Genomic DNA, 55,507 nt, shown 5'->3' on the forward strand with positions numbered 1-55,507 from the left:
TGGTCATCAAGTGGGGTGCAGCAGGCGGGTATCGGGTTCATGCCGGCTATTCTGCATGGGGCGGGGCCTGCCTGGGTAGCCCGTCGGTTCAGACTGTGTTCAGTTCAACCGCCGTAAACTGCGCAAGCATACCGTCAGGGCCGCTATGATGGTTCCCTGCGGGACAGTGGATTGGCCTTGGAGAGCGTTATGAAATTGCTGGTTGTCGAAGATGAGGCGTTGTTGCGCCATCACCTGTTGACCCGTCTTGGTGACAGCGGTCACGTGGTCGAAGCCGTGGCCAATGCCGAAGAGGCGCTGTACCAGACCGGGCAATTCAATCATGACCTGGCGATTATCGACCTGGGCCTGCCGGGGATGGGCGGCCTGGACCTGATCCGCCAACTGCGGACCCAGGCCAAGACCTTCCCGATCCTGATCCTCACCGCGCGCGGCAACTGGCAGGACAAGGTCGAAGGCCTGGCCGCCGGGGCCGACGACTATGTGGTCAAGCCCTTCCAGTTTGAAGAACTGGAGGCGCGGATGAACGCCCTGTTGCGCCGCTCCAGCGGTTTTACCCAGTCGACCATCGTCGCCGGCCCATTGCTGCTGGACCTCAATCGCAAACAGGCGTCCCTCGACGAACAGCCCCTGGCGCTGACGGCCTATGAGTACCGGATCCTCGAATACCTGATGCGCCATCACCAACAAGTGGTGGCCAAGGATCGGTTGATGGAGCAGCTCTATCCCGATGACGACGAGCGCGACCCGAACGTGATCGAAGTACTGGTCGGCCGCCTGCGTCGCAAGCTCGAAGGCCCGGCCGGGTTCAAGCCCATCGACACCGTGCGCGGCCTGGGCTACCTGTTTAACGAGCGCTGCCGTTGATCCGTTCGCTTCGTCTGCGCCTGATGCTGGCGGCCACCACCCTGGCCGTGTTGTTCATGCTGGCGCTGTTGCCGGCCATGCAGGGCGCGTTCAGCCTGGCGTTGCAGGATGCCATCGAGCAGCGCCTGGCGTCCGATGTGACCACGCTGATCTCTGCCGCGCGGGTCGATAACAACCGCTTGTTGATGCCGGCGCAGTTGCCCGACGAGCGTTTCAACCTGACCGACAGCCGCTTGCTGGGCTATATCTATGACCGCGAAGGCCATCTGGTCTGGCGTTCGCGGGCGACTCGGGAAGAAAACATCAATTACCGGCCGCGCTACGACGGGCGCGGCAACGAGTTTGCGAAGATTCGCGAGGCCAACGGCCAGGAATTTTTCGTGTATGACGTCGAGGTCAAGCTGCTGGGGGGCAAGAGCGCGGCGTTCAGCATCGTCGCCCTGCAACCGGTGCGCGAATACCAGGTGACCCTGGAAGGCCTGCGGGAAAACCTCTACCTGGGCTTTGGCGCCGCCTTGCTGGTGTTGTTGAGCCTGTTGTGGATCGGCCTGACCTGGGGCTTGCAGGCCTTGCGCCGGCTGAGCCAGGAGCTGGATGAAATCGAAGGCGGCACCCGCGAAAGCCTCAGTGAGCAACACCCACGGGAGTTGCTGCGCCTGACCGGTTCCCTCAACCGCCTGTTGCACAGCGAGCGCGAGCAGCGCACCCGCTACCGCGATTCCCTGGACGACCTGGCCCACAGCCTGAAAACCCCCCTGGCAGTGCTGCAGGGCGTGAGTGAAGACATGGCCCAGCGCCCCCAGGACCTTGAGCAGGCGCGGGTTTTGCAGTCGCAGATCGAGCGCATGAGCCAGCAGATCAGCTACCAGTTGCAGCGCGCCAGCCTGCGCAAAAGCGGCCTGGTGCGTCACCAGGTGCGCCTGCGGCCGGTGCTGCAAAGCCTGTGCGACACCCTGGACAAGGTCTACCGCGACAAGCGTGTGCGCGTATCTTTTGCGCTGTCGGAGCAATGCGACGTGCCCATCGAACAGGGCGCGTTGCTGGAATTGCTCGGCAACCTACTGGAAAACGCCTACCGCCTGTGCCTGGGCGAAGTGCGCGTGACCCTGGATGAAGGGGCCGATGGGGTGCGCCTGTGCATCGAAGACGACGGCCCCGGCGTGCCGCCCGACCAGCGCGCGCGGATCCTGCAGCGCGGCGAGCGCCTGGACCGCCAGCATCCGGGGCAGGGGATTGGGCTGGCGGTGGTCAAGGACATTATTGAAAGCTATGGCGCGCGGTTGACCCTGGGGGATTCGCCTTTAGGGGGGGCGGCGTTCAGGATTCATTTTCCGGCCGTGTGATCCTTGTTGGATTTGCCGGCCGCATCGCCGGCAAGCCAGCTCCCACATTTTGATTTGTGAACACCGTTAAATGTGGGAGCTGGCTTGCCTGCGATGGCGCCCGCCCAAACACCACCTCCCTCAACTCTCCTGCGCCCGATAAGCCCCCGGCGTCACCCCTGTCCACTTCTTGAATGCCCGGTGAAACGCCGAAGGCTCGGAAAACCCCAACTGCTCGGCAATCTCCTGCAACGACAAATCCGCCCGCCCCAGGTGAAAAATCGCAATATCCCGGCGCAATTCATCCTTGAGTGCCTGGAAACTGGTGCCTTCCTCGCGCAAATGCCGGCGCAGGGTCTGCGGGCTGATATGCAGGTGCTGCGCCACGGCCTCCAGGTCTGGCCACGGCGTGCGGTCGCGGCTGAGCAGGCGGCGTATCTGACTGCTCAGGCTGTCGCCTTCGTCGGGCCGGGACAGCAGGTCGGCGGGGGAGCGTTCAAGGAAGTGCTTGAGGGTGCGCTCATCCTGGAGCAGCGGCAGGCTCAGGTAGCGGCTGTGGAATACCAGGCTGCTGCTGGCCGCGCTGAACACCAGGGGGCAGGGGAACAGCAGGTCATATTCGCTGGCATGGGCCGGCATCGGGTAGCGGAAGCTCGCTTGCTCCAGGCGGATACGCTGGCCGATCAGCCAACTGCCGAGGCGATGCCAGATCACCAGCAGGCTTTCGCTCAAAAAATGATCCGGGTCCCACAGTTGCGAGTCATCCAGGCTCAGGCGCGCCATGTCGCCCTCACGGCTCAGGCGCCAGCGCGGCCCCTGGGGGAACAGGCTGTAGAACAACAACCCGCGTTCCAGTGCCTTTTCCAGGGTCCGGCAATGGATCAGCGCGTGGCACATCATGGCAAAGGTGCCGCGCTTGCTCGGTGCGTCGGCGAAGCCCAGGTACTCGTCATCCAGGGCCCGCCACAACATCTGCAACAGCCGCGTGAACTGCTCCGGGGCGATACGCGCGCGGGGCTCTGCCAGCAGTTCCGGGGTAATGCCCAGTTGCTGCAACAGCGTCGAGCAGTCGTAGCCGGCCCGGCGCGCGCCGCCCAGGGCCGCACGGGCGTAATGACTGGCGATGGTGCGTTCGCGCATGCGGGGGCCTCGTCCATTGAGTGGCCGATGGTAGCCATCATGCCTTGGGGGGACAAGGCGGATATCCGCCAAATTGTAGGACGAGATCGGGGCGCTGGGCGGATATCCGCCACCTGTGTGCCCCCGGGAAACCGCCGTTGCTAGCCATCGACCCCCGTGGTTTAAGGGCTCCAGGGCTTTTCAGGAAAGTGGCACGCCGTTTGCGATAAGGAGTACAGACCTGCCAGCCCGCAGTTCGCCAAAACAAATCCCTCCAGTGCAGGAGGGTTCGCAATTCAAGTGTCGTGGGCCATGGCGGATATTTGCCCCACGGGACTCTTGAGGAAACTTTGCAATGACGACTCGTCAGCCGTTCTACAAAACCCTGTACTTCCAGGTAATCGTTGCCATCGTTATCGGTATCCTGCTCGGTCACTTCTACCCACAGACCGGTGTGGCCCTCAAGCCATTGGGTGACGGCTTTATCAAGCTGATCAAAATGGTCATCGCCCCGATCATCTTCTGCACCGTGGTCAGCGGCATCGCCGGCATGCAGAACATGAAGTCGGTGGGCAAGACCGGCGGCTACGCGCTGCTGTACTTTGAAATCGTGTCCACCATCGCCCTGCTGATCGGCCTGGTCGTGGTCAACGTGGTGCAGCCAGGCGCTGGCATGCACATCGACGTTGCGACCCTGGATGCCTCGAAAGTCGCGGCCTACGTCACTGCCGGTAAAGACCAGAGCATCGTTGGCTTTATCCTCAACGTGATCCCCAACACCATCGTCGGCGCCTTTGCCAACGGCGATATCCTGCAAGTGCTGATGTTCTCGGTGATCTTCGGTTTTGCCCTGCATCGCCTGGGTGCCTATGGCAAGCCGGTGCTGGACTTCATCGATCGTTTCGCCCACGTGATGTTCAACATCATCAACATGATCATGAAGCTCGCGCCAATCGGTGCCTTGGGCGCCATGGCGTTCACCATCGGGGCCTACGGTGTCGGCTCGCTGGTGCAACTGGGCCAGTTGATGATCTGCTTCTACATCACCTGTGTGCTGTTCGTGCTGGTGGTCCTGGGTGGCATCTGCCGCGCCCACGGCTTCAGCGTCCTGAAACTGGTGCGCTACATCCGTGAAGAACTGCTGATCGTCCTGGGGACTTCCTCCTCCGAGTCCGCACTGCCGCGCATGCTGATCAAGATGGAGCGCCTGGGCGCGAAGAAGTCGGTGGTAGGCCTGGTGATCCCGACGGGCTACTCCTTCAACCTCGACGGTACTTCGATCTACCTGACCATGGCTGCCGTGTTCATCGCCCAGGCGACGGACACCCACATGGACATCACCCACCAGATCACCCTGCTGCTGGTGCTGTTGCTGTCCTCCAAAGGTGCTGCGGGCGTGACTGGGAGTGGCTTTATCGTCCTGGCCGCAACCCTGTCGGCGGTTGGCCACCTGCCGGTTGCCGGCCTGGCGCTGATCCTCGGTATCGACCGCTTCATGTCCGAAGCCCGCGCCCTGACCAACCTGGTCGGTAACGCCGTAGCGACCATCGTCGTCGCCAAGTGGGTCAAGGAGCTGGACACTGACAAGCTGCAAAGCGAGTTGGCGTCCGGCGGTACCGGTATCTCCGAAACCCGCGAACTGGATGACCTGGGCGTGGCCGAAGGCCCGGCCCCGGCCATCAAGTAAACGCTGGCGCAGCCCTGAAAAACCCATCTTCGGATGGGTTTTTTTATGGGCGCACGAGCACAACGGTCACTGTCGATGATGCTTACGGTAATTGCCGCTGTTGCCCAAGGCTGACTACTCTGTGCCCCATCGAACTGGAATCGGAGCTCCCATGTCAGGCCCCTTGGCGTCCCTTAAAGTGCTGGATTTCTCGACCCTGCTGCCGGGGCCTTTTGCCTCGCTGCTGTTGGCAGACATGGGCGCCGAGGTGCTGCGCATCGAATCCCCCACGCGCCTGGACCTGCTGCGGGTGTTGCCGCCCCACGATCGAGGGGTGTCGGCCAGCCATGCCTACCTCAACCGCAACAAGCGCAGCCTGGCCCTGGACCTCAAGCAGCCCGAGGCACTGGCGATCGTGCGGCAATTGGTGGCGGACTACGACATTGTGCTGGAGCAGTTCCGCCCTGGGGTCATGGAGCGCCTGGGGCTGGGGTATGAAGCGTTGAAGGCGATCAACCCGAAGCTGATCTACGTGTCCATCACCGGCTACGGCCAGACCGGCCCCTACAAGGACCGCGCCGGCCATGACATCAACTACCTGGCCCTGTCTGGCGTCGCCAGCTACACCGGGCGCCAGGACAGCGGCCCGCTGCCCCTGGGCGTGCAAGTGGCGGATGTGGGCGGCGGCTCGTTGCATGCCGTGGTCGGCCTGCTCGCGGCAGTGATTGCGCGCCAGCACAGTGGGCTGGGCCAGTACCTGGATGTGAGCATGACCGACTGCGCCTTCAGCCTCAACGCCATGGCCGGCGCGGCCTACCTGGCCTGTGGCATGGAGCCTGGACGCGAAGACCAGGTGCTCAATGGCGGCAGTTTCTACGACTACTACCGCTCGCGGGACGGGCGCTGGTTATCCGTGGGCAGCCTGGAGCCGGGGTTTATGCAGCAACTGTGTGGCGCGCTGGGGCGCCCGGAATTGGCAGCCCAGGGTTTGTCGCCCAAGCCCGAACAGCAAAAGGCCCTCAAGCAGGCATTGCAGATTGAGTTTGAGCGACACAGCTTTGAGGAGCTGTGTGCGCTGTTTGCCGGGGTCGATGCTTGCGTTGAGCCGGTGCTCAGCCTTGGGGAAGCCCTGGAGCATCCGCAATTAAAGGCCCGGGAGCTGGTGAGCCAGGTGCCCCGTGGGGATGGCTCGTTCCAGGCGCAGATGGCGTGCCCGCTGAAGTTTTCCGAGGGGGTGCCGGAGCCGAGGCATATCGGGGCGGCGGTGGGGGCGCACAGTGATGAGGTGTTGGGGGAGTTGGGTTTCAGTACCCAGCGGATCGCTGAGCTGCGGGGGGCCAAGGTGGTGGGGTAGTGGCTGTTTTGGCTCCATCGCAGGCAAGCCAGCTCCCACATTCTGATTTGTGAATACATTCAAATGTGGGAGCGGGCTTGCCCGCGATGGGGCCGGTGAAGTCCCCCAAAACCTCACTCCACCCGCGTCTCCCCAGTAAACACCAACGTCCCCCGGCACCTGCGGCACACATACCGTCGCCCCTGGTTCACCAACCCATGGCGCTGGGCCGAGAACGGAAAGTCACTGTCGGCACACGGGCACCGGTAGATATAACGGGTCACCCGTCGGCGCTGGATCTCATAGGTATGGCAACGGTCGGGGGGCAGTTCGTAGACCCCGCGCATGATCAGTTGCCATTCCTCGCCATGGGGCTGGATGCGCTCGCCGAACAATTGGTGGGCGATCAGGTGCGCCACTTCGTGGGCCACCGTCTGTTTGAGGAAGTGTTGGCTGTTTTCCCGGTACAACTGGGGGTTGAAGCGCAGCAGGTTCTCGTGCAAATGCGCGACACCGGCTTTCTGCCCACGCAGCTTGAGGCTGACCTGGGGGCGTTTGAAACTTCGTTTGAAAAAGGATTCGGCTTGCAGGAAACAATCTTCGACGCGGGTATTGAGTTGCTCGGGCATGCTGTACATATCTCCAGAGACCCTCAGTATGCCGCATCCAAGGGTGTTTCCGAATCTGCCAGGCGCCGAATGGTCATGCATCACGCACAAAGCCACCTTGCGGTGGCTGTTCCTGCGGTTAAAAAACGGCTAGTTGGTGTAGATCGGCCCCACGCCCAGGCCCCAGACAATCACGGTAAACGCCATGATCGCCACCAGGACCACCAGGCCGACGGCCAGTACCGAGCTGGAAAACAGGAAGCCTTCGTCCGGGTCGATGCTCATGAAGGTCGGCAGCCCCACATACAGCAGGTACACCGTGTAGCAGATGGCGGCCGTGCCCACGACCATGCCCAGCCACATATGCGGATACAGCGCGGCCAGCCCGCCGATAAACAGGGGGGTGGCGGTGTAGGTGGCAAATGCCACGCAGCGTGCCATGCTCGGATTGGCGTCATAGGTGCGCGCCATCCAGTGAATGAAGGCACCCATCACCGCAACGCCGCCGAGCATCGCCAGGTACGACATGATGGTCATCCACAACGCACTTTCCTGGGTCAGCATGACCGGGGCGCGATTGCCGATGACCCAGCCGACCTGGGTGGTGCCGATAAACGCCGACACGGCGGGGATCGCCGCGAGAATCAGCGTATGGGTGAGGTACATGTGGCCGATGCTTTCTTCTTTATCGCCACGAATTTCCCGCCATTCCTGGTCGGGATGGGTGAAAAGCCCCACGACGTGATGGATCATGCCAGTCACTCCTGTCGTTATTGCCATCGCCCCCCAAGCGGAGCGCCCGCCGGCCAAGTGGCCTGAAAGGTCTGGATATGTGTGCGACCTTATGTCGCAGTATAGGAAGTGATAGCCAGGAAAAGTGGGGGGCTTTAGAGCAAATCGCGCTGTAAACACGGGGCTTAATCGCGCCTGGGTCTGTGACGTGGAATGCAGTCCCCTGTGGGAGCTGGCTTGTCGGGTCGCCGCATCGCTGCGATGGCGGTGGGTCAGTTGCCAGAAACAGTGGCTGGACTGCCGCTATCGCGGGCAAGCCCCTCCCACATTGGAACTCGGTGCGCCATACCGCTAAAATACCCGGCTTTTCGTCACAACCTTTTTCGCGGATCCAAGCGCCATGGGCACCCTTACCGTCAATCAGAACAAACTGCAAAAACGCCTGCGGCGCCTGGCCGGTGAGGCTGTCGCTGACTTCAACATGATCGAAGAGGGCGACAAGGTCATGGTCTGCCTGTCCGGCGGCAAAGACAGCTACACCCTGCTGGATGTGCTGCTGCACCTGCAAAAGGTCGCGCCGATCAAGTTCGACATTGTCGCGGTCAATATGGACCAGAAGCAGCCCGGGTTCCCCGAGGACGTGCTGCCGGCCTACCTCAAGGCCTTGGGCATCGAGTACCACATCGTCGAGAAAGACACCTATTCAGTGGTCAAGGAACTGATCCCGGAAGGCAAGACCACCTGCTCGCTGTGCTCGCGCCTGCGCCGTGGCACGCTGTACACCTTTGCCGATGAAATCGGCGCGACCAAGATGGCCCTGGGGCATCACCGCGATGACATCGTCGAGACCTTCTTTCTCAACATGTTCTTCAACGGCTCGCTCAAGGCCATGCCGCCCAAGCTGCGTGCCGACGACGGGCGCAACGTGGTGATCCGCCCGCTGGCGTATTGCAACGAGAAGGACATCCAGGCCTACTCCGACTTCAAGCAATTCCCGATCATCCCCTGCAACCTCTGCGGTTCCCAGGAGAACCTGCAGCGCCAGGTGGTCAAGGACATGCTCCAGGAGTGGGAGCGCAAGACGCCGGGGCGCACCGAGAGCATCTTTCGCAGCTTGCAGAACGTGATCCCCTCGCAGCTGGCCGACCGTAACCTGTTTGACTTCACCAGCCTGCGCATCGACGAAACCGCGGCGTCGCGCTTCGTCAACGTTGTGAACCTCTGAGCCTTTTCCAGGCTCTGACAGACGGCGCTTATGGGCGCCGTTTTCATTTCAACCCGTAGGAGAGGGCATGCGCGATTACAAATGGCTGCACGAATACTGTCTGAACCGCTTTGGTTCGGCGGCCGAGCTGGAAGCCCACCTGCCCGTGCCCAAGACGCCGGCGCAATTGCGCCAGATCAGCGATGACCGCTACCTGTCGACCCTGTCGCTGCGGGTGTTTCGTGCCGGGCTCAAGCACAGTGTGGTGGACGCCAAATGGCCGGCGTTCGAGGAGGTGTTTTTCGGCTTCGATCCCGAAAAAGTCGTGCTGATGGGCGCCGAGCACCTTGAGCGGCTGATGCAGGACACACGGATCATCCGCCACCTGGGCAAGCTCAAGAGCGTGCCGCGCAATGCGCAGATGATCCTCGATGTCGAGCAGGAGAAGGGCAGCTTCGCGGCGCTGATCGCCGACTGGCCGGTGACCGAGATCGTCGGTTTGTGGAAATACCTGAGCAAGCACGGCCATCAACTGGGCGGGCTGTCGGCACCACGCTTTTTGCGCATGGTGGGCAAGGACACGTTTGTGCCGAGTTATGACGTGGTTGCGGCGCTGAATGCGCAGGAGATTGTCGACAAGGCCCCCACCAGCCTGCGGGACCTGGCGACGGTGCAGGCGGCGTTCAACCAATGGCACGCCGAGAGCGGGCGGCCGATGTGTCAGTTGTCGATGATGTTGGCTTATACGGTCAATCATTGAGATCGAGGTGCTGCCATCGCAGGCAAGCCAGCTCCCACAGGGGAATGCATTCCAAATGTGGGAGCTGGCTTGCCTGCGATGGGGCCTGATCGGCGCCACAAAACCCTCAGGCTGGCTGACCTTCCCCCGCCAACCGCCGATTCAGCTGGAACCGCCAGCGTACATATAGCAGCGCCGTGCAGAACACCGCCAGGCTCGCCAGCATCTCCAGCACGCCAAACCACTGGCGGTTCGGGTCATAGGCCGCCAGGGCGCCCTTGATGAAGTACAGGTTCACCACAAAGCACATCCACGAATGCCCGCGCGCGCTGCCCATGAGCATGCCCGGCGCGAGGATCAGCAACGGCACCAGTTCGATCAGCAAGATCACCCAGGGGCGTGCGCCATGCAGGTCGGCGACCAGCAGGTAGTAAACGCAGAGCAGCCCCACCAGGCCCAGGAACGCCAGCAGGCTCAAGGCCCGTGCCAGCTTGACCCGGGGTTCCAGCCAGGCCTGGGCCGGCAGGACTTTAGGCTTCTTGGCCACGGCCACTCTCCAGTTTTGCCGCGGTCTTCGCCAGGCGCAGGCCCAGGGCACGGCATAGGGCGATTTCATGAGCGTCCAGGGCGCGTTTACCGTCGGCGCCGGAATGGTGGCTGGCGCCGTAGGGCGTACCGCCGCCCTGGGTGTCGAGCAACGCCTGTTCGCTGTAGGGCAGGCCGGTGATCAGCATGCCGTGGTGTAGCAACGGCAGCAGCATCGACATCAGGGTGGTTTCCTGGCCGCCGTGCAGGCTGGCGGTTGAGGTGAAGACCCCGGCCGGCTTGCCGACGAGGGCGCCAGTCAGCCACAGGTTGCTGGTGCCGTCGAGAAAGTACTTCAACGGCGCGGCCATGTTGCCAAAGCGCGTCGGACTGCCCAGGGCCAGGCCTGCGCAGTGCTTCAGGTCGTCGAGGCTGGCATACAGCGCGCCTTCGGCCGGGATGCTCGGGGCGACGGCCTCGCACTCGCTGGAGATCGCCGGCACGGTGCGCAGGCGCGCTTCCAGGCCGCCTTGCTCGATGCCCCGGGCAATCTGCCGGGCCATTTCGCTGACCGAGCCGTTGCGGCTGTAATACAACACCAGAACGTAAGGCACGCTCACGGCAGCAGCTCCAGGATATTTTCCGGTGGCCGGCCAATCACGGCTTTGTCGGCGGTGGCCAGGATCGGCCGTTCCATCAGCTTGGGATGGGCGGCGATGGCGGCAATCAATTGCGCCTCGCTGAGGCTGGCGTCGTCCAGGTTGAGGGTCTTGTATTCGTCTTCGCCGCTGCGCAGCAGTTGTCGGGCGCCGACTCCCAGCTTGGCGAGCAGGGCTTCAAGCTGCGCGGCGTCCAGCGGCGTTTCCAGGTAGCGCACGACGTTCGGCGTGAGGCCACGGGCCTCCAGCAGTTCGAGCGCACCGCGGGATTTCGAGCAGCGCGGGTTGTGATAAAGCGTCAGATCGGTCATGTGCGGGTCGCATCTTGCGTAAGGTGGCGGGTATTCTACCTGCGCTGCGGGCTGTCCTTAAACCGTAAGAGGCGATCGGCCGCAGCCTACGTTCATTTTTGCTAAGGAATACCCCATGACACGGCGACTGATAGGCGCACTGGCAGTTATCACCACACTCCTGCTCAGCGGTTGCGGCAATGATTATGGCGTTGACCAATACGGCCAGAAAGTCGCGGCCGAGCGCATCGACAAGCAATGGCTGGTGATCAATTACTGGGCCGAATGGTGTGGCCCGTGCCGCATCGAGATCCCCGAGCTCAACGCCCTGGCCGAGCAGCTCAAGGGCCAGCCGGTGAGTGTGTTTGGCGTCAACTTCGACAATGTGCAGGGCGAAGAGCTCAAGAGCGCCAGCGAGAAGCTGGGCATCAAGTTCACCGTATTGGCGCAGAACCCCGAGGCGATTTTTGATATCCCGCGCAGCGAAGCGTTGCCGGTGACCTACATCATCGATGACAAGGGCAAGGTGCGGGCGCAAATGCTGGGCGAGCAGACGGCGGCGGGGGTGCTGGCCAAGCTCAAAGCGTTGCGCGGCTGACCCCTTGCGATCTCTGTAGGAGCGAGCTTGCTCGCTCCTACAAGGGCTGGATCAACCTTCTTCCAGCCACAAACGCAGTGGCTTGCCCTCGGCAGGCCAGAAACGGGTCTGTTCGATGGGCGAGATGTCCCAGCGCTGCACGGTTTGCAGGGCCTTGAAGAAGCGCTGTTCCTGCTCCATCAGGGCTTCGGCACACAACTTGCGGGTGCTGCCGATCTTGCCGAAGCTGAGTTTGTCACCGTCCAGGCTGTACGGCGCGAACCAATGGTTGCAGCCGCCATTGCCATAGGCCCGGCCATCGGCGCCGAGGGTCACGGTCAGGTGGGCGTAGTCCATCAGGGGCCGTTCGCCGATCCACTCCACGATATAGCTGTGATCCTGCTTGAGCTTGACTTCATCGCTGGCGCAGCCGACAAGGCCTGCGCCCAGCGCTGCGAGCACCAGCAGGCTCTTCATGGCGTGGCCTGCTGGCATTTCGGGCAACGGTGCTTGTCGCCGACCGTGGCCCAGCCCAACTCGGCAATGCGCGCCGTGGCGGCCGGTTGCAGCGGCTCCTTGGTCAGCTTGGTTTCTACCGCGAACTCAAACTCCAGCACGGCCTCGCAACTGTCGCAATTGGCCTTCCAGGTGTGAATTTCCAGCTCGCCGAACTTCGGCCCTTGCGCCATGGCCACCCATTGCCCGGCCGGGCGGATGGAGTAGCGCGCATCGCCTTCGACGGTCAGGCGCATCGACAGGCTCTTGCTGCCGCGCAAGGTGACGATCAGCACATCGCCATGCTTGATCGAACCACCATTGCCGGTGACTTGATAACGACCCGGCACCAGGGCGCGGCATTCGATCAGGGTGTGTTGTGGGCTCAGCAAACTGAAGCGGAAATCGTGTTCGGCCATGGATCCTCCAAATAGGCGCGGCATCCTATCATGCTCGTCTGTTTACCATGCGCGCGGTATGTGACCGTTGATCATCCGTGCACCAGGTTTTGTGGCTGGCCGCCGGCCCAGGCCTGGATATTGGCCAGGGTGGTCCCGGCAATTGCCGCCAGCGCCTCGCGGGTGAGGAAGGCCTGGTGCGCGGTGATGATTACGTTGGGGAAGGTCAGCAGGCGTGCCAGTACATCGTCCTGCAAGGGCAGGTCCGAGCGGTCTTCAAAAAACAGCTGGGCTTCTTCCTCGTACACATCCAGGCCCAGGTAGCCCAGTTGCCCGTCCTTGAGCGCTTCGATCAGCGCGGGGGTGTCCACCAGGCCACCGCGCCCGGTGTTGATCAGCATCGCCCCCGGCTGCATATGGGCCAGGGATTGCGCATTGATCAGGTGCTTGCTGTCGGCGGTCAACGGGCAGTGCAGGCTGATGATCTGCGCCTCGGCCAGCAGTTGGGGCAGGCTGACATAGTGCGCGCCAAGGGCTTCGACCTGCGGATTGGGATAGGGATCGTACGCCAGCAAGGTGCAGCCAAAACCGGCCATGATCTTGGCAAAGGTCGCACCGATCTGCCCGGTGCCTACTACGCCCACGGTCTTGCCCACCAGGTCGAAGCCGGTCAGGCCGTGCAGGCTGAAGTCGCCGTCGCGGGTGCGGTTATAGGCGCGGTGCAGGCGACGGTTAAAGGCCAGCACCAGCGCGACCGCATGTTCGGCCACCGCGTGGGGCGAGTACGCCGGCACCCGCACGATGGTCAGGCCCAGGCGCTTGGCGGCGGCCAGGTCCACATGGTTGTAGCCGGCCGAGCGCAGGGCGATCAGCTGCGTGCCGCCGGCAGCCAGGTGTTCGAGCACTGGGGCGCTGAGGTCGTCGTTGATAAAGGCACAGACCACTTCGTGCTTGTCGGCCAGGGCCACGGTGTCGAGGTTCAGGCGTGCCGGCTGGAACTGCAGCTCCAGGCCGGTGGGCAAGGGTTCGGCAAGAAAGCTGTCACGGTCATAGGTCTGGCTGCTGAAGAGGATGATGCGCATCAAGGGGCTCCCTGCAAAATAGCGTGTGGTGACACAAATCCTGTCGGCGCCAGCTTACCGGCACTTACAGGATAGGTTGCCCGTCATTGGCGTTGGGCGTGTTGCTCTGTATCAGGCATTGACCCGGGCTTCGTTGGCCAGGCGGGTGATGGCCATGTCCAGCTCATCCAGGGCGGCCATGGCCTTGGCGTCATCCTGCTTGAGCAGGGTTTCGGCGCGCTGGCAGGCCGCGCGCAGTTGTGGCACGCCGCAGTAGCGGGTGGCGCCGTGCAGGCGGTGGACCCGTTCGATCAGGGCATTGTTGTCGTTGGCTTCGCGGGCGATGCAGACCGCTTCGCGATCGGCTTCCAGGGACGCCAGCAACATGGCCAGCATATCGGCGGCCAAGTCAGCCTTGCCGGCCGCCAGGCGCAGGCCTTCCTCATGGTCGAGTACCGGCAGTTGGGCGGCGGGGCCGTGGCCTTCGACGGCGCGTTCCGGGCCCTGGTTGCGTAAGGCCAGGCCGGTCCATTTCAGCACCACCTGGGCCAGTTGCCGCTCGCTGATGGGCTTGGTCAGGTAGTCATCCATGCCGCTTTGCAGCAGGGCGCGTTTTTCATTGGCCATGGCGTGGGCCGTCAGCGCGACGATAGGCAGCGGCGTGCCGTGGCGCTCGCTTTCCCACTGGCGAATCGCCTCGGTGCTCTGGCGCCCGTCCATGCCGGGCATCTGCACGTCCATCAGCACCAGGTCGAAGGCTTCCTTTTTCACCGCTTCGATGGCGGTATAGCCGCTTTCCACGGCCTGCACCTTGGCGCCCATGTCTTCGAGCAGGGTCTGCACCAGCAGCAGGTTGGCCGGGTTGTCGTCGACACACAGCACCCGTGGCGCACGGCTGGACAACGGCTCGCCCGGTTCACTGCGCGAGGGGCGCGGGCTGATCAGGTCGGACAGCGCCCGGCGCAATTTGCGGGTACAGGCCGGCTTGGCCTGCAACTGGCTATTGGGGTTGGGCACCGACAGGTTGAACAGCATCTGTTCGGTGGTCGGGCACAGCACCAGGACTTTGCAGCCCAGGTGTTCAAGGTCCCAGAGATGTTGGTTGAGGCGCTCGGGTGGAATATCGTTGGCGGTGATGCCCAGCACTGCCAGGTCGATCGCCTGCTCGGTCTGGTGCGCGCTGGTAATGCCGTTGGTCAGGTTTTCCAGGCTGGTGAACGGCGTGACCTCCAGGCCGCAGTCTTCCAACTGGTGTTGCAGGGCCTGGCGCGCCAGTTCGTGATTCTCCAGCACGGCCACGCGCCGGCCCAGCAGCGGCGGGGCCGGCAGGTCTTCGATATCGTCGCGGGTCTTGGGCAGGTTGAGGCTGATCCAGAACTCCGACCCCTGGCCCGGCGTGCTGTCGACGCCGATTTCGCCGCCCATCTGCTCGATCAGGCGTTTGGAAATCACCAGCCCCAGGCCCGTCCCACCGGGCTGGCGGGACAACGAGTTATCCGCCTGGCTGAAGGCCTGGAACAGGGCGCGCACATCCTGGTTGGACAGGCCGATGCCGGTGTCTTGCACGCTGATGCGCAGTTGCACGCTGTCTTCCTGCTCGTCTTCAAGCATGGCCCGGGCGACGATGGTGCCTTCGCGGGTGAACTTGATGGCATTGCTGACCAGGTTGGTGAGGATCTGCTTGAGGCGCAGCGGGTCGCCCACCAGGGATAGCGGCGTATCGCGGTAGACCAGGCTCACCAGCTCCAGCTGTTTGGCGTGGGCGACCGGGGCAAGGATGGTCAGGGTGTCTTGCAGCAGGTCGCGCAGGTTGAACGGGATATTGTCGAGCACCAGCTTGCCGGCTTCGATTTTCGAGAAGTCGAGGATTTCGTTGATGATGCCCAGCAGGTTGTCGGCGGACTTTTCGATGGTGCCCAGGTAATCCAACTGGCGGGGTGACAGCTCGCTTTTCTGCAACAGGTGGGTGAAACCGAGGATGCCGTTGAGCGGCGTGCGGATTTCATGGCTCATATTGGCCAGGAACTCGGACTTGATGCGGCTGGCTTCCAGGGCTTCCTTGCGGGCCAGGTCCAGCTCGATGTTCTGGATCTCGATGGTCTCCAGGTTCTGGCGCACATCTTCGGTGGCCTGGTCGATGCTGTGTTGCAGTTCTTCCTGGGCGTTTTGCAGGGTATCGGCCATGCGATTGATACCGGACGCCAATTGATCCAGTTCCTGGCTGCCCAGGGGCGGCAAGCGGGTTTCCAGGTTGCCGTCCTTGAGCTGCGCCACGGCTTGCTTGATCTGGCCGATGGGTGAGTTGATCGTGCGACTGATGCGCAAGGCCAGGGCGGTCGTGCAGATCAGCCCGATGGCGATCAACAGCAGGCTGGCGAACAGGCTGCGATAGCCGCGCAGCAGCATGCCATTGTGGGTCAGCTCCAGCTCGACCCAGCCCAGCAGGCGGTCGGCTTCGTCGGGAATCAAGTCGCCGGCGAGGTTGCGATGGCGGCCGAACACGGGCAGCAGGTAGCGGGTGGCGTCATTGCCGGTGTGCTGCAACAGGTGCGAGCTATTGCCGATCGGCGGCTGGTTGAGCATGGTCGGGCCGGCATGGGCCAGGGGCGAGCGGTCGGGCGCCAGGAAGGATACGGCGCGGACGTCGACTTGCTCCAGGGACTGGGTAGCGATGCGCTCCAGCAGGTCGGTGTTCTTGTTGCCCAGGGCCGGAGCCACCAGCGGCGCCAGCTGTTCGGCGATCATCTCGCCGCGATTGAGTAGTTGGGTTTGCAGGTCCGAGAGCTGCATCCAGGTGAAATAACCGCCCAGCAGCAAGGCCATCAGGCTGGTAGGCAACAAGGTCAGCAACAGTACGCGGCCTTTTATCCCCATTCTTCTTAGCACGCCACTCTCCTGCTACCACACTGATGTCGACATTCTACGCAGGCATCCGGCCTGCGCCACCTGCGCAGTGTAGCCATATGCGGGGGGGGGAATCTTGCAAAAGATGATTGAGGGGGGAGGGCGGGCTTATTGAGTACCTCTCCATTGCTGCGCTAACGGATAGGTACACCGAAGCGCCAGCACCTGCATGCCGGTCGCTACCGATTACGCTGCTGGCGTTTTTTCCACTGATGCCCAACCCACCATCGCCAGTACACCATGGTCAGGCAGTACGCCAGCGCGCCCAGGACCAGGCCCAGCACCACCGAGCCCAGCAGGAAGGGCTGCCACATGGTCGACAGTTGCCCGCTGATCCATTCCCAGGTCAGTTCGTCGGGCAGGGTGCGGGCCGGGATGTTCATCAGCCAGGTGCCCGTCATGTAGGTGCAGAAGAACACCACGGGCATGGTAATCGGGTTGGTCAGCCATACCAGGCTCACGGCGATGGGCATATTGCCACGCACGGAGATGGCGAGGATGGCCGCCAGCAGCATCTGCAAGGGCATGGGAATGAAGGCGGCAAACAAGCCGACAGCCATGGCCCGGGCAACCGAGTGCCGGTTGAGGTGCCAGAGGTTGGGGTCATGGAGCAGCGTGCCGAGAAAGCGTAAGGACTTATGTTCCCTGATGCTGGTCGGATCGGGCATGTACCGTTTGAATAAGTGCCGTGGCATAAGGGGTCCAGGTCAGTTCGAGGGGCAAGTATGCCCGTATTCTACGAACGGGAAATTCAGACTTTGTGACAAAAAATCATAGTTCGCCCTGAACCGCTCGGCTAACACTCAATGGATCACGTTCAAGGAATGATCCATGCGTACAGGGATGTTTGCATTGGCATTGGGGCTGCTGGCGTTGCGCCTGCTGCCCGTCTTGCCGCCGGTCGGTTGGTTGCTGGTGTTGCCGGTGGTGGCGTTGATGCTGCTGCCGTTTCGTACTTATCCGCTGGCGTTTTTCCTGTTGGGCCTGGCCTGGGCCTGTTTCAGCGCGCACCAGGCCCTGGACGACCGGCTCGCTCCCGCCCTGGACGGCCAGACCCGTTGGTTGGAGGGGCGGGTCAGCGGGCTGCCGCAGCAGGGCAATGGGCTGGTGCGCTTCGAGCTGAGCGACAGCCGGTCACGCCAGGGCCGGCTGCCCCAGCGTATCCGTGTGACCTGGCAGGGCGGCCCGCCAGTGCGCAGCGGCGAGCGCTGGCGTTTGGCTGTCACCCTCAAACGGCCCTCCGGCCTGCTGAATTTCCAGGGCTTCGACCAGGAAGCCTGGCTGCTGGCCCAGCGCGTGGGGGCAACGGGGTCGGTCAAGGACGGCCAGCGCCTGGCACCCGCCCGGCATGCCTGGCGCGACGGGCTGCGCCAGCAGCTACTGGCGGTCGATGCCCGGGGGCGCGAAGCCGGGCTGGCCGCATTGGTGCTGGGCGACGGCTCCGGCTTGGCCGCCGAGGATTGGCGCATTTTGCAGGACACCGGCACCGTGCATCTGTTGGTCATCTCCGGCCAACATATCGGCCTGTTGTCAGGGTTGATCTATGCCCTGGTGGCCGGGCTGGCCCGCTATGGCTGCTGGCCCAGGCGCTTGCCCTGGCTGCCCTGGGCCTGCGGCCTGGCATTTTCCGCGGCGCTGGCCTATGGCGTGCTCGCCGGTTTTGCCGTGCCGGTGCAGCGCGCCTGTGTGATGGTGGGGCTGGTGTTGCTGTGGCGCCTGCGGTTTCGCCATCTGGGGATCGGCTGGCCCCTGCTGCTGGCCCTCAATGCGGTATTGATCCTTGAACCCCTGGCCAGCCTGCAACCGGGTTTCTGGTTGTCATTTGCCGCCGTGGCCGTGTTGCTGCTGGCCTTCAGCGGCCGTTTGGGGGCCTGGCGTGCGTGGCAGGTCTGGACCCGTGCCCAATGGCTGATCGCTATCGGGCTGTTCCCGTTGCTATTAATACTGGGTTTGCCCATCAGTTTGAGCGCCCCACTGGCCAATCTGTTGGCCGTGCCATGGATCAGCCTGGTGGTGCTGCCGCTGGCGTTGTCGGGCACGCTGTTGTTGGCGGTGCCTGGGTTGGGCGGTGGTCTGCTATGGCTGGCAGGTGGCGCGCTGGATGGGCTGTTCCAGGCCCTGGCCTGGCTGGCCGTGTATGTACCGGCCTGGATGCCGGCCGAGGTGCCTGTGGGCTACTGGCTGCTCAGTCTGCTGGGGGCCGTGCTGTTATTGATGCCCAAGGGCATTCCTGTGCGCCTGCTGGGCTGGCCCCTATTGTTGCTGGCGGTATTCCCGCCCCGTGAATCGATCCCATTGGGCCAGGTGGCGGTAGAGCAACTGGATGTCGGCCAGGGCCTGGCGATTGTGTTGCGCACCCGCAACCACGTGCTGTTGTATGACGCCGGGCCACGCGTGGGGGATTTCGATCTCGGCGCGCGCGTGGTCCTACCGGCGCTGCGCAAGCTGGGGGTTGGCCAAGTGGACATGATGCTGCTCAGCCATGCCGACGCCGATCATGCCGGCGGCGCGGCGGCGGTGGCGCGCGGGTTGCCGGTCAAGCGCGTGGTGGGCGGGGAAACCCAGGGGCTGCCGGCGTTTCTCGGAGCCCAGGCCTGTGCCAGCGGTGAACAATGGGAATGGGACGGCGTGGCATTCCAGCTGTGGCAATGGGCCGATGCCCGCAACGGCAACGCGAAGTCGTGCGTGCTGCAGGTCCAGGCCAGTGGCGAGCGGCTGCTGCTGACCGGCGATATCGACCGTGAGGCCGAACGGGCCTTGTTGGTCACGCCCCTGGCGGTGCCCACGGATTGGCTGCAAGCCCCTCACCATGGCAGTCGCAGCTCCTCGTCCTGGCCGTTTGTCCAGCAACTGGCCCCCAAGGCGGTGCTGATCTCCCGTGGGCGAGGCAATGGCTTTGGCCATCCGCACCCGCAGGTAGTTGCGCGTTACCAGCATCTGCGCAGCGCCCTTTATGACAGCGCCGAACAGGGCGCTGTGCGCCTGCGCCTGGGGGCTTTCCAGGCTCCGGTCACGGCGCGCAGCCAGCGCCGTTTCTGGCGCACGCCTGCAATTGACAGTTACCAAAGAGCGGGGCCTGCGACATGATGGCCGTCGGCGGGCAGGCTCTTCCTCGCCAGCCTATATGCTAAAGTGGCGCACTTTTTCGAGGGGACATTCACTGTGTGGGAATTGGTCAAATCCGGCGGCTGGATGATGTTGCCGATCATTCTGAGCTCCATCGCCGCACTCGGCATCGTTGCCGAACGCCTGTGGACCCTGCGCGCCAGCCGTGTGACCCCTGATCATCTGCTGGGGCAGGTCTGGCGCTGGATCAAGGACAAGCAACTGGACAAGGAAAAGCTCAAGGAACTGCGGGCCAATTCCCCCCTGGGTGAGATCCTCGCCGCTGGCCTGGCCAACTCCAAGCATGGTCGCGAGATCATGAAGGAGTGCATTGAAGAAGCCGCGGCCCGGGTGATCCACGAGCTGGAGCGCTACATCAATGCCCTGGGCACCATCGCCGCAATGGCGCCATTGCTGGGCTTGCTCGGCACGGTACTGGGCATGATCGATATCTTCAGTGCTTTCACCGGTTCGGGCATGACCACCAATGCCTCGGTATTGGCCGGGGGCATTTCCAAGGCCCTGATCACCACGGCGGCGGGCCTGATGGTGGGGATCCCGGCGGTGTTTTTCCACCGCTTCCTGCAACGGCGCATCGATGAGCTGGTGGTGGGCATGGAGCAGGAAGCGATCAAGCTGGTGGAAGTGGTCCAGGGCGACCGCGATGTCGACCTGGTCGAGGGCAAAGCGTGAAATTTCGCCGCAAGCCCCGGGAAACCGTCGATATCAACCTGGCGTCATTGATCGATGTGGTGTTTATCCTGCTGCTGTTCTTTGTCGTCACCACCACCTTTACCCGGGAAACCCAACTGCGGGTCGAACTGCCGGAAGCCGTCAGCGGCTCGCCGGCCGAAGACCAACAGGTCAAGCAACTGGAGATCACCATCAGCGCCGAAGGGGTGTTTTCGCTGAATAATCAGTTGCTCGAAAAAAACGACGTGGCCAGCGTGATGGATGCCTTGCAGAGGGAGTCCGGCGGTGATACGCAACTGCCGCTGTCCATCAGTGCCGATGGCAAGACCCCGCACCAGGCCGTGATCACCGCGATGGATGCTGCCGGCAAGCTCGGTTTCAGCCATTTGCGCATGACCACCGTCGAGGCGGCGGGGCAACCCTGATGGCCTGGTCTGATCGTTTGCTCAAGGCCTGGTACGACGGCCACCCGGCGCTCAAGCTCCTGCAGCCGCTGGAGGCGCTCTATCGCCAGGTGGTCAAGCGCAAGCGCGACCGGTTCCTGGCGGGTGAGGGCACGATCTACCAATCACCGGTGCCCATTGTCGTGGTCGGCAATATCACCGTGGGCGGCACGGGCAAGACGCCGTTGATCCTGTGGTTGATCGAGCATTGCCAGCGCAGTGGCCTGCGGGTCGGCGTGGTCAGCCGTGGCTATGGGGCCAAGCCTGCGCAGTTGCCATGGCGGGTGCAGGCTAGCGACAGCGCGCAAGTGGCCGGCGACGAGCCGTTGTTGATCGTGCAGCGCAGCGGCGTGGCACTGATGATCGACCCCGATCGCAGCCGTGCGGTGCAGGCCCTGTTGGCCAGCGACACCCTGGATCTGATCCTGTCCGACGATGGCCTGCAACATTACCGCCTGGCCCGCGACCTGGAACTGGTGCTGATCGACAATGCCCGTGGCCTGGGCAATCGCCGTTGCCTGCCCGCCGGGCCGCTGCGCGAGCCGGTCGAGCGCCTGCACAGCGTCGATGCCCTGCTCTATAACGGCGCGGCGGCTGATCGCGAAGATGGCTTTGCCTTCCGTCTGTTGCCCACGACCCTGGTCAATCTGCTGACCGGAGAGCGCCAGCCGCTGGACCATTTTCCCGTGGGGCAGCGGGTGCACGCGGTCGCCGGCATCGGCAACCCGCAACGTTTCTTCAACACCCTCGAAACGCTACACTGGCTGCCGATACCCCATGCATTTGCCGACCATGCGCCCTACAGCGCCGAGGTCCTGAATTTTACGCCGTCACTGCCGTTGGTCATGACCGAAAAGGACGCGGTGAAGTGCCGCGCCTTTGCCCAGGCACACTGGTGGTACCTTGCAGTCGATGCAGCACCGTCACCGGCGTTTATCGCCTGGTTCGACACGCAACTGATGCGTCTGCTGCCGGCTCGACTTTTGCCTTGAAACGCTTTTATCCAGGAAACCCCCATGGACACCAAACTGCTCGATATCCTCGCTTGCCCGATCTGCAAAGGCCCGCTCAAGCTCAGTGCCGACAAGACCGAGCTGATCAGCAAGGGCGCCGGCCTGGCCTACCCGATCCGCGACGGCATCCCGGTGATGCTGGAAAGCGAAGCCCGTACCCTGACGACCGACGAGCGCCTGGATAAATGACCACTGCCTTCACTGTTGTCATCCCCTCGCGCTACGCCTCCACCCGCCTGCCCGGCAAGCCGCTGCAGATGATCGGCGCCAAGCCGATGATCCAGCTGGTCTGGGAGCAGGCCTGCAAGAGCAGCGCCCAGCGCGTGGTGGTGGCCACGGATGACCTGCGGATCATCGAGGCCTGCAAGGGGTTTGGTGCCGAAGCGGTGTTGACCCGTGAAGACCACAACTCCGGCACCGACCGCCTGGCCGAAGTCGCCACGCACCTGGGCCTGGCGCCGGACGCCATCGTGGTCAACGTGCAAGGCGACGAGCCGCTGATCCCGCCGTGTGTCATCGACCAGGTCGCCGCCAACCTGGCCGCCCATGCCGAAGCCCGCATGGCGACCCTGGCCGAGCCCATCGAAGACATCCAGACCCTGTTCAACCCGAACGTGGTCAAGGTGGTCAGCGACCTCAATGGCCTGGCCCTGACCTTCAGCCGTTCGACCCTGCCCTGGGCGCGCGACGAATTTGCCCGGCAGCCTGACGTGTTGCCGGCGGGCGTGCCGTATCGCCGTCATATCGGCATTTATGCCTACCGCGCCGGCTTCCTGCATGACTTCGTCAGCTGGGGCCCATGCTGGTTGGAAAACACCGAGGCCCTGGAGCAACTGCGGGCCCTGTGGCACGGTGTGCGCATTCATGTGGGGGATGCGATTGAAGCCCCGCCGCCGGGGGTCGATACCCAGGAAGACCTTGAGCGCGTACGTCGGTTGCTGGGGGTTTGATGGAAGTCCTGTTTGTGTGCCTGGGCAATATCTGCCGCTCGCCCACCGCCGAGGGCGTACTGCGCCACAAACTGCGGGCCGCCGGGCTGGCGGACCGGGTCGAGGTGGCGTCTGCCGGGACCGGTGAATGGCATATCGGCAAGGCGCCGGACAAACGCAGCCAGCAAGCGGCGCTGCGCCGTGGCTACGACTTGTCGGCCCAGCGTGCCCAGCAGGTGTCGCGCGCCGACTTTGCGCGCTACGACCTGATCCTGGCCATGGACCAGAGCAACCTGCGTAATCTCAAGGCCATGCAGCCGGCCCAGGGCAAGGCCGAGCTGGACCTGTTCCTGCGCCGCTACGACTTGGCGATGGATGAAGTGCCGGATCCGTATTACGACGGCGAACAGGGTTTCGAGCAGGTCCTGGACCTGATCGAGTCCGCCTGTGATTTGCTGGTGATCGAATTGAAGGGGCGTTTATGAGTCTGGATGTGCAGCCCCAGGTGTCCCTGAAGGCCTTCAACAGTTTTGGCATCGATGTGCGTGCGCAGTTGTTCGCCGAGGCCCATAGCGACGCCGATGTGCGCGAGGCCCTGGCCTATGCGGCCGCACAACCGTTGCCATTGCTGGTGATCGGTGGCGGTAGCAACCTGCTGCTGACCCAGGATATCCCGGCCCTGGTGTTGCGCATGGCGACCCGGGGTATTCGCGTCCTGCACGAGGACGCGCAGCAGGTGGTGGTGGAAGCCGAGGCGGGTGAGGCCTGGCATCCTTTTGTGCTGTGGACCCTTGAGCAAGGATTCTCTGGCCTGGAAAACCTCAGCCTGATCCCTGGCACTGTCGGTGCGGCGCCGATGCAGAACATTGGTGCCTACGGGGTCGAGATCAAGGATGTGTTTGCCGGCCTGACCGCCCTCGACCGCCAGACGGGCCAGTTGCGCGATTTCAGCCTGGCAGAATGCAATTTCGCCTACCGCGACAGCCTGTTCAAGCACGAAGTAGGGCGCTGGCTGATCCTGCGGGTGCGCTTTGCCTTGAGCCGCGTCGCGCAGTTGAAGCTCGGCTATGGCCCAGTGCAACAACGCCTGGCCGAGCAGGGCATTACCCAGGCCACACCGAGCGACGTCAGCCGCGCCATATGCAGCATCCGCAGTGAAAAACTGCCCGACCCCGCGGTATTGGGCAACGCTGGCAGTTTCTTCAAGAACCCGCTGGTCTCCCAGGGGCTGGCGGCGCAGTTGCAGCTGCAATATCCCGATCTGGTGGCCTATCCCCAGGCCGATGGCCAAGTGAAACTGGCGGCCGGCTGGTTGATTGAAAAGGCCGGCTGGAAGGGCTTTCGCGACGGTGATGCCGGTGTGCATCGCTTGCAGGCGCTGGTGCTGGTCAATTATGGCGCGGCTACCGGCCTGGATATTTCCAGCCTGGCCCAGCGCATCCAGCGCGATATCGCCGAGCGCTTCCAGGTTGACCTGGAAATGGAACCCAATCGTTATTGAGCTACGCTTCCCGTGTGTTGAACCAAGCCCTGCACTGCAGGGCTTTTTTGTTAATGCTGGGTTAACTTAGCAGGCTAACGCTGCCTGTTTATTGTTCGATAGATGCTGTTTATCAAGGGCCCGGTGAAGACCTGTCTTCACAAGAGAGCCCGATTAGCCTGAGCCATCTGCGTGAACCGACTCCGCTCCCCTGAAAGCGGCAGATAGCTCGACCCCATAATCCAATTACTATGCGGGCGTGCCCATGATTACTCTGAAACTCAACGGTCAAGATCATCCACTGGATGTCACCGAGGACATGCCCCTGCTGTGGGCGATCCGCGACGTGGCGGGTTACAACGGCACCAAGTTCGGTTGCGGCATGGGCCTGTGCGGCGCCTGCACCATTCATATTGACGGCGCGCCGGCCCGCAGTTGCATCACGCCCATTGGCTCGGTCAAGGGGCAGAACGTCAGCACCATCGACAACCTGCATAACGACCCGGTCGGCCAGGTGGTGCAGCAGGCGTGGCTGGATACGGCCGTGGCCCAGTGCGGTTATTGCCAGGGCGGGCAGATCATGTCGGCCACGGCCTTGCTCAAAACCAACCCCAACCCCAGCGATGCACAGATAGAAGAGGCCATGGTTGGCAATATCTGCCGCTGCGGCACCTATAACCGCATCAAGACGGCGATCCGCCAGGCCGCAACTCACCTGCAGGGGGCCAAGGCATGAGTCAGTTGCCGAGCCATTTCGCCCTGAACAACCTCAGCCGCCGTGGTTTCCTCAAAGGGGTCGGCGCGACCGGTGCCCTGGTAGTGGCCGCCAGTTGGGGCCTGCCCCAGGCCTTTGCCGCCGAGGCCAAGCAATACGGCGGGGACGCGATGCCCCATGGCGTGGTCGATGACCCCAAGGTCTATGTGAGTATCGCCACCGATGGCACCGTCACTGTGATCTGCAACCGCTCGGAAATGGGCCAGGGCGTGCGTACCAGCCTGGCCATGGTGGTGGCCGATGAGCTGGAGGCCGATTGGGCACAGGTGAAGGTTGCGCAGGCGCCGGGCGATGAAGCGCGTTTTGGCAACCAGGATACCGACGGCTCGCGCAGCATGCGCCATTGGTTCGAGCCGATGCGCCGGTGCGGCGCCGCTGTGCGAACCATGCTGGAACAGGCCGCTGCCGAGCAGTGGCAAGTCCCGCTGGGCGAGTGCCGCGCGCAGCTGCATAAAGTGATTCACCAGCCCAGCGGCCGCGAACTGGGCTATGGCGCCCTGGCCGCCGCTGCCGGTGCCCTGGCAGTACCGGCGCGCGACAGCCTGCGGCTCAAGCAACCGGCGCAATTTCGCTATATCGGCAAGGACGCCACCAAGGCCATCGACGGTGCCGATATCGTCAATGGCCGCGCGGTGTACGGCGCCGATGTGCATTTCGACGGCATGCTGTTTGCGACCATTGCCCGGCCCAAGGTGTATGGCGGCCAGGTCAAGTCGTTTGATGCCAGCGCGGCGTTGAAAGTGCCGGGTGTGATCAAGGTCCTGCAAATCGAGAGCCGTCCCATACCCTCGGAGTTCCACCCCTTGGGCGGGGTGGCGGTGGTGGCCAGTAACACCTGGGCGGCGATCAAGGGCCGCGAGGCGTTACAGATTGTCTGGGAGGACGGCGTCAATGCCGGCTACAACTCCATCGACTATCGCAAGACCCTGGAAGCCGCGGCCCTCCAGCCCGGCAAGGTCGTGCGCAATACTGGCAGCATCGACCAGGCCCTGAACGATGCCGACAGCACCCTCGAAGCCGCGTATTACTTGCCACACCTGGCGCAGTCGCCGATGGAGCCGATGGTGGCCGTGGCTCGTTATCAAGACGGGCAATGCGAGGCCTGGGCCCCGAGCCAGGCGCCGCAGGTCACGCGCGAACGGGTGGCCGAGCGCCTGGGCCTGCCGTTCGATAATGTCACGATCCATGTCACCCTGCTGGGCGGCGGTTTCGGGCGCAAGTCCAAGCCGGACTTCATCATCGAGGCTGCGCTGCTGGCCAAGGAGTTCCCCGGCAAGGCCGTGCGCGTGCAATGGACCCGTGAAGACGATATCCATAATTCCTACTTCCATACCGTCTCCGCCGAGTACCTCAAGGCCGGCCTGAACAAAGACGGCATGCCCTCCGGCTGGCTGCACCGCACCGTGGCACCCAGCATCACCGCGCTGTTTGCGCCGGGCATGAACCATGAGGCCGCGTTTGAGCTGGGCATGGGCTTTACTAACATGGCCTACGCCATTCCCAATGTGCGCCTGGAGAACCCTGAAGCGGCCGCCCATACCCGTGTGGGTTGGTACCGTTCGGTGTCGAATATCCCCCATGGTTTTGCCATTCAGAGCTTTGTCGATGAACTGGCGCACAAGGCCGGCCAGGATCCGCTGAAATATCAACTCAAGCTGCTGGGCCCGGATCGCCAGATCGATCCACGCACCTTGAGCGAAGAGTGGAACTACGGTGAGTCACCCGAGCGTTACCCGATCGATACCGCGCGCATGCGTGGCGTACTGGAAACCGCCGCCAAGGCTGCCGGCTGGGGCCGTGCACTGGCCAAGGGGCGCGGCCTGGGGCTGGCGGTGCACTACAGCTTTGTGACTTATGTGGCGGCGGTGATCGAGGTGGAGGTCAAGGACGATGGCACCTTGATTGTGCACAAGGCCGATATTGCCGTGGACTGCGGCCCGCAGATCAACCCGGAGCGCATCCGCTCGCAGTTCGAGGGCGCCTGCGTCATGGGCTTGGGCAACGCGGTCCTGGGGGAAATCAGCTTCAAGGAGGGCAAGGTCCAGCAGGACAACTTCCATATGTATGAAGTGGCGCGTATGTCCCTGGCGCCCAAGGAAATCGCCATCCATTTAGTCACCCCCCAAGGTGAGGTGCCCCTGGGCGGTGTGGGGGAGCCGGGCGTGCCGCCGATTGCACCGGCGCTGTGCAATGCAATATTTGCCGCCACCGGCAAGCGCATCCGCAACCTGCCGGTGCGCTATCAGTTGCAGGGCTGGCAGCAGGAGGCGAAGGCCTGATGGACAGCGTGGATCTGAATGTCCTGCGCAGCGTGCTGCAATGGCGCCGCGCAGGGCAGCGGGTGGTGCTGTACAGCGTGGTCCAGACCTGGGGCAGCGCGCCACGACCGCCGGGGGCGATGCTGGCCCTGCGCGGCGATGGGGTGGTGATCGGCTCGGTCTCCGGGGGCTGCATCGAAGATGATCTGATCGCCCGGCTCCACGATGGCCGCTTGCCTGATGACGGGCCGCCGGTGCAACTGGTGACCTATGGCGTCACCCGGGATGAAGCGGCGCGCTTTGGATTGCCTTGCGGTGGCACCTTGCGTCTGACGGAGGAGCGGGTGGGCGATCCCGCGTGGGTCGCCGAGTTGCTGGCGCGTTGCGAGGCCCATGAAATGGTGGCACGGGAGTTGGATGTGGCGACGGGCACTGTGCGCTTAAGCGCGGCGAGCAAGTCCGACCTTGTCAGTTTTGACGGTGAGCGCTTGCGGGCCATCTACGGCCCGCGCTGGCGCCTGCTGCTGATCGGTGCTGGCCAGTTGTCGCGCTATGTGGCCGAAATGGCGCGCTTGTTGGATTTTGAAGTGCTGATCTGCGACCCGCGTACGGAGTTTGTGCATGGTTGGGAAGAACAGCACGGGCGCTTTGTGCCGGGAATGCCCGATGAAGCCGTGCTCAATATCCAGACGGACGAGCGCACGGCCATTGTCGCCCTGACCCACGATCCGCGCCTGGACGATATGGCGCTGTTGACCGCCTTGAATTCCAGGGCGTTCTACGTTGGCGCCCTGGGTTCGCGGGTCAATAGCCGCAAGCGCCGCGAAGACTTGGCGGCGCTGGGATTGAGCGCCGAGGCCATTGCACGGTTGCACGGCCCGATTGGGCTGCCGATTGGCAGTCATACGCCGGCGGAGATTGCCTTGTCGTTGATGGCGCAGATCGTTGCAATCAAGAACGGTGTGGAGGTTTCGCAGCGTAAGCCCTTGCTGGAAACCGTCAATTGACGAGCGCCATCACCGCCATTGTCCTGGCGGCGGGGCAGGGTAGGCGGTTCCGCGCGCAAAGTGGCCAGGACAAACTGCTGGCCCCTTGTGTGGGGCGTGATGGGGTGACGCGGCCGGTCTTGGAGCAGGTGCTGGTCAATTTGCCCGCCAGTGTCACCCGGCGTTGGGTGGTCACATCGCCGGAGCGCAGCGAGGTTGTGCGTCTGGCTGGGAGCTATGGGTGCGAAGTGCTGCTCCTGGATTCGGCGGGCATGGGCGACAGCATTGCGGCAGCGGTGGCGGCCAGTAGCTCGGCAGCGGGTTGGTTGGTGGTGTTGGGGGATATGCCGTTTATCCAGGCGGCGAGTATTGAGCGGGTGATAGAGCGGGTGGAGGGGGTCAGTGTGCCGGTGCATGCCGGCCGGCGGGGCCATCCTGTTGCGTTTGGCCCGGCACTGGGGCCGGTGTTGATGGGGTTGACTGGGGACCGTGGGGCCAAGGCTCTGTTTGCCCAGGCGGAGGTGCGGGAAGTGCCGGTGGATGATCCCGGGGTATTGTGGGATGTGGATGTGCCGCAATCACTGGAGTTCAGGTAGCAGCTGGCTTGGCGGCGATGGCGGCCTTAAGCTCACCGTGCCTCTCTCTACCGCCATCGCGGGCAAGCCAGCTCCCACATTTGATCTTTGTCGTTGAACAGAGCCCATAAAAAAGCCCCGCCTGAGTGATCAGGCGGGGCTTTTTAGTTGCCGTTGGCGTTAAGCGAGGGGTTTAGGCTCGTGCTCTTCTTCCAGGGCTTTTGGGTTGTGCTCTACCACTTCATCAACGGAACGCAGGTTCTCGTCGATGGCTGGGGCAGTGTGCTCAACTGCGGCTTCGACGGCAGGCGCCTCGACCACTTCAGCCACAACCGGTGCCGCTTCGACGACGGCCGGGGCTGCTGCCGCTGCTGCTTCGGCTTCTTTCTGCAGACGCTCGGCTTCACGCTTGCGACGACGCACTTCACGCGGGTCGTTAGGCGCACGGCCGTTTTCGGTCAGGGCGCTGGCAGGGGCTTCAACCACTGGGGCGGCCACTTCGGCAACCACTGGGACCGGAGCAGGCTCGGCAACCACGACCGGTTCTGCAACTACCGCAGGTTCGGCGATAACCACTTCAGCAACCGGGGCCGGCGCTTCTTCTACCGGCGCCGGGGCAGGGGCTTCGGCGACGACGGCTGGCTCGGCAGTCCACTGGAAGGCGGTCTGTTCTTCGCGAACTTCACGCACTGGCGGGGTTGGCTCGGCAACTGGCGCTTCGACAACCGCTTCAACCACTGGCTGTGGTTCAACCACGGCCGCAGGTGCTGCTACTGCTTCGGCTTCAGGCTGGGCTTCGCGAACCGGTGCAACTTCCACTGCTGGAGCGGTAGGTGCTTCGATCACGCTGGTCGCTTCGACAACCGGCACTTCGACGACGGCAGTTTCCTGCACGGCGGCGGTGGCACGTTCGGCCTGCTGGTTGGCTTCGGCTTCGGCGGGCGCACTGATGACCACGCTGGCAACCGCAGCGGTAACGGCCAGGCCAGCGGCCAGTTCGGTGCTGGTGGGTTCGTTGCTGGCAGTTTCTTCGGGGGCTTCGCCGGTCTCTTCCGAGCCTTCGATCACATTGCCGTTGGCGTCACGTTGGCGCTCACGACGGTTGCTGCGACGACGCTGGCCACGGGAGCGGCGGCGTGGACGATCGCCTTCGGCGTTGTCCTGGCCATCTTCCTGTGGCTGCTCGTCGTTGTTCAGCAGGTCTTCTTCGCTGGCGGCGGCAGCCTGCTCGGCGCGTGGTTGACGCTCTTCACGCGGTGGGCGTGGGGTGCGCTCTTCACGGGGCTGGCGGGCCGGGCGTTCTTCAGTCGCGGCTTCCACTGCAACGGCTGCCACGGTTGGAGCGGCGTCCAGTGGCTCGCGCAGTTCACGTACACGTTCTTCACGCTCGCCACGTGGCTTGCGATCTTCACGCGGGGCGCGAGGGGTGCGGGGTGCGCGTTCTTCACGTGGCGCACGCTCTTCACGCGGGGCGCGTTCTTCGCGGGCTACGGCCGGGGTTTCTTCACGGGCTTCGCGTGGCTGGCGCTCTTCGCGGGGCGCGCGTTCTTCACGCGGTGCACGTTCTTCGCGAGGCTTGCGCTCTTCGTCACGGCGACCGTTGCGGTTACGGCTCTGCTGGCGACCGTTGCGACGCTCTTCGTTGCGTGCAGGGCGTTCAGCAGCTGGTTTCTCGACCACGGCTGGCGCAACAGGCTCTTCCTTGGTGGCGAACAGGCTGACCAGCGACTTCACCAGGCCCTTGAACAGGCTTGGCTCCGGCAGGACGGCAGGCGCGGCCACCGGGGCGGCGACTTCAGTCGGCACCGGTGCGTTGGCACGGGCCGGCGCGGTCTTGACGGCGGCTTCCTGGCGCACCAGGGTGCGGGTCGCGGCGGCTGGCTGGACTTCTTCGACTTCGGCAGCGGCAGCGGCGATTTCGTAGCTGGATTGGCCGCTGTGGGCTTCCGGGCTGTCATCACGCAGGCGCTGGACTTCAAAGTGCGGCGTCTCGAGGTGATCGTTGGGCAGGATCACGATACGGGCACGGGTGCGCAGTTCGATCTTGGTGATCGAGTTGCGTTTTTCGTTGAGCAGGAAGGCTGCAACCGGGATCGGCACTTGCGCGCGGACTTCGGCGGTGCGGTCTTTCAGGGCTTCTTCTTCGATCAGGCGCAGGATCGCCAGGGACAGCGATTCAACGTCACGGATGATGCCGGTGCCGTTGCAACGCGGGCAGACGATGCCGCTGCTTTCGCCCAGGGACGGACGCAGGCGCTGACGGGACATTTCCAGCAGGCCGAAGCGCGAGATGCGGCCAACCTGCACGCGGGCACGGTCGGCTTCCAGGCATTCGCGGACTTTTTCTTCCACGGCGCGCTGGTTCTTGGCGGGGGTCATGTCGATGAAGTCGATCACGATCAGGCCGCCGATATCACGCAGGCGCAGTTGGCGAGCGATTTCTTCGGCCGCTTCCAGGTTGGTCTGCAGGGCGGTTTCTTCGATGTCGCTGCCTTTGGTGGCGCGCGCCGAGTTGATGTCGATGGACACCAGGGCTTCGGTCGGATCGATCACGATGGAGCCACCGGAAGGCAGTTCGACCACGCGCTGGAAGGCGGTTTCGATCTGGCTTTCGATCTGGAAACGGTTGAACAGCGGCACGCTGTCTTCGTACAGCTTGATCTTGCTGGCGTACTGCGGCATCACCTGGCGGATGAAGGTCAGGGCTTCGTCCTGGGCTTCGACGCTGTCGATCAGCACTTCGCCGATGTCCTGGCGCAGGTAGTCGCGGATGGCGCGGATGATCACGTTGCTTTCCTGATAGATCAGGAATGGCGCGGAGCGGTCCAGGGACGCTTCTTTAATAGCGGTCCACAGTTGCAGCAGGTAGTCGAGGTCCCACTGCATTTCTTCGCTGCTGCGGCCAAGGCCGGCAGTGCGCACGATCAGGCCCATGTCGGCCGGGGCGATCAGGCCGTTGAGCGCTTCACGCAGTTCGTTGCGTTCTTCACCTTCGATACGACGGGAAATGCCGCCGGCACGCGGGTTGTTCGGCATCAGGACCAGGTAACGGCCAGCCAGGCTGATGAAGGTGGTCAGGGCGGCGCCCTTGTTGCCACGTTCTTCTTTTTCGACCTGGACGATGACTTCCTGGCCTTCGCTCAGGACGTCCTTGATGTTCACGCGGCCTTCAGGGGCTTTCTTGAAGTATTCGCGGGAGATTTCTTTGAGGGGCAGGAAGCCGTGGCGCTCAGAGCCAAAATCGACAAAGGCAGCCTCAAGGCTTGGCTCGATGCGAGTAATCCGGCCTTTATAGATGTTGGCCTTCTTCTGCTCGCGTGCACCGGACTCGATGTCCAGGTCGTAGAGGCGTTGGCCATCTACCAGTGCAACACGCAACTCTTCGGGTTGAGTTGCGTTAATCAGCATTCTTTTCATGTTGTACCGTCGGTTTCCGGGCTGCCGGAAACGGCGTTCGGCACACACGACTTCTCACGGTCGGTGTCAGGTGCGTCAAGAGTGGTTGGCCACTCCAGTGTCCAGCAATACCGGCCAATTGGGCTGGTATCGCGACTTACGCGTCCTGCTTGCTGTGGTGACTTAATAAGCACTCAGTCAGGAGGAGGAATCAACCGGCGACTGTGGACGAGATGAAGCGTCTAAATATAAGCCTAGTGCTACACAGTCCGACGGTTGTGCATCTCCACCCTACACGTATCCCTGATAATTCGGGTGCTGCCGCGCGCAGAATCCGCAGCGGGTTGGCATTTACCGTGTTCTCCAATGGGGAGTTCACGCTCATGGCTAATAACAGGCGTTGTTTCCGAAGCATTCGCCGTGGTCTGGTACAAGACTGACTGCACTTTGTGAACTGGCCATAAATATCGGCGCAAGAGGCGAATAATCACGCTGTTTCTTGCACTCGCTTCAGGCCTCATGTCACCTGCGCTTGTTACAATCTTGAGCCTTCCAGTGTGGCAAGAGCCCCGTAGGACGGCCTCGCGTCCTGATGAATTGCGATGGTCAGGGGCGGCAGTTTGCCGCGAGTCCTCTGTCCAGGCCGCTTTTGGCGGCGTTCGCGACTATAGCAGCAATGATTAAGTGCTTCAATTCCATAAAAAATTGTTATCATTCCCGGCATGACGACTACCACCCCCCCGACCCCCAGCGTCCAGCTGCTTGAGGTCTCGCCGGAATATGCCGGCCAACGCATCGACAATTTTCTTCTGGCCAGGCTCAAGGGCGTGCCCAAGACCTTGATTTATCGCATTTTGCGTAAAGGCGAGGTGCGGGTGAACAAGGGCCGGATCAAGCCTGAGTACAAGCTGCAGGCGGGCGATATCGTCCGCGTGCCGCCTGTGCGCGTGCCCGAGCGTGACGAGCCCGTGCCGCTGGCCCAGGGCCTGTTGCAGCGCCTTGAAGCCTCGATTGTCTTTGAAGACAACAAGCTGATCGTAATCAACAAACCGTGCGGCATTGCGGTGCACGGTGGCAGTGGTCTGAATTTCGGGGTGATCGAAGCCTTTCGTCAGTTGCGTCCAGATGCCAAGGAGCTGGAGTTGGTCCATCGCCTGGATCGCGACACTTCCGGGCTGTTGATGATCGCCAAGAAGCGCAGCATGTTGCGCCACCTGCATACCGCCCTGCGCGGCGATGGCGTGGACAAGCGCTATATGGCCCTGGTGCGTGGCAATTGGGCGTCCTCGATCAAGAGCGTGCGGGCGCCGTTGCAGAAGAGCAACCTGCGCTCCGGCGAGCGTATGGTCGAGGTGGACGAGGAGGGCAAGGAGGCGTTGACCCTGTTCAAGGTGCTGCGGCGCTTCGGTGACTTCGCGACCATGGTCGAAGCCAAGCCGGTGACCGGGCGTACCCACCAGATTCGCGTGCATACCCTGCATGCCGGCCATTGTATTGCGGGCGATACCAAGTACGGCGACGAGGGGTTTTCCAAGGAAATTCGTGACCTTGGCGGCAAACGCCTGTTCCTGCATGCCTATATGCTGACGGTGCCGTTGCCCGATGGTGGCGAATTGAAATTGCAGGCCCCTGTGGATGAGATGTGGGCCAAGACCGTGGAGCGCCTGAGTGTCGCGCCCTGACTACAAGCTGCTGATCTTTGACTGGGATGGCACCCTGTGCGATTCCATTGGTCGGATTGTCGAGTCGATGCACATGGCCTCGACCCGCTCCGGCTTCGAGCTGTGCAGTGACCTGGCGGTCAAGGGCATCATTGGCCTGGGGTTGCCCGAGGCTATCCGCACCCTGTACCCGCAGATTGCTGACAACGAGCTAGTGGCGTTTCGCGAACATTACGCCGAGCACTACATTGCCCTGGAGTCCGAACCGTCCCCCTTGTTCGAGGGGGTGGTGCCGTCCCTGGCGGCCTTGCGCGAGCAGGGCTATTACCTGGCCGTGGCGACCGGCAAGGCGCGGCGCGGCCTGGACCGGGTGCTCAAGGCCAATGGCTGGGAAGACTATTTCGATATTACCCGCGCCGCTGATGAAACCGCGAGCAAGCCCCATCCATTGATGCTGGAGCAGATCATGGCCCATTGCGGCGTGTCGGCCCGCGAGTCGTTGATGGTCGGGGATGCTTCATTCGATCTGCTGATGGCGCGCAATGCCGGTATGGACAGTGTGGCTGTCAGCTATGGCGCCCAGTCCCCCGAAGCCTTGCAGGCCTACGAACCGCGCCTGACGATTGACCGGTTTTCGCAATTGCACGCCTGGCTCAACCAGGCCCATTAAGTTTTTGCTGGGGTAGATGGCATGACCGATGAGTGGAAAGCACCGACCAAGGCCGGTGCCGACAATGGCGATGATAAAAGCTGGAAATTGCTGGAAAAGACCCTGCTGGCGGGTGTCCAGGAACAGCGTCGCGCCCGGCGTTGGGGGATTTTCTTCAAGCTCCTGACCTTTACCTACCTGATTGGCATGCTGGTGCTGTTCAGTCCGTTGGTGGATATGGAGAAGAGTGCTGTGCGCAGTGCCAACTACACCGCGCTGATCGAGGTGCGTGGGGTGATTGCCGACAAGGAGTCTGCCAGTGCCGACAATATCGTCAGCAGCCTGCGCACCGCCTTCGAGGACCCCAAGGTCAAGGGTGTGGTGCTGCGCATCAACAGCCCTGGCGGCAGCCCGGTACAGTCGGGTTATGTCTATGACGAAATCCGCCGCCTGCGCGCCCTGTATCCGCAAACCAAGGTATATGCGGTGATTTCTGACCTGGGTGCTTCGGGCGCCTATTACATCGCCAGTGCCGCCGACCAGATCTACGCCGACAAGGCCAGCCTGGTGGGTTCCATTGGCGTGACGGCGGCCGGCTATGGGTTTGTCGGGGCCATGGAGAAGCTGGGGGTTGAGCGGCGTACCTACACCTCGGGCGAGCACAAGTCATTCCTCGATCCGTTCCAGCCGCAAAAGGCGGATGAAACCCAGTTCTGGCAGGGCGTGCTCGACACCACCCATCGCCAGTTCATTGCCAGCGTCAAGCAGGGGCGTGGTGAGCGGCTCAAGGACAAGGAACACCCAGAGCTGTTCTCTGGCCTGATCTGGTCCGGCGAGCAGGCGCTGCCGCTGGGCTTGATCGATGGCCTGGGCAGTGCCAGCTCGGTGGCGCGGGATGTGGTTGGCGAGAAGGAGCTGGTGGACTTTACCGTCCAGGAGTCGCCGTTCGATCGCTTCTCCAAGAAGCTGGGGGCCAGTGTCGCGGAGAAATTGGCGCTGTATATGGGCTTCCAGGGGCCGGCCTTGCGCTGATCTCGCGATCGGCATAACTAAAAAATGTGGGAGCGGGCTTGCCCGCGATTGCGGTGGGTCAGCCAGCCAATGGGTTACTGATAGGCTGCCATCGCGGGCAAGCCCGCTCCCACATTGGGTTTTTGGGGTTCTTAGGGGATTTGCACGCCTTCGGCCAGCAACATATCCACCAGTCGGATCAGCGGTAGGCCGACGAGGCTGGTGGCGTCCGGGCCTGCGGTGCTCTGAAACAAGCTTACCCCCAGGCCCTCGGCCTTGAAGCTGCCAGCGCAGTCGTAGGGCTGCTCGATCCGCAGGTAGCGCTCGATCTGTGCCGGCTCCAGTTGGCGCATCGTGACCGTGAAGGGCACGCAGTCCACTTGGCAATGCCCGGTGTCGCTATTGAGCAGGGCCAGGCCGGTGAGGAAGCTGACCTGTCGGCCGCTGGCCGCGAGCAATTGCTCGCGGGCCTTTTCAAAGGTGTGGGGTTTGCCGATGATCTGGCCGTCGAGCGTCGCCACCTGGTCCGAACCGATGATCAGGTGCCCTGAATGGCTGCCGGCCAGGGCGCGTGCCTTCTCTTCGGCCAGGCGCTTGACCAGGTTGACTGCGGACTCATTTATGCGATGGCTTTCGTCGATATCCGGAGAGCTGCAGATGAACGGCAGGTGCAGGCGATTCAGCAGTTCCCGGCGATAAACCGAGCTGGATGCGAGTAATAAAGGCAACATGGGGCTCTCCTCAAGGCAGTCGCGGATTCTAGCGAGCGGACAGTCTGGCGCACAGGGCTGAATTTCCTTTGACATGGGCGGGTGCATCCCTATAATGCTGCGCCTATGTTGAATGACCCGATTCCACCTCACGTTGACCCGCGCAAATTGGCTGATCGTGGCACCACCCTCCAAGGTGAAGTGTTGCTGGCCGATTTGGAGAGACTCTGCGACCCGCTTTCCGACACTGTCGGTACGGTGCAGGCTAAATTCGTTTTTGAACGAGATGAACGTAAATCTGTGGTGATCCACAGCTTTATCGACACCGAGGTCAAAATGGTTTGCCAGCGTTGTCTTGAGCTGGTCACCCTGCCGATCCACAGCGAATGCAGTTATGCTGTGGTGAAAGAGGGTGCGAATACCCAGTCGTTGCCGAAAGGTTATGACGTGCTGGAACTGGGCGAAGATCCTTTGGATCTGCATGCACTGATCGAGGAGGAGCTTCTGCTCGCCTTGCCCATTGTGCCTGCTCATCATCCGGAAGAATGCCAGCAGCCGGCGGGGCTCGATGACGAGTCCGAACCGAGCGAGGACGAGGTAACGCGGTCCAACCCGTTCAGTGTATTGGCGCAGTTAAAGCGTGACCCAAACGTTTAGGAGTTAATCAATTATGGCTGTTCAGCAGAACAAAAAATCCCGCTCTGCCCGTGACATGCGTCGTTCGCACGATGCCCTGACGGCAAGCACTCTGTCTGTAGAAAAAACCACCGGTGAAATTCACCTGCGTCACCACGTATCGCCAGAAGGCGTATACCGTGGCCGTAAAGTGATCGACAAGGGCGCTGACGAGTAATCACTTGTCTGCTCAAGTCATCGCGATTGACGCAATGGGCGGGGACTTCGGTCCCCGCAGCATTGTCCAGGCATGCATTGCCAGCCTGTCTGCTACGCCCTCGTTGCACCTGACCCTCGTCGGTCAACCTTCCCTACTTGAAGAACTGATTGCCAGTCATCCGGCTGTGGATCGCGCGCGCCTGACGATAATGCCGGCCAGCGAAACCATCGGCATGGATGAGAAGCCGGCCCAGGCCCTGCGTGGCAAGCCTGACTCCTCCATGCGCGTGGCCCTTGAGCTGCTGCGTGATGGCAAGGTCCAGGCCTGTGTCAGTGCCGGCAATACCGGGGCCTTGATGGCGCTGTCCCGTCATGTGCTGAAAACCCTGCCGGGCATTGATCGGCCGGCAATGGTCGCGGCGATCCCGACGCAGCGTGGCTACTGCCAGTTGCTGGACCTGGGGGCGAATGTCGATTGCAGTGCCGAGCACCTGTTGCACTTTGCCCTGATGGGCTCGGTCGCGGCCGAGGCGCTGGGCGTGGTGCGCCCACGGGTGGCGTTGCTGAACATCGGTACCGAGGACATCAAGGGCAACCAGCAGGTCAAGCTGGCCGCCAGCCTATTGCAGCAGGCGCGGGGCTTGAACTACATCGGGTTTGTGGAAGGCGATGGGCTGTATCGCGGCGAGGCCGATGTGGTGGTTTGTGACGGTTTTGTCGGAAATATCCTGCTTAAATCCAGCGAAGGCCTGGCCACAATGATTTCTGCGCGGATCGAGGCGTTGTTCAGGCGCAACCTGGCTTCACGGCTGGTGGGGGCTTTGGCGCTGCCGCTGATGCGGCGGCTGCAGGCGGACCTGGCTCCGGCGCGGCATAACGGCGCCAGCTTTCTCGGTTTGCAGGGCATTGTGGTAAAAAGCCACGGTTCGGCGGGTGTCCAGGGCTTTCAGAGTGCCATTGCGCGCGCAATGATCGAGATCCAGGAGAACCTGCCGCAACGCTTGCATGGCCGTCTTGAGGATCTGTTGCCTTAGGCGAATCGGGCCGGGAATGCTTAAATGTGACCGGTCAGTTCAATTGACCATCCAATCTGTCAGTTTCTTGCGCTCCCAGCTGTGGGGCGTCAATTCACCGACGACCAGATCATTAGGGGCTTGTTACATGTCTACATCCCTCGCATTCGTCTTTCCAGGGCAGGGTTCGCAGTCCCTCGGCATGTTGGCCGAGCTGGGCGCGCAATACCCACAGGTTTTGGAAACATTCAAGGAAGCGTCCGCGGCCTTGGGCTACGACCTCTGGGCATTGACCCAGGACGGGCCGGAAGAACTGCTCAACCAAACCGATAAAACCCAGCCGGCCATCCTGACCGCTTCGATCGCGCTGTGGCGCGTCTGGCTGGCCGAAGGCGGCGCACGCCCGGCGTTTGTCGCCGGTCACAGCCTGGGCGAGTACAGCGCCCTGGTCGCGGCAGGCAGCCTGACACTCGCCGAGGCCGTCAAGCTGGTAGAGCGTCGTGGCCAATTGATGCAAGAGGCTGTTCCCGCCGGGCAGGGCGGCATGGCCGCTATCCTGGGCCTGGACGACGCCGTGGTGATCCAGGCCTGTGCCGAAGCGGCCCAGGGCGAAGTGGTCAGCGCCGTGAACTTCAACTCCCCTGGCCAGGTGGTCATCGCCGGTGCCAAGGCCGCAGTGGAGCGTGCCATCGAAGGCTGCAAGGCCCGTGGCGCCAAGCGTGCCTTGCCGTTGCCGGTCAGCGTGCCGTCCCATTGCGAGTTGATGCGCCCGGCGGCCGAGCGTTTTGCCGAGTCCATCGCCGCCGTCAACTGGCAGGTACCGCAGATCCCGTTGGTGCAAAATGTCAGCGCCGACGTGGCGCCGGACCTGGAAACCCTCAAGCGCGACCTGCTGGAGCAACTGTACAAGCCGGTGCGCTGGGTTGAATCAGTCCAGACCCTGGCCGCCAAGGGCGCTACCCAGCTGGTTGAGTGTGGTCCGGGTAAAGTCCTGGCCGGTCTCAACAAACGCTGCGCCGAAGGCGTGTCGACGTCCAATCTCAATACCCCGGATGGCTTCACCGCCGCCCGCGCCGCACTGGCCTGAACTTAAGGAGAAGCCTGCATGAGTCTGCAAGGTAAAGTTGCACTGGTCACTGGCGCAAGCCGTGGCATTGGCCAGGCGATTGCCCTGGAACTGGGTCGTCAGGGCGCGGTAGTGATCGGTACTGCCACCTCTGCCTCGGGCGCCGAGCGCATTGCTGCGACCCTCAAGGAAAACGGCGTGCAGGGCACCGGCCTGGAGCTCAACGTGACCAGCGATGAGTCCGTGGCGGCCGTACTGGCCCAGATCACCGCACAGTTTGGCACCCCGGCCATTCTGGTGAACAACGCCGGTATTACCCGCGACAACCTGATGATGCGCATGAAAGACGACGAGTGGTACGACGTGGTCGATACCAACTTGAACAGTCTGTTTCGCCTGTCCAAGGGGGTTTTGCGCGGCATGACCAAGGCGCGTTGGGGCCGAATTATCAATATTGGCTCCGTAGTGGGTGCCATGGGCAACGCAGGCCAAGTAAACTACGCCTCTGCCAAGGCCGGCCTGGAAGGTTTCAGCCGTGCCCTGGCGCGTGAAGTCGGCTCGCGGTCGATTACGGTCAACTCGGTGGCTCCAGGGTTTATCGATACCGATATGACTCGCGAATTGCCCGAAGCGCAACGTGAAGCGTTGCTGACGCAAATTCCGCTGGGCCGTCTGGGCCAGGCCCAAGAGATCGCCAATGTGGTCTCTTTCCTGGCGTCTGACGGTGCGGCATACGTGACTGGGGCTACAATCCCGGTCAACGGCGGGATGTACATGAGTTAAATTGTGACGGATCGCTTCAAAAAAATGTCATACGAGCGGTCTAAAATCCGTTATAAAGCTGCAATCTATTTATAGACAGGTGGTTGGTAGGGTACGCGGGTGAAGCTTTCAGTTGAAAAGCTGAAAAGCCTTTCTATACACTTACCCACTGGCCAGCTGCCTGAATTTGTCCATTAGGAGTGAAAACAAGGTATGAGCACCATCGAAGAGCGCGTCAAGAAAATCGTTGCCGAGCAACTGGGCGTTAAAGAAGACGAAGTGAAAAACACTTCTTCCTTCGTTGAAGACCTGGGTGCCGACTCCCTTGACACCGTTGAGCTGGTGATGGCTCTGGAAGAGGAATTCGAGACCGAAATCCCGGACGAAGAAGCTGAAAAAATCACTACTGTTCAAGCTGCTATCGACTACGTTACTAGCCACCAGGCGTAATAGTTTGTAATCGTCGCTTGCTGTTATGGAAAAACCGCACTGCTATTACGGCGTGCGGTTTTTTCTTTAGCTCTGATGAAAAATGAGCTCTGAAGCAAAGTGTCGTCATTAGAAAAAGGAGAGTGCTGTGTCGCGTAGACGCGTCGTAGTCACCGGTATGGGTATGTTGTCGCCACTGGGTACGGATGTGCCGAGCAGTTGGCAGGGCATTCTGGCTGGCCACAGTGGTATTGGTCTGATTGAGCATACGGACCTTTCTGCCTATTCCACCCGTTTTGGCGGCTCGGTAAAGGGCTTCAATGTCGAGGAATATCTCTCGATCAAGGAATCCCGCAAACTCGACCTGTTCATTCAATACGGCCTGGCAGCCGGTTTTCAGGCAGTGCGTAATGCCGGCCTGGAAGTCACCGATGCCAACCGTGATCGCATCGGCGTGGCCATGGGCTCGGGTATTGGCGGTTTGACCAATATCGAAGAAACCAGCCGCACGTTGCACGAATCCGGCCCCCGTCGAATTTCACCGTTCTTCGTCCCGGGCTCGATCATCAATATGATTTCCGGTTTCCTGTCCATCCACCTGGGTGCCCAGGGGCCTAACTACGCCATTTCCACGGCGTGCACCACGGGCACTCACTGCATCGGCATGGCGGCGCGCAATATCGCCTATGACGAGGCGGACGTGATGATTGCCGGTGGCGCCGAAATGGCCGCCTGCGGCCTGGGCATGGGCGGCTTCGGCGCGTCCCGTGCGCTGTCCACGCGCAATGACGAGCCGACTCGTGCCAGCCGTCCGTGGGACAAGGGCCGTGATGGCTTTGTATTGTCCGACGGTGCCGGTGCCCTGGTTCTCGAAGAGCTGGAACACGCCAAGGCCCGTGGCGCGACGATCTATGCCGAGCTGATCGGCTTTGGCATGAGTGGCGATGCCTACCACATGACCTCGCCCCCCGCCGACGGCGCGGGCGCTGCGCGTTGCATCAGCAATGCCCTGCGCGATGCGAAGATCAATATCGACCAGGTGCAGTACATCAACGCCCACGGCACCTCGACGCCGACTGGCGACCTGGCGGAAGCCCAGGCCATCAAGTCGGTATTCGGCGAGCACGCCTACAAGCTGGCGGTCAGTTCCACCAAGTCCATGACCGGTCACCTGCTGGGTGCAGCCGGTGCGGTCGAAGCGATTTTCAGCGTGCTGGCGATCAAGGACCAGGTCGCGCCGCCGACCATCAACCTGGATGAGCCGGATGAAGGCTGCGACCTGAACTTCGTGCCTCACGAGCCGCAGAAGATACCGATTGACGTGGTGCTGTCCAACTCGTTCGGCTTTGGTGGTACCAACGGTTCCCTGGTGTTCCGCCGGTTCGCCGAGTGATGCACAGCTGGGTCGACGGTTTGCCAGCGGACGCCGTGCCGCTGAAAGATCGCGGCCTGGCCTACGGTGATGGTTTGTTTGAAACCATCGCGGTCAGGGCCGGGCAGCCCGTGCTGCTTGACCGCCACCTGCAACGCCTCGACCAGGGTTGCAGGCGCCTGGCGCTTACCGTGGACCCGGCACTGATCCGCAGCGAGTTGCTGGCCTATGCCGCCGCCCTCGGTGACGGTGTTCTCAAGTTGATCCTCACCCGTGGCGACAGCCTGCGCGGTTATGGCGCCCACGCCGGCAGCCCCGTGCGGCGTATTCTGCAAGGCAGCCCGCCTGCCACCTATCCCCTGGCCCATGGTTTATCAGGTGTACGCCTGTTTCCCTGTGCCACGCGTTTGTCCGAGCAACCGGTGCTCGCCGGTCTCAAGCACCTCAACCGCCTTGAGCAAGTCATCGCCCGCGCCGAGTGGCAAGATGCCGATCACGCCGAAGGATTGATGCTGGATATGTCCGGGCGTGTCATCGAAGGCGTGTTCAGCAACCTGTTCCTGGTGCATGACGGCCAACTGCTGACGGCTGACCTGGGCCGCTGTGGCGTGGCCGGCGTCATGCGGGCCGAGCTGTTGGCCAGGGCCGAGGCGTTGGGCATTGTCACGGTTGTCGGCGATATCAGCCTGGCGCAGTTGCAACAGGCTGACGAGGTGTTTGTCTGCAATAGCGTATATGGCATTTGGCCGGTGCTTGGATGTGGGCCAATGAGCTGGTCGGCCGGGCCGCTCACCCGTAAACTGCAAGGCATTGTTCGCGCGCTATTGGGTGTTTGATTTGAGACGTAAAATTTTATTGCTGCTGGCGACCGGTCTGGTCCTGGCGGGTTTGCTGCTGGGCTTTTCGGCCTGGAAGCTGGACTCGGCCTTGAAGCAGCCGCTGAACCTGGCCCAGGAGCAATTGCTCGATGTAGCGGCCGGCGCGACCCCGACAGGCACCTTCAATCGCCTGGAAGCTGACGGCGTGCTTGAAGATGCTTTCTGGTTGCGCCTCTACTGGCGCTTCAACCTTGAAGGCCAACCGCTGCACAGTGGCGAATACCGCATGACGCCAGGCCTGACGGCCCAGGGCCTGATCGGCCTGTGGCAGCGCGGCGACGTGGTGCAGTACAGCCTGACCCTGGTAGAGGGCTGGAACTTTCGCCAGGTCCGCAGCGCCTTGGCCAAGCATGAAAAGATCGAGCAGACCCTGTCGGGCTTGAGTGATCCCGAGGTGATGGCAAAAATCGGCCATCCTGACGTGTTCCCCGAAGGGCGGTTCTTCCCCGACACCTACCGTTTTGTGCGCGGCATGACCGATGTCGAGTTCCTGAAGAAAGCCTACAACCGCCTGGACGATGTACTGGCCCAGGAGTGGAGCCGACGCGCCCCGGAGGCGCCCTATACCGATGCCTACCAGGCGCTGATCATGGCGTCGCTGGTGGAGAAGGAAACCGGCGTGCCTGAAGAGCGTGGGCAGATTGCCGGGGTGTTTGTGCGGCGCCTGAAGATCGGCATGCTGCTGCAAACCGACCCCACCGTGATCTACGGCATGGGCGAGCGCTACAACGGCAAGTTGACGCGTGCGCACCTCAAGGAAGCCACGCCCTATAACACCTACATGATCAGCGGCTTGCCGCCGACGCCGATTGCCATGGTCGGCCGCGAGGCGATTCATGCCGCGTTGAACCCGGTGCCGGGCAGCAGCCTGTATTTCGTGGCCCGGGGCGATGGCAGCCATATTTTCTCCGATAGCCTGGAGGCCCATAATGCCGCCGTGCGCGAGTACCAGCTCAAGCGCCGCGCCGACTATCGCTCCAGCCCCGCGCCGGCTGCGCCCGCGACCGTTGAGCCGGTCGCGCCCGACGCTGCGCCCGCGCAAGGCCCGCAATGACTCTGACTAAGGACTGCCTGTGACTGGCTTGTTTATTACCCTGGAAGGCCCGGAAGGCGCCGGCAAGAGTACCAACCGCGAATACCTGGCCGAACGCTTGCGCGCTGAAGGGATCGAGGTGCTGCTGACCCGCGAGCCCGGCGGTACGCCCCTGGCCGAGAAGATCCGCGAGGTACTGCTGGCCACTGGCGATGAGGTCATGCACCCGGACACCGAGCTGTTGCTGGTGTTTGCCGCCCGTGCCCAGCACCTGGCCGAGGTGATACACCCGGCGCTGGCCCGTGGTGCGGTGGTGATCTGCGACCGCTTCACCGATTCCACCTACGCCTACCAAGGGGCTGGCCGTGGTTTGTCCCTGGCGCGCATCGCGACCCTGGAGAGCTTTGTCCAGGGCGAACTGCGCCCGCACCTGACCCTGGTCTTCGACCTGCCGGTAGAGGTCGGCCTGGCCCGGGCCAGCGCCCGTGGCCGCCTGGACCGCTTCGAGCTGGAAGGCCGGGCCTTTTTTGAAGCGGTGCGCGCCGCTTATCTCCAGCGTGCCCAGGCCGCACCGTCGCGCTACTGCTTGCTGGATGCCGCGCAGCCGTTGGAACAGGTGCAGCAGGCCATCGATGCACTGCTGCCCAAACTGTTGGAGCTTTCCCGTGGCTGAAGCCTATCCGTGGCAGGACAGCCTGTGGCAGCAATTGGCCGGGCGTGCCCAGCACGCCCATGCCTACCTGCTCCATGGGCCGGTGGGCATTGGCAAGCGTGCCCTGGCCGAACGCTTGATGGCGCGCCTGCTGTGCCAGCAACCGGCGGGGCTGGAGGCCTGCGGGCACTGCAAGTCGTGCCTGCTGCTCAAGGCCGGCAGCCATCCCGACAATTATGTGCTGGAGCCGGAAGAGGCCGACAAGGCGATCAAGGTCGACCAGGTGCGTGACCTGGTGAGCTTCGTGGTGCAGACCGCGCAGATGGGCGGGCGCAAGGTGGTGTTGATCGAGCCGGTGGAGTCGATGAACATCAACGCCGCCAACGCCTTGCTCAAGAGCCTTGAGGAGCCCTCCGGCGATACGGTGCTGTTGCTGGTCAGTCACCAGTCCAGCCGCCTGCTGCCGACTATCCGCAGCCGCTGTGTGCAACAGGCCTGCCCACTGCCGAGCGAGGCCATGAGCCTGCAGTGGCTGGGTCAGGCCCTGCCGGCGTGCAGTGAGCAGGAGCGGGTCGAGTTGCTGACCCTGGCGGCCGGCTCGCCCTTGGCCGCGGTCAGCCTGCAGGCCCAGGGCGTGCGCGAGCAGCGTGCGCTGGTGGTTGACGGGGTGAAGAAGCTGCTCAAGCAGGAGCAGTCAGCCACGCAGTTGGCCGAGGGCTGGAAAGACGTGCCGCTGTTGCTGCTGTTTGACTGGTTCTGCGACTGGTCCAGCCTGATCCTGCGCTACCAACTGACCCAGGACGAAAACGGCCTGGGCTTGATGGACATGCGCAAGGTCGTGCAATACCTGGCGCAAAAGAGCGCCCAGGACAAGGTATTGAACATCCAGGACTGGATCCTCGCCCAGCGCCAGAAGGTGTTGGGCAAGGCCAACCTGAACCGGGTGCTGTTGCTTGAGGCGCTGCTGGTGCAGTGGGTCGGGCTGCTCGGCCGACGTTGATATTTTCGGGGCCGACGCAGGTTGCGTGGGCCGGACACTTCCTGTGACGCAAGTTGTAACTTCTTATGCTCGTAGATTCCCATTGCCACCTTGATCGCCTCGACCTCGCCGCCCACAACGGCTCCCTGGATGCCGCCCTCGATGCTGCGCGCCAGCGGGGTGTGGGGCACTTCCTGTGCATTGGCGTCAGCGCCGAGAATGCCGCCCACGTCAAGGCCCTGGCCGAACGCTATGCCGATGTGGATTGCTCGGTGGGCATCCACCCCCTGGACCTCAAGCCTGGCGAAGCCCCGGCCCTTGACTGGTTGCTGGGCGAACTCAATCACCCGCGCGTAGTGGCCATTGGCGAGACAGGCCTGGATTACCACTACGAGCCGGAAGCTGCCGAACTGCAGCAGGCCTCGTTCCGCCTGCACCTGCAAGCGGCGCAGCAGACCGGCAAGCCCGTGATCGTGCATACCCGCGGCGCCCGTGCCGACACCCTGGCCTTGCTGCGCGAAGCGGCGCTGCCCCAGGCGGGTGTGTTGCACTGTTTTACCGAAGACTGGGAAATGGCCAAGGCGGCCCTGGACCTGGGGTTCTATATTTCCCTGTCGGGCATCGTCACCTTCCGCAACGCCGAGGCCCTGCGGGATGTGGCGCGCCAGGTGCCGGCCGACCGCTTGCTGGTGGAGACCGATTCGCCATACCTGGCGCCGATCCCCCACCGTGGCAAGCCGAACCTGCCGGAATATGTGCGGGATGTGGCCGATTACCTGGCGATGTTGCGCGGCGAGTCGGTCGAGGGGTTTGCCGAGCAGACCACCGCGAACTTCAAGCGTCTGTTCCCCCTGGCGCACGTTCGCTGAATTCAAGGCAAAAAAAACCCGGGTTCTGGGGGGTGAATCCGGGTTAAGACCATTAGGAGTAAACAAGGATACGCGGTCCGTTGGTACCCATATCGGTGCTTCACTTGGGGGAGATGTCACACCGACAGATGAAGTATTGATCAGTATGGCGTGCAGTCCAGTCGCTTTTGGTCGTTTTTTAAACAGATTTGGAATACGTCCGCTTCGCTTGAGTTCTCAATGAGCAGCAATACATTGCGCGGGCCGGTGTTTTATTTCTGACCCATATCGCCTGATTCGTTGGCGCACTGTAAGTTTAGTGTATGGGTTGTTCATATAGACGTTGCCCAACGACCGTCCAGTCGGGATAATCCCGCGCACCGGGTAAAACGTTCCATCATCGGTTCACCCTGTGAGCCCTATGGCGCCAAGCCCTCCCAATCCTGACCTCTGCAGACCTCTTTCTATGCACAAAGAACCCCGTAAGGTCCGTGAGTTTCGCCGCCGTGAGCAGGAAATTCTCGACACCGCGCTCAAATTGTTCCTCGAACAGGGTGAAGACAGCGTCACCGTCGAGATGATTGCGGATGCCGTGGGTATCGGCAAAGGCACGATCTATAAACACTTCAAATCCAAGGCCGAGATCTATCTGCGCCTGATGCTCGACTACGAGCGCGATTTGAACGAGTTGCTGCACTCGGCCGACGTCGACAAGGACAAGGAAGCGCTGTCCCGCGCCTACTTCGAGTTCCGCATGCGTGACCCGCAGCGCTATCGCCTGTTCGACCGCCTCGAAGAAAAAGTGGTCAAGGGTCACCAGGTGCCGGAAATGGTCGAGGAACTGCACAAGATCCGTGCCTCGAACTTCGAGCGCCTGACCCTGCTGATCAAGGGTCGGATCAGCGAAGGCAAGCTGGAAGACGTGCCACCTTATTTCCATTACTGCGCCGCGTGGGCGTTGGTCCATGGCGCCGTGGCGCTGTACCACTCGCCATTTTGGAGCAACGTGCTGGAAGATCAGGAAGGCTTCTTCCAGTTCCTGATGGACATCGGCGTGCGCATGGGCAACAAGCGCAAGCACAGCTCCGACCTGCCGAACCCCGAGACGCCTGCCACCTAAGGCATTCACCCGGACAATGGCCGGCTGATTTACTGCCGTGTGTGCCAACCCAGGAATATACTCAGGCAAGGACCTTGCTAAAATCTGATTTATAAGTCAGGTTTTAGCGCGCCCGAATTATCCGCTGCCGGAGTGATCCATGATCGTTGATCGTCAAGGCAGGCGTTTTCGCAATTTGCGGATCAGCCTGACCTCAGCCTGCAATTACGCCTGTACCTACTGCGTGCCCAATGGCAAGCGGCTGGTGGCTGCGCAGGACGAGCTCTCGGCCGAGGCCATGGCCCGTGGCGTGGCCTACCTGATCGAGGCGGCGGGTATCGATCGCCTGCGCATTACCGGCGGCGAGCCACTGGTCAGCCCCAAGCTCGAAACCTTTATGCAGGCTGTCGGGCAGATGGGCTTGAGCGATATCAGCCTGACCACCAATGGCCAGTTACTGGCGCGCAAGTTGCCATTGCTGGTCGATGCCGGCATTCGCCGGATCAATGTGTCCCTCGACACCCTGGATGCCGCCGCCTTTCGCGGGATTGCCCGGGGCGGCGACCTGGCCACGGTCCTCGATGGCATGGACCAGGCGAGTGCGGCGGGGATCAGGATCAAGGTCAATATGGTGCCGTTGCGCGGGCAGAACCTCGACCAGGTGATGCCGCTGCTGGAGTATTGCCTGGCGCGTGGTTATGAACTGCGTTTTATCGAATTGATGCGCATGGGCCACCTGGCCAGCGACTCCAACGCCTTCCTGCAGCAATTCGTCAGCCTTCAACAACTGTTGAGCCTGATTGGCGAGCATCACGAATACTTGCAGGCCGACGCCCCGGTGGATGCCACGGCCGTGCGTTATGAAATTCCCGGCCAGGGCTTCTTCGGTGTGATCGCCAATGAAAGCGTGCCGTTTTGCCGAACCTGCTCGCGCTTGCGCCTGTCGTCCACGGGTTGGCTGCACGGCTGCCTGTCTTCGAGCAACCGCCACTATGTCGGCGACCTGTTGGACAAGCCGCGACACCAGGCCCTGCCGGCGTTACAGGGCTTGCTGGTCAAGGCCTTGGGTGACAAGCAGGAAGTGGCGTTTTCGGGCGGGGCGACGGTGATGAAGATCATTGGTGGCTAGCCAGGCAAGCTGGCGCAAAATCTGCATCTCGTGCCCATTCGCCGGTTTTCCGTCACCGGCCTCTGGAGGATAGGATGCGTAGTCTGGTTTTGTTGCTGGCGTCGTTTGCGCTGGGTGGCTGCATGACAGTCAGCGATATGGCCGAAGGCACTCGCTATCAGATGAGCGATGCCGGTTTGCTGGACCACAGCGACACCCGCCGTTCCAACTCGGTTCGCATTCAGCCCGACTCCTTTGTGTTTATCGCCCAGGGCGCGTTCACGCCGCCGGGCAGTGCCTACCCGCGGCCCAATGTGGTGGCCGAAGAAGCCTTCAACGGTTTTATCGAATACTTCCCCATGGTGCGCCGCGCCCGCGCCCCGGAAGGTTTGGAGCAGGCCATGGCCGAGGCCCGCGAGGTAGGCGCCCATTACCTGTTGTATACACGGTTTGCCAAGGCGGATGATCGCATCGGCAATGCGGACGAGTGGGCCGACCAGGAAGCACTCGACCGGCTGGGTGTCGACAGCGGGGTGATCCAAATCATGTTGATCGAGACCAGCACCCAGTATTTGATCGATACTGCACGCATTCGCAGCCGTGGCGGTTTACTGACGTTCCACGACAACAAGCCTGAAGACCTGCTTGGCCCACCGCTGCGCCAGTACGCTCGCAGCCTGCTGGGCATGAGCGACCAGTAATTCAAAGGAGAACAGCATGACGGGTTCGGCCAAGGCCAATGATTTGTTGGCACAATTGCCCAAGGGCAAGGGACCGGCACCGGTTCACCTGTGGAACCCGGATTTCTGTGGCGATATCGACATGCGTATCGCCCGGGATGGCACCTGGTATTACCTGGGCACCCCCATCGGGCGCAAACCGATGGTCAAGCTGTTCTCCACTATCATCCGTCGCGATGGCGATGATTACTTTCTGATCACGCCGGTGGAAAAGGTCGGGATCAAGGTGGATGACGCGCCCTTTGTGGCCGTGTCGCTGGAGGTCGAGGGGCAGGGCGAAAGCCAGCTCCTGCGGTTTACCTCCAATGTCGAAGACCTGATCGAAGCCGGCCCGGCACACCCGCTGCGGGTGCTGATTGATCCGCACACCCAGGAACCTTCGCCCTACGTGCTGGTGCGCCACAACCTGGAGGCGCTGGTCCATCGCAACGTGTTCTACCAGTTGGTGGAGCTGGCGGTGACACGCCTGATCGATGGCCAGCGCTGGCTGGGGGTGTGGAGTGGCGGGGTGTTTTTCCCGATTGGCCTGGAACCTGTGGACTGAGCCCGGCTATATCGGTGCGGCATACCTCTTCAGGGTCCGTGGCTCAAGGTTGTTTCGGCGCGCCGGGCAGGTTGTCATCGATGTTGCTTGGGGTGGCGTTCTTGCCCGGGCCGATCTTGCCGTTCTCGACATCGGTGCCCAGGCCCTGGCGGTTGCCGTCATTGCCTTGGGTGCGTGGGTCGGCGCCGTCCTGGATGATGGCTCCGCCATTGGTATCCAGCCCGGTGCCCATGGAGTTCCTGGTTTCTTCGGTCGCAGGGTTGGGCGGGCTGCCAATCGGGTCGGTCTTGCCGGTGGAGTGGTCGGACGCGGCGACGCTGGCCAGGGAAACCGCAGACAGCAGGCCGGCGAGGGCGAGGGCAGTCACTTTGGACGTGTTCATGGTGGAGCCTCCATAGGAATAATGTCCGTACCTTATGTTGGTCAGCCCCGGTTTGTGGTTGGTGCCTTGATCGCGACGAACGGTTTAAACAGGTGTACAGCGCAGTGATGCGCCTGCATAAAACCCTGCAAGCGATCATCAAAGGGCCTTAGTATGTGTCCTTTCTTTTTCAGCCGCAGGCCTGTTGATGACCATCGAGATCCGTCCCGCCGTGCCCAGCGATGCTGCGCAGATCCTGACCTTTATCACTGAACTGGCCGAGTACGAAAAAGCCCGCCACGAAGTGATCGCCAGCGTGGTGGACATCGAACGCAGCCTGTTCAGCGAGGGCGCTACCGCCCATGGCCTGATCTGCCTGCGCGACGGCTTGCCGATCGGTTTTGCGGTGTTCTTCTTCAGCTATTCCACTTGGCTGGGCAGCAACTGCCTGTACCTGGAAGACTTGTATATCAACCCGCAGCAGCGCGGCGGCGGGGCGGGCAAGAAGTTGCTGCGCCACCTGGCGAAGATCGCCTGCGACAATGGCTGTGGGCGCTTTGAATGGAGCGTGCTGGACTGGAACGAACCGGCCATTGCCTTCTACAAATCCATCGGTGCCCAGCCCCAGGAAGAATGGGTGCGCTATCGCATGGAAGGCGACGCGTTGCGCGACTTCGCCCAGGGTTGAGATCGGCCCTGCCTTGAGGCCCGGCATTTGCCATAATGGCCGCCGCTTTCGTATTTCTAGATAGGCCCTACATGCAGGAAAACCCAGCAGTCATCGCCAAAGATCCCGCACCCACGGGCACCCAGACCCTGCTGCGCGGCCTGGGCGTGGTGCAGGCGGTGGCGGCCGGCGCACGGGACCTCAAGGAGATTGCCCGGCGCATCGGCACCACCCGCAGCACCACGCACCGCCTGGCCAGTTGCCTGGTGGACGAGCGCTACCTGCGGGTGGTGCCGCAAGTCGGCTACCTGTTGGGCCCCAAGTTGATCGAGTTGGGCTTCCAGGCCCGGGAAGAACTGCCGCTGGTGACGCTGGCGACACCCTATCTGGATGAGCTGTCGGTGCAGACCGGCGACACCATCCACCTGGCTATCCGCGAATATGATGAAGTGTTGTACCTGCACAAGAACCCTGGGCGCAATGGCCCGGAAATGCGCTCGCGGGTCGGTCACCGCATGCCCCTGGCGCGCACCGGGATCGGCAAGGCCTTGTTGCTCGATGACACGCGCGAGGAATGGCAGCGCCTGTACCAGGCCAGCTTGCCGGTAGGCGGGAAAAACCTGCACTGGCCGCAGCACCCGGAACAATCCTGGGAGCAGTTCGAGCAGCGTATGAAAGAGTATGTGGCGGGCGGCTATGCCTTCGACCTGGAAGACAACGAACCGTCGATCCGCTGTGTGGCCGCACCGGTGCGCGATGCCAGCCGGCGGATTGTCGCCGGCATCAGCATCGCCAGTACGGTGCCCTACATGCCGCTGGAAAAAATGGCCGAGCTGATCCCCCTGGTCAAGCAGGTCGCAGCACGGCTGTCCGCGGAGTTGGGTGCCAAGGCCTGATCAGGCCTTCAAGGTGGCCATGTCGATCACGAAGCGGTACTTCACGTCGCCGGCAATCATGCGCGCATAGGCTTCGTTGATCTGGCGGATATCGAGCATTTCAATGTCGCAGGTGATGCCGTGCTCGGCGCAGAAATCCAGGACTTCCTGGGTTTCGGCAATACCGCCGATCAGCGAGCCGGCCAGGACTTTACGACCCAGTACCAGCTTGGCGGCATTGACCGGCGGGTCGACCGGCTCGATCAAACCCACCAGGATGTGCACGCCATCAAAGCGCAGGACATCGAGGTAGGGGTTCAGGTCGTGCTGCACCGGGATGGTGTCCAACAGGAAGTCGAAACTGCCGGCGGCGGCCTGCATCTGCTCGGCATCGGTGGACACGATCACATGGTCGGCACCCTGGCGTCGGCCTTCTTCTGCCTTGCTCGCCGAGCGGGTAAACAGCGTCACTTCGGCACCCATGGCCTTGGCGAACTTGATGCCCATATGGCCCAGCCCGCCCATGCCGAGAACCCCCACCTTGTCGCCGGCCTTGACCCCGTAGTGCTTGAGCGGCGAGTAGGTAGTGATGCCCGCGCAGAGGAGCGGTGCGGCGCTGGCCAGGTCGAGCCTGGCCGGAATCTTCACCACGAAGTGCTCGCTGACCACGATGCTGTCGGAGTAGCCGCCCATGGTGTTGCTGCCGTCCACGCGATCCGGGGTGGCGTAGGTCATGGTCGGGCCTTCGAGGCAGTATTGCTCCAGGTCCGATGTGCATGCTTGGCAGTGGCGGCACGAATCCACCATGCAGCCCACGCCGACCAGGTCGCCAACCTTATGGGCGGTGACGCTGGCGCCGACGGCAGTGACCTTGCCGACAATCTCGTGGCCCGGCATCAATGGGTACACGGCGATGCCCCATTCGTTGCGTGCCTGGTGGATGTCGGAGTGGCAGACGCCGCAGTACAGGATTTCGATCGCCACGTCATCGGCTCGCGGGCTACGGCGCTCGAAGGACATGGGGGCGAGGGGGGTGGTGGCCGACTGGGCGGCGTAACCGATGGCGGTGTACATGGTAAAAACCTCGCAAAGCGTGGACGGGAGAGGTGGCGAATTCTGCGCGTCGACCCTGCGGGCGAACATGGCAAATGCTCCGAGTCTTATGCCTATTCGTCCGGGAGTGCTCGTGGATTGGATTCATAGGTCGCCAGACCTGCGATGATGTTTCTATCCCTTTTTCGCGAAGTTTTTTGCCATGTTGTTGACCCGCCATCTCGATGCCAACGCCCCGCTGGTTTCCTTGATTGAGGGGCTTACGCCCTGCGACGGTTTCTCCCCGACTCACCTGGCGGGCGTGCAGGTGCTGCGCGCCAGTTGCGACGTGGCGCGCGGGCCGCAGATCTATGAGCCGAGCCTGATGTTCGTGGCCCAGGGCAGCAAGGTGGCCTACCTCGGCCCACGCACCCTGGAGTATGGCGCCGGGCATTACCTGATCCAGGCGATGCCGGTGCCGTTCGAGTGCGAGACGTTTGCCATGGCCGCCGATGCCCCGCTGTATGGCGTGACCGTAGGCATTGATCGGGTGGTGCTGGGCGAATTGGTGATGGCTATGGGCATGCAAGCCGGCCCGCCGCCGGCGGCGCAGACCTTGGAGTCGATGAGCTCGGTGGTGCTCGATGACGCGATGCGCGGTTGCGTCGAGCGGCTGTTGCAGTGCCTGCACGATCCACTGGAAGCCCGGATCATGGGGCCGGCACGAGTGCGGGAATTATTGTTCAGCGCCTTGCGCGGGCCACAGGCCGATGTGCTGCGGGCCCTGGTGGAACAGCAGGGGCAGTTCTCGCGGATTGCCACCTCATTGAATCACCTGCATGCCCATTACGCCGAACCCTTGAACATCGAGACCCTGGCCGGTTATGCGCATATGAGTGCGTCGACGTTCCATGAACATTTCAAGCGCTGCACCTTGCTGTCGCCGGTGCAGTACCTCAAGCGCTTGCGTCTGCTCAAGGCCCAGCAGTTGTTGTTGGTCGAAGGCATGGGGGTGGCGCAGGCGGCGCATAGCGTGGGGTATCAGAGTACGTCGCAGTTCAGTCGGGAATATAAGCGCTATTTCCTGCGCAACCCGGGTGAAGAGCGCGCCGCCTAGATGATCGTTCCCACGCTCTGCGTGGGAATGCCGCCCTGGACGCTCTTGAACTGGTGACGCAGAGCGTCATTGGATGCATTCCCACGCAGAGCGTGGGAACGATCAAGGCCCCCATTTGGGAGCCTCGGTTGGCTTACATATTCGGGTAAGTCGGCCCACCCGCGCCTTCCGGCGTGACCCAGGTGATGTTCTGCGCTGGGTCCTTGATGTCACAGGTCTTGCAATGCACACAGTTCTGGGCGTTGATCTGGAAGCGTTTCTCGCCGTCTTCCTGGGTGATCACTTCATACACGCCCGCCGGGCAGTAGCGTTGCGCCGGTTCATCGTAGAGCGGCAGGTTGGTGCTGATCGGGATGCTCGGGTCCTTGAGCTTCAGGTGGCACGGCTGTTCTTCTTCATGGTTGGTGCTGGAGAGGAACACCGAGCTCAACTTGTCGAAGCTCAGCTTGCCATCGGGTTTGGGGTAGTCGATCTTCTGGCTGTCCTTGGCCAGCTTGAGGCAGGCGTAGTCCGGCTTGGTGTCGTGCAGGGTAAACGGCATTTTGCCGCCGAGGATGTTCTGGTCGAACCAGTTGAAGCCGGCACCGATGATCGGGCCGAACTTGTGCATCGCCGGGCCGAAGTTACGGGTGGCAAACAGTTCTTCGTAGAGCCAGCTGGCTTTGAAGCTGTCGACGTAGGCCGTCAGTTCATCGCCGCCTTCGGACTCGGCGAACAGGCGATCAGCCACGGCGTCGGCGGCGAGCATGCCGGACTTCATGGCGGTGTGGCTGCCCTTGATCTTGGCCACGTTCATGGTGCCCAGGTCGCAACCGATCAGGGCGCCGCCCTTGAAGACCATCTTCGGCAGCGAGTTGATGCCGCCCTTGGCCAGGGCGCGGGCGCCGTAGCTGATGCGCTTGCCGCCTTCCAGGTACTGGGCCAGCACCGGGTGATGCTTGAGACGCTGGAACTCATCGAACGGCGACAGGAAGGTGTTGCTGTAGGACAGGTCGACGATCAGGCCGACGACCACCTGGTTGTTTTCCAGGTGATAGAGGAACGAGCCACCGGTGTTCTCGTTGCGCATGATGTCCAGCGGCCAGCCGGCGGTGTGGACCACCAGGCCTGGCTGGTGCTTGGCCGGGTCGATTTCCCAGATTTCCTTGAGGCCGATGCCGTAGTGCTGCACGTCGGCGTCGCTGTCCAGGTTGAAGCGCTGGATCAGTTGCTTGCCCAGGTGCCCACGGCAGCCTTCGGCGAACAGCGTGTACTTGCCGCGCAGTTCCATGCCGGGGGTGTACAGGCCTTCCTTGGGGTGGCCTTCACGGTCGACGCCGAGGTCGCCGGTGATGATCCCGCGCACTACGCCGTTTTCGTCGAACAGTACTTCCTGGGCCGCGAAGCCTGGGTAGATTTCCACGCCCAGGTTCTCGGCCTGCTGGGCCAGCCAGCGGCACAGGTTACCCAGGGAGATGATGTAGTTGCCTTCGTTGTGCATGGTTTTGGGCACAAAGAAATCAGGCACCTTGGTGGAGGTGTCGCTGCTGCGCAGTACATAGATGTCGTCGCGCACCACCGGGGTGTTGAGTGGGGCACCCAGTTCCTTCCAGTCCGGGAACAATTCGTTCAGGGCGCGTGGTTCAAACACCGCACCGGACAGGATGTGTGCACCGACTTCCGAGCCTTTTTCGACCACGCAGACGCTGATTTCCTTACCGGCTTCGGCGGCCTTCTGCTTCAGTCGGCAGGCGGCAGACAGGCCCGACGGCCCTGCGCCGACGATGACCACGTCGAATTCCATGTATTCGCGTTCCACAGGCTATCTCCTACTCAAGGCTCAACAGTTTTTTTTCTAATGGGTGGAGGTTCGGTGTTTTATCTGTCGTCTTCTGCGCCAATTTCTTACAAAAGGGCAGGGGACAACCCACCTTTC

At 62.4% G+C, this 55,507-nt stretch carries 58 protein-coding genes (1 of these 58 running past the window's edge); 41 read left to right on the forward strand and 17 right to left on the reverse strand.

Features of this window, described 5'->3' with window-relative positions; translation table 11 throughout:
• On the reverse strand, positions 1 to 41 hold the beginning of the coding sequence (locus tag AO268_RS08870) for a 4'-phosphopantetheinyl transferase family protein (protein WP_099168459.1). Its footprint begins 676 nt before the window's first position; the window shows 41 of its 717 coding nt (coding positions 1-41); it begins with the start codon at positions 39 to 41; its stop codon lies off the left edge, out of view.
• A gap of 148 nt (positions 42 to 189) precedes the next feature.
• On the opposite strand from AO268_RS08870, the gene AO268_RS08875 reads away from it, so the two are divergent.
• Both AO268_RS08875 and AO268_RS08880 read left to right on the forward strand, forming a co-directional pair.
• On the forward strand, positions 190 to 867 hold the full coding sequence (locus tag AO268_RS08875; RefSeq protein WP_076964180.1) for a response regulator transcription factor: 678 nt from the start codon (positions 190 to 192) through the stop codon (positions 865 to 867).
• Positions 864 to 2,210, forward strand: coding sequence for an ATP-binding protein (locus AO268_RS08880; RefSeq protein ID WP_099168460.1), 1,347 nt, complete (start codon positions 864 to 866; stop codon positions 2,208 to 2,210). Before AO268_RS08875 ends, AO268_RS08880 begins: the two co-directional genes overlap by 4 nt.
• A gap of 120 nt (positions 2,211 to 2,330) precedes the next feature.
• Here the strand turns inward: AO268_RS08880 and AO268_RS08885 are convergent, their stop codons facing one another.
• Positions 2,331 to 3,329, reverse strand: a complete 999-nt coding sequence (locus AO268_RS08885; RefSeq protein ID WP_076964178.1) for an AraC family transcriptional regulator — start codon at positions 3,327 to 3,329, stop codon at positions 2,331 to 2,333.
• Positions 3,330 to 3,663: 334 nt separating this feature from the next.
• On the opposite strand from AO268_RS08885, the gene AO268_RS08890 reads away from it, so the two are divergent.
• Positions 3,664 to 4,995 (forward strand): dicarboxylate/amino acid:cation symporter, encoded by a 1,332-nt coding sequence (locus AO268_RS08890; RefSeq protein ID WP_076964177.1) that lies wholly within the window; start codon positions 3,664 to 3,666, stop codon positions 4,993 to 4,995.
• Positions 4,996 to 5,146: 151 nt separating this feature from the next.
• On the forward strand, positions 5,147 to 6,328 hold the full coding sequence (locus tag AO268_RS08895; RefSeq protein ID WP_099168461.1) for a CaiB/BaiF CoA transferase family protein: 1,182 nt from the start codon (positions 5,147 to 5,149) through the stop codon (positions 6,326 to 6,328).
• Positions 6,329 to 6,441: 113 nt separating this feature from the next.
• Here the strand turns inward: AO268_RS08895 and AO268_RS08900 are convergent, their stop codons facing one another.
• The gene (locus AO268_RS08900; protein ID WP_076964188.1) at positions 6,442 to 6,936 is read right to left on the reverse strand and encodes a SprT family zinc-dependent metalloprotease; all 495 of its coding nucleotides are present in this window, start codon (positions 6,934 to 6,936) and stop codon (positions 6,442 to 6,444) included.
• Between the two features lie 129 nt (positions 6,937 to 7,065).
• Positions 7,066 to 7,668, reverse strand: a complete 603-nt coding sequence (locus tag AO268_RS08905) for a Yip1 family protein (protein ID WP_076964175.1) — start codon at positions 7,666 to 7,668, stop codon at positions 7,066 to 7,068.
• 379 nt (positions 7,669 to 8,047) lie between these two features.
• Here AO268_RS08905 and ttcA point away from each other — a divergent pair, with 379 nt between their 5' ends.
• Positions 8,048 to 8,872 (forward strand): tRNA 2-thiocytidine(32) synthetase TtcA, encoded by an 825-nt coding sequence (gene ttcA, locus AO268_RS08910; RefSeq protein ID WP_076964174.1) that lies wholly within the window; start codon positions 8,048 to 8,050, stop codon positions 8,870 to 8,872.
• A 67-nt stretch (positions 8,873 to 8,939) separates the two neighbouring features.
• The gene (locus AO268_RS08915; RefSeq protein WP_076964173.1) at positions 8,940 to 9,611 is read left to right on the forward strand and encodes a DNA-3-methyladenine glycosylase I; all 672 of its coding nucleotides are present in this window, start codon (positions 8,940 to 8,942) and stop codon (positions 9,609 to 9,611) included.
• Positions 9,612 to 9,717: 106 nt separating this feature from the next.
• Here the strand turns inward: AO268_RS08915 and AO268_RS08920 are convergent, their stop codons facing one another.
• The 3 genes from AO268_RS08920 to arsC are packed head-to-tail and all read right to left on the reverse strand — an operon-like array spanning position 9,718 to position 11,085.
• Positions 9,718 to 10,137: a DUF2069 domain-containing protein gene (locus AO268_RS08920; RefSeq protein WP_076964172.1), complete on the reverse strand. Its 420-nt coding sequence runs from the start codon at positions 10,135 to 10,137 to the stop codon at positions 9,718 to 9,720.
• The gene (wrbA, locus tag AO268_RS08925; protein WP_076964171.1) at positions 10,121 to 10,735 is read right to left on the reverse strand and encodes an NAD(P)H:quinone oxidoreductase; all 615 of its coding nucleotides are present in this window, start codon (positions 10,733 to 10,735) and stop codon (positions 10,121 to 10,123) included. The genes AO268_RS08920 and wrbA overlap by 17 nt, the downstream gene beginning before the upstream one ends.
• Positions 10,732 to 11,085: an arsenate reductase (glutaredoxin) gene (gene arsC / locus AO268_RS08930; protein ID WP_076964170.1), complete on the reverse strand. Its 354-nt coding sequence runs from the start codon at positions 11,083 to 11,085 to the stop codon at positions 10,732 to 10,734. The genes wrbA and arsC overlap by 4 nt, the downstream gene beginning before the upstream one ends.
• 115 nt (positions 11,086 to 11,200) lie before the next feature.
• Here arsC and AO268_RS08935 point away from each other — a divergent pair, with 115 nt between their 5' ends.
• A complete protein-coding gene (locus AO268_RS08935) occupies positions 11,201 to 11,662 on the forward strand; it encodes a TlpA disulfide reductase family protein (RefSeq protein ID WP_099168462.1) in 462 nt (153 codons plus the stop codon).
• Positions 11,663 to 11,713: 51 nt separating this feature from the next.
• Here AO268_RS08935 and AO268_RS08940 read toward each other — a convergent pair whose 3' ends face one another.
• From AO268_RS08940 to AO268_RS08960, 5 genes are all read right to left on the reverse strand, one after another.
• Positions 11,714 to 12,118, reverse strand: coding sequence for an META domain-containing protein (locus tag AO268_RS08940; protein WP_099168463.1), 405 nt, complete (start codon positions 12,116 to 12,118; stop codon positions 11,714 to 11,716).
• Positions 12,115 to 12,555 (reverse strand): hypothetical protein, encoded by a 441-nt coding sequence (locus AO268_RS08945; RefSeq protein WP_099168464.1) that lies wholly within the window; start codon positions 12,553 to 12,555, stop codon positions 12,115 to 12,117. Before AO268_RS08945 ends, AO268_RS08940 begins: the two co-directional genes overlap by 4 nt.
• Before the next feature lie 71 nt (positions 12,556 to 12,626).
• The gene (locus AO268_RS08950; protein ID WP_099168465.1) at positions 12,627 to 13,616 is read right to left on the reverse strand and encodes a 2-hydroxyacid dehydrogenase; all 990 of its coding nucleotides are present in this window, start codon (positions 13,614 to 13,616) and stop codon (positions 12,627 to 12,629) included.
• Positions 13,617 to 13,727: 111 nt separating this feature from the next.
• Positions 13,728 to 16,481: a response regulator gene (locus AO268_RS08955; protein WP_099168466.1), complete on the reverse strand. Its 2,754-nt coding sequence runs from the start codon at positions 16,479 to 16,481 to the stop codon at positions 13,728 to 13,730.
• A 197-nt stretch (positions 16,482 to 16,678) separates the two neighbouring features.
• Positions 16,679 to 17,194, reverse strand: coding sequence for a DUF2062 domain-containing protein (locus AO268_RS08960; RefSeq protein ID WP_076964164.1), 516 nt, complete (start codon positions 17,192 to 17,194; stop codon positions 16,679 to 16,681).
• 136 nt (positions 17,195 to 17,330) lie between these two features.
• Between AO268_RS08960 and AO268_RS08965 the strand changes: the two genes are divergently transcribed.
• The 12 genes from AO268_RS08965 (at position 17,331) to AO268_RS09020 (ending at position 28,777) form a co-directional block, all read left to right on the forward strand.
• On the forward strand, positions 17,331 to 19,586 hold the full coding sequence (locus tag AO268_RS08965) for a DNA internalization-related competence protein ComEC/Rec2 (protein WP_236309508.1): 2,256 nt from the start codon (positions 17,331 to 17,333) through the stop codon (positions 19,584 to 19,586).
• Between the two features lie 75 nt (positions 19,587 to 19,661).
• Positions 19,662 to 20,297, forward strand: coding sequence for a MotA/TolQ/ExbB proton channel family protein (locus AO268_RS08970; RefSeq protein ID WP_029299724.1), 636 nt, complete (start codon positions 19,662 to 19,664; stop codon positions 20,295 to 20,297).
• Positions 20,294 to 20,722 carry an ExbD/TolR family protein gene (locus AO268_RS08975; RefSeq protein ID WP_099168468.1) on the forward strand — a complete coding sequence of 143 codons (429 nt, stop codon included), beginning with the start codon at positions 20,294 to 20,296 and terminating at the stop codon, positions 20,720 to 20,722. The genes AO268_RS08970 and AO268_RS08975 overlap by 4 nt, the downstream gene beginning before the upstream one ends.
• Positions 20,722 to 21,732 carry a tetraacyldisaccharide 4'-kinase gene (gene lpxK / locus AO268_RS08980; protein WP_099168469.1) on the forward strand — a complete coding sequence of 337 codons (1,011 nt, stop codon included), beginning with the start codon at positions 20,722 to 20,724 and terminating at the stop codon, positions 21,730 to 21,732. Before AO268_RS08975 ends, lpxK begins: the two co-directional genes overlap by 1 nt.
• A 24-nt stretch (positions 21,733 to 21,756) precedes the next feature.
• Positions 21,757 to 21,942, forward strand: a complete 186-nt coding sequence (locus AO268_RS08985; RefSeq protein ID WP_003174668.1) for a Trm112 family protein — start codon at positions 21,757 to 21,759, stop codon at positions 21,940 to 21,942.
• Positions 21,939 to 22,703 (forward strand): 3-deoxy-manno-octulosonate cytidylyltransferase, encoded by a 765-nt coding sequence (gene kdsB / locus AO268_RS08990; protein ID WP_099168470.1) that lies wholly within the window; start codon positions 21,939 to 21,941, stop codon positions 22,701 to 22,703. The genes AO268_RS08985 and kdsB overlap by 4 nt, the downstream gene beginning before the upstream one ends.
• Entirely contained in the window at positions 22,703 to 23,167 is a 465-nt protein-coding gene (locus tag AO268_RS08995; protein WP_099168471.1) for a low molecular weight protein-tyrosine-phosphatase, read from the forward strand. The genes kdsB and AO268_RS08995 overlap by 1 nt, the downstream gene beginning before the upstream one ends.
• On the forward strand, positions 23,164 to 24,183 hold the full coding sequence (gene murB, locus AO268_RS09000; protein WP_099168472.1) for a UDP-N-acetylmuramate dehydrogenase: 1,020 nt from the start codon (positions 23,164 to 23,166) through the stop codon (positions 24,181 to 24,183). Before AO268_RS08995 ends, murB begins: the two co-directional genes overlap by 4 nt.
• 244 nt (positions 24,184 to 24,427) lie before the next feature.
• Positions 24,428 to 24,898: a (2Fe-2S)-binding protein gene (locus AO268_RS09005; RefSeq protein WP_099168473.1), complete on the forward strand. Its 471-nt coding sequence runs from the start codon at positions 24,428 to 24,430 to the stop codon at positions 24,896 to 24,898.
• Positions 24,895 to 27,216 carry a xanthine dehydrogenase family protein molybdopterin-binding subunit gene (locus AO268_RS09010; RefSeq protein WP_099168474.1) on the forward strand — a complete coding sequence of 774 codons (2,322 nt, stop codon included), beginning with the start codon at positions 24,895 to 24,897 and terminating at the stop codon, positions 27,214 to 27,216. Before AO268_RS09005 ends, AO268_RS09010 begins: the two co-directional genes overlap by 4 nt.
• Entirely contained in the window at positions 27,216 to 28,202 is a 987-nt protein-coding gene (locus AO268_RS09015; protein ID WP_076964155.1) for an XdhC family protein, read from the forward strand. The genes AO268_RS09010 and AO268_RS09015 overlap by 1 nt, the downstream gene beginning before the upstream one ends.
• Complete coding sequence (locus AO268_RS09020; protein ID WP_257154356.1) at positions 28,199 to 28,777, forward strand: nucleotidyltransferase family protein; 579 nt, start codon at positions 28,199 to 28,201, stop codon at positions 28,775 to 28,777. Before AO268_RS09015 ends, AO268_RS09020 begins: the two co-directional genes overlap by 4 nt.
• Before the next feature lie 159 nt (positions 28,778 to 28,936).
• On the opposite strand, the gene rne is transcribed toward AO268_RS09020, so the two are convergent.
• Positions 28,937 to 32,173 (reverse strand): ribonuclease E, encoded by a 3,237-nt coding sequence (gene rne, locus AO268_RS09025; protein ID WP_099168475.1) that lies wholly within the window; start codon positions 32,171 to 32,173, stop codon positions 28,937 to 28,939.
• Positions 32,174 to 32,874: 701 nt separating this feature from the next.
• On the opposite strand from rne, the gene rluC reads away from it, so the two are divergent.
• The 3 genes from rluC to AO268_RS09045 are packed head-to-tail and all read left to right on the forward strand — an operon-like array spanning position 32,875 to position 35,494.
• Complete coding sequence (rluC, locus tag AO268_RS09035; RefSeq protein WP_005790558.1) at positions 32,875 to 33,834, forward strand: 23S rRNA pseudouridine(955/2504/2580) synthase RluC; 960 nt, start codon at positions 32,875 to 32,877, stop codon at positions 33,832 to 33,834.
• Positions 33,821 to 34,483 (forward strand): HAD-IIIA family hydrolase, encoded by a 663-nt coding sequence (locus tag AO268_RS09040; RefSeq protein WP_099168476.1) that lies wholly within the window; start codon positions 33,821 to 33,823, stop codon positions 34,481 to 34,483. Before rluC ends, AO268_RS09040 begins: the two co-directional genes overlap by 14 nt.
• 21 nt (positions 34,484 to 34,504) lie before the next feature.
• A complete protein-coding gene (locus tag AO268_RS09045; protein WP_076964152.1) occupies positions 34,505 to 35,494 on the forward strand; it encodes a S49 family peptidase in 990 nt (329 codons plus the stop codon).
• Positions 35,495 to 35,625: 131 nt separating this feature from the next.
• On the opposite strand, the gene AO268_RS09050 is transcribed toward AO268_RS09045, so the two are convergent.
• Positions 35,626 to 36,204: a Maf family protein gene (locus tag AO268_RS09050; RefSeq protein ID WP_099168477.1), complete on the reverse strand. Its 579-nt coding sequence runs from the start codon at positions 36,202 to 36,204 to the stop codon at positions 35,626 to 35,628.
• Positions 36,205 to 36,309: 105 nt separating this feature from the next.
• Between AO268_RS09050 and AO268_RS09055 the strand changes: the two genes are divergently transcribed.
• The 16 genes from AO268_RS09055 (at position 36,310) to AO268_RS09130 (ending at position 49,540) form a co-directional block, all read left to right on the forward strand.
• Positions 36,310 to 36,840, forward strand: coding sequence for a YceD family protein (locus AO268_RS09055; protein ID WP_057960396.1), 531 nt, complete (start codon positions 36,310 to 36,312; stop codon positions 36,838 to 36,840).
• Positions 36,841 to 36,853: 13 nt separating this feature from the next.
• Positions 36,854 to 37,036 (forward strand): 50S ribosomal protein L32, encoded by a 183-nt coding sequence (rpmF, locus tag AO268_RS09060; protein WP_008152339.1) that lies wholly within the window; start codon positions 36,854 to 36,856, stop codon positions 37,034 to 37,036.
• Between the two features lie 4 nt (positions 37,037 to 37,040).
• On the forward strand, positions 37,041 to 38,051 hold the full coding sequence (gene plsX, locus AO268_RS09065; protein ID WP_076964150.1) for a phosphate acyltransferase PlsX: 1,011 nt from the start codon (positions 37,041 to 37,043) through the stop codon (positions 38,049 to 38,051).
• Positions 38,052 to 38,178: 127 nt separating this feature from the next.
• Entirely contained in the window at positions 38,179 to 39,117 is a 939-nt protein-coding gene (fabD, locus tag AO268_RS09070) for an ACP S-malonyltransferase (RefSeq protein WP_076964149.1), read from the forward strand.
• Between the two features lie 18 nt (positions 39,118 to 39,135).
• A complete protein-coding gene (gene fabG, locus AO268_RS09075; RefSeq protein WP_029299688.1) occupies positions 39,136 to 39,879 on the forward strand; it encodes a 3-oxoacyl-ACP reductase FabG in 744 nt (247 codons plus the stop codon).
• 192 nt (positions 39,880 to 40,071) lie between these two features.
• Complete coding sequence (acpP, locus tag AO268_RS09080; RefSeq protein WP_076964148.1) at positions 40,072 to 40,308, forward strand: acyl carrier protein; 237 nt, start codon at positions 40,072 to 40,074, stop codon at positions 40,306 to 40,308.
• 127 nt (positions 40,309 to 40,435) lie between these two features.
• Positions 40,436 to 41,680, forward strand: a complete 1,245-nt coding sequence (fabF, locus tag AO268_RS09085; RefSeq protein WP_099168478.1) for a beta-ketoacyl-ACP synthase II — start codon at positions 40,436 to 40,438, stop codon at positions 41,678 to 41,680.
• Entirely contained in the window at positions 41,680 to 42,495 is an 816-nt protein-coding gene (gene pabC / locus AO268_RS09090) for an aminodeoxychorismate lyase (RefSeq protein WP_099168479.1), read from the forward strand. Before fabF ends, pabC begins: the two co-directional genes overlap by 1 nt.
• Before the next feature lies 1 nt (position 42,496).
• Complete coding sequence (gene mltG, locus AO268_RS09095; protein ID WP_099168489.1) at positions 42,497 to 43,591, forward strand: endolytic transglycosylase MltG; 1,095 nt, start codon at positions 42,497 to 42,499, stop codon at positions 43,589 to 43,591.
• 19 nt (positions 43,592 to 43,610) lie between these two features.
• Complete coding sequence (gene tmk, locus AO268_RS09100) at positions 43,611 to 44,243, forward strand: dTMP kinase (protein WP_099168480.1); 633 nt, start codon at positions 43,611 to 43,613, stop codon at positions 44,241 to 44,243.
• Positions 44,236 to 45,222, forward strand: coding sequence for a DNA polymerase III subunit delta' (locus AO268_RS09105; protein WP_076964144.1), 987 nt, complete (start codon positions 44,236 to 44,238; stop codon positions 45,220 to 45,222). The genes tmk and AO268_RS09105 overlap by 8 nt, the downstream gene beginning before the upstream one ends.
• A gap of 65 nt (positions 45,223 to 45,287) precedes the next feature.
• The gene (locus tag AO268_RS09110) at positions 45,288 to 46,070 is read left to right on the forward strand and encodes a TatD family hydrolase (RefSeq protein WP_099168481.1); all 783 of its coding nucleotides are present in this window, start codon (positions 45,288 to 45,290) and stop codon (positions 46,068 to 46,070) included.
• A gap of 445 nt (positions 46,071 to 46,515) precedes the next feature.
• Complete coding sequence (locus tag AO268_RS09115; protein WP_076964142.1) at positions 46,516 to 47,169, forward strand: TetR/AcrR family transcriptional regulator; 654 nt, start codon at positions 46,516 to 46,518, stop codon at positions 47,167 to 47,169.
• A gap of 139 nt (positions 47,170 to 47,308) precedes the next feature.
• On the forward strand, positions 47,309 to 48,277 hold the full coding sequence (locus tag AO268_RS09120) for a GTP 3',8-cyclase MoaA (protein ID WP_099168482.1): 969 nt from the start codon (positions 47,309 to 47,311) through the stop codon (positions 48,275 to 48,277).
• Positions 48,278 to 48,351: 74 nt separating this feature from the next.
• On the forward strand, positions 48,352 to 48,957 hold the full coding sequence (locus tag AO268_RS09125; protein WP_038442470.1) for a DUF4823 domain-containing protein: 606 nt from the start codon (positions 48,352 to 48,354) through the stop codon (positions 48,955 to 48,957).
• 16 nt (positions 48,958 to 48,973) lie between these two features.
• A complete protein-coding gene (locus tag AO268_RS09130) occupies positions 48,974 to 49,540 on the forward strand; it encodes a DUF1285 domain-containing protein (RefSeq protein ID WP_099168483.1) in 567 nt (188 codons plus the stop codon).
• Between the two features lie 43 nt (positions 49,541 to 49,583).
• On the opposite strand, the gene AO268_RS09135 is transcribed toward AO268_RS09130, so the two are convergent.
• Entirely contained in the window at positions 49,584 to 49,922 is a 339-nt protein-coding gene (locus AO268_RS09135) for a hypothetical protein (RefSeq protein WP_076964139.1), read from the reverse strand.
• Between the two features lie 187 nt (positions 49,923 to 50,109).
• Here AO268_RS09135 and AO268_RS09140 point away from each other — a divergent pair, with 187 nt between their 5' ends.
• Positions 50,110 to 50,589: a GNAT family N-acetyltransferase gene (locus AO268_RS09140; protein WP_076964138.1), complete on the forward strand. Its 480-nt coding sequence runs from the start codon at positions 50,110 to 50,112 to the stop codon at positions 50,587 to 50,589.
• A gap of 71 nt (positions 50,590 to 50,660) precedes the next feature.
• Positions 50,661 to 51,464 carry an IclR family transcriptional regulator gene (locus AO268_RS09145; protein ID WP_099168484.1) on the forward strand — a complete coding sequence of 268 codons (804 nt, stop codon included), beginning with the start codon at positions 50,661 to 50,663 and terminating at the stop codon, positions 51,462 to 51,464.
• On the opposite strand, the gene AO268_RS09150 is transcribed toward AO268_RS09145, so the two are convergent.
• A complete protein-coding gene (locus AO268_RS09150; RefSeq protein WP_099168485.1) occupies positions 51,465 to 52,517 on the reverse strand; it encodes an NAD(P)-dependent alcohol dehydrogenase in 1,053 nt (350 codons plus the stop codon).
• A 181-nt stretch (positions 52,518 to 52,698) separates the two neighbouring features.
• On the opposite strand from AO268_RS09150, the gene AO268_RS09155 reads away from it, so the two are divergent.
• Positions 52,699 to 53,592, forward strand: a complete 894-nt coding sequence (locus AO268_RS09155; RefSeq protein WP_099168486.1) for an AraC family transcriptional regulator — start codon at positions 52,699 to 52,701, stop codon at positions 53,590 to 53,592.
• Positions 53,593 to 53,725: 133 nt separating this feature from the next.
• On the opposite strand, the gene AO268_RS09160 is transcribed toward AO268_RS09155, so the two are convergent.
• Positions 53,726 to 55,390: an electron transfer flavoprotein-ubiquinone oxidoreductase gene (locus AO268_RS09160; RefSeq protein ID WP_076964134.1), complete on the reverse strand. Its 1,665-nt coding sequence runs from the start codon at positions 55,388 to 55,390 to the stop codon at positions 53,726 to 53,728.
• Positions 55,391 to 55,507 lie beyond the last annotated feature (117 nt).

Source organism: Pseudomonas sp. ICMP 8385 (assembly GCF_002699915.1).
GTDB classification, from domain to species: Bacteria; Pseudomonadota; Gammaproteobacteria; order Pseudomonadales; family Pseudomonadaceae; genus Aquipseudomonas; species Aquipseudomonas gessardii.

Excerpts from the sequence above, each read along its gene's own strand:
- AO268_RS08875 (WP_076964180.1), top strand. The coding sequence starts at position 190 with ATGAAATTGCTGGTTGTCGAAGATGAGGCGTTGTTGCGCCATCACCTG.
- AO268_RS08885 (WP_076964178.1), bottom strand. The coding sequence starts at position 3,329 with ATGCGCGAACGCACCATCGCCAGTCATTACGCCCGTGCGGCCCTGGGC.
- AO268_RS08890 (WP_076964177.1), top strand. The coding sequence starts at position 3,664 with ATGACGACTCGTCAGCCGTTCTACAAAACCCTGTACTTCCAGGTAATC.
- AO268_RS08895 (WP_099168461.1), top strand. The coding sequence starts at position 5,147 with ATGTCAGGCCCCTTGGCGTCCCTTAAAGTGCTGGATTTCTCGACCCTG.
- AO268_RS08900 (WP_076964188.1), bottom strand. The coding sequence starts at position 6,936 with ATGCCCGAGCAACTCAATACCCGCGTCGAAGATTGTTTCCTGCAAGCC.
- AO268_RS08905 (WP_076964175.1), bottom strand. The coding sequence starts at position 7,668 with ATGATCCATCACGTCGTGGGGCTTTTCACCCATCCCGACCAGGAATGG.
- ttcA (WP_076964174.1), top strand. The coding sequence starts at position 8,048 with ATGGGCACCCTTACCGTCAATCAGAACAAACTGCAAAAACGCCTGCGG.
- AO268_RS08915 (WP_076964173.1), top strand. The coding sequence starts at position 8,940 with ATGCGCGATTACAAATGGCTGCACGAATACTGTCTGAACCGCTTTGGT.
- arsC (WP_076964170.1), bottom strand. The coding sequence starts at position 11,085 with ATGACCGATCTGACGCTTTATCACAACCCGCGCTGCTCGAAATCCCGC.
- AO268_RS08935 (WP_099168462.1), top strand. The coding sequence starts at position 11,201 with ATGACACGGCGACTGATAGGCGCACTGGCAGTTATCACCACACTCCTG.
- AO268_RS08940 (WP_099168463.1), bottom strand. The coding sequence starts at position 12,118 with ATGAAGAGCCTGCTGGTGCTCGCAGCGCTGGGCGCAGGCCTTGTCGGC.
- AO268_RS08945 (WP_099168464.1), bottom strand. The coding sequence starts at position 12,555 with ATGGCCGAACACGATTTCCGCTTCAGTTTGCTGAGCCCACAACACACC.
- AO268_RS08950 (WP_099168465.1), bottom strand. The coding sequence starts at position 13,616 with ATGCGCATCATCCTCTTCAGCAGCCAGACCTATGACCGTGACAGCTTT.
- AO268_RS08960 (WP_076964164.1), bottom strand. The coding sequence starts at position 17,194 with ATGCCACGGCACTTATTCAAACGGTACATGCCCGATCCGACCAGCATC.
- AO268_RS08965 (WP_236309508.1), top strand. The coding sequence starts at position 17,331 with ATGCGTACAGGGATGTTTGCATTGGCATTGGGGCTGCTGGCGTTGCGC.
- lpxK (WP_099168469.1), top strand. The coding sequence starts at position 20,722 with ATGGCCTGGTCTGATCGTTTGCTCAAGGCCTGGTACGACGGCCACCCG.
- AO268_RS08985 (WP_003174668.1), top strand. The coding sequence starts at position 21,757 with ATGGACACCAAACTGCTCGATATCCTCGCTTGCCCGATCTGCAAAGGC.
- kdsB (WP_099168470.1), top strand. The coding sequence starts at position 21,939 with ATGACCACTGCCTTCACTGTTGTCATCCCCTCGCGCTACGCCTCCACC.
- AO268_RS08995 (WP_099168471.1), top strand. The coding sequence starts at position 22,703 with ATGGAAGTCCTGTTTGTGTGCCTGGGCAATATCTGCCGCTCGCCCACC.
- murB (WP_099168472.1), top strand. The coding sequence starts at position 23,164 with ATGAGTCTGGATGTGCAGCCCCAGGTGTCCCTGAAGGCCTTCAACAGT.
- AO268_RS09005 (WP_099168473.1), top strand. The coding sequence starts at position 24,428 with ATGATTACTCTGAAACTCAACGGTCAAGATCATCCACTGGATGTCACC.
- AO268_RS09010 (WP_099168474.1), top strand. The coding sequence starts at position 24,895 with ATGAGTCAGTTGCCGAGCCATTTCGCCCTGAACAACCTCAGCCGCCGT.
- AO268_RS09015 (WP_076964155.1), top strand. The coding sequence starts at position 27,216 with ATGGACAGCGTGGATCTGAATGTCCTGCGCAGCGTGCTGCAATGGCGC.
- rne (WP_099168475.1), bottom strand. The coding sequence starts at position 32,173 with ATGAAAAGAATGCTGATTAACGCAACTCAACCCGAAGAGTTGCGTGTT.
- rluC (WP_005790558.1), top strand. The coding sequence starts at position 32,875 with ATGACGACTACCACCCCCCCGACCCCCAGCGTCCAGCTGCTTGAGGTC.
- AO268_RS09045 (WP_076964152.1), top strand. The coding sequence starts at position 34,505 with ATGACCGATGAGTGGAAAGCACCGACCAAGGCCGGTGCCGACAATGGC.
- AO268_RS09050 (WP_099168477.1), bottom strand. The coding sequence starts at position 36,204 with ATGTTGCCTTTATTACTCGCATCCAGCTCGGTTTATCGCCGGGAACTG.
- AO268_RS09055 (WP_057960396.1), top strand. The coding sequence starts at position 36,310 with ATGTTGAATGACCCGATTCCACCTCACGTTGACCCGCGCAAATTGGCT.
- rpmF (WP_008152339.1), top strand. The coding sequence starts at position 36,854 with ATGGCTGTTCAGCAGAACAAAAAATCCCGCTCTGCCCGTGACATGCGT.
- fabD (WP_076964149.1), top strand. The coding sequence starts at position 38,179 with ATGTCTACATCCCTCGCATTCGTCTTTCCAGGGCAGGGTTCGCAGTCC.
- fabG (WP_029299688.1), top strand. The coding sequence starts at position 39,136 with ATGAGTCTGCAAGGTAAAGTTGCACTGGTCACTGGCGCAAGCCGTGGC.
- acpP (WP_076964148.1), top strand. The coding sequence starts at position 40,072 with ATGAGCACCATCGAAGAGCGCGTCAAGAAAATCGTTGCCGAGCAACTG.
- pabC (WP_099168479.1), top strand. The coding sequence starts at position 41,680 with ATGCACAGCTGGGTCGACGGTTTGCCAGCGGACGCCGTGCCGCTGAAA.
- AO268_RS09110 (WP_099168481.1), top strand. The coding sequence starts at position 45,288 with ATGCTCGTAGATTCCCATTGCCACCTTGATCGCCTCGACCTCGCCGCC.
- AO268_RS09115 (WP_076964142.1), top strand. The coding sequence starts at position 46,516 with ATGCACAAAGAACCCCGTAAGGTCCGTGAGTTTCGCCGCCGTGAGCAG.
- AO268_RS09120 (WP_099168482.1), top strand. The coding sequence starts at position 47,309 with ATGATCGTTGATCGTCAAGGCAGGCGTTTTCGCAATTTGCGGATCAGC.
- AO268_RS09125 (WP_038442470.1), top strand. The coding sequence starts at position 48,352 with ATGCGTAGTCTGGTTTTGTTGCTGGCGTCGTTTGCGCTGGGTGGCTGC.
- AO268_RS09130 (WP_099168483.1), top strand. The coding sequence starts at position 48,974 with ATGACGGGTTCGGCCAAGGCCAATGATTTGTTGGCACAATTGCCCAAG.
- AO268_RS09135 (WP_076964139.1), bottom strand. The coding sequence starts at position 49,922 with ATGAACACGTCCAAAGTGACTGCCCTCGCCCTCGCCGGCCTGCTGTCT.
- AO268_RS09140 (WP_076964138.1), top strand. The coding sequence starts at position 50,110 with ATGACCATCGAGATCCGTCCCGCCGTGCCCAGCGATGCTGCGCAGATC.
- AO268_RS09145 (WP_099168484.1), top strand. The coding sequence starts at position 50,661 with ATGCAGGAAAACCCAGCAGTCATCGCCAAAGATCCCGCACCCACGGGC.
- AO268_RS09150 (WP_099168485.1), bottom strand. The coding sequence starts at position 52,517 with ATGTACACCGCCATCGGTTACGCCGCCCAGTCGGCCACCACCCCCCTC.
- AO268_RS09155 (WP_099168486.1), top strand. The coding sequence starts at position 52,699 with ATGTTGTTGACCCGCCATCTCGATGCCAACGCCCCGCTGGTTTCCTTG.